The following is a 53,527-nucleotide window of genomic DNA, read 5'->3' as shown; positions in this document are numbered from 1 at the left end:
AAAAGTAGAGTTCATAAGCGAGCCTCCTTTTGTATAAAAAAAGATTGCAATGTATAATTCTTTTTTACCATACATTGCAATCTTTTGGAATACTATGTTCTAACTAAATGGCATTGAAAGCGGGCTTCGCAACTCTGAGTGCTTTCTCCCTCGCAGATTTCCTCCGCTTTGAAAAGCGGATAAATTTACACTAATACCCCCAAAAATAACCTCAACATTAAAAAAATAGATTTACATATAAAAGGAGGAGCCTCAACATGAAAACAACTATATTAAAAAACGAATTCAGGTACGGTGGTGCAGTCTATGAAGGCTACCGCCAGCCCGTAGGTGCAGACGACATTGTGGACTGGGATTTCCGCGAAAACCCAACCCACAATCAGATCATGCCTTTATTCCTTTCCTCGAAAGGTCGCTACATCTGGAGCGATGCAGGTTTTCACATTTCTTTCAGAAATGGTGAGATCCTGGCGGAAGGTCCGGAACCTATCATTCTGAAAGATGGCTTCAATGATCTGCGAGGTGCATACCTGGCAGCCATGAAAGCGCATTTTCCATTTCATGAGATCAAACTTTCAGACAGGTTTTTCAAAGTACCGGTATACAATTCCTGGATCGAACTTACCTATTATCAGACCCAGAAGAATATCCTGAAATATGCAAAAGGTATTCTGGAAAATGGTTTTCCATCCGGTGTTCTGATGATCGATGATGGCTGGTCTCCTTATTATGGAAGGTGGCAGTTCAGGGGGGATAATTTCAAGGATGCGAAGGCGATGCTCAAAGAATTGCATGAGATGGGATTTTCTGTGATGCTGTGGATCTGTCCGTTTATTACTCCGGATACGTTGGAGTTCCGGGAGGCTAGGGATAAGCATTTTCTGATTGAAACTCCGGAGGGAAAACCTCGTATCCTGGAGTGGTGGAATGGGTATTCTGCAGCTTTGGATCTGACGAATCCGGATGCGATGAAGTGGCTGAAGGATCAGCTGGATGTTCTGACGGATATGGGTGTGGATGGCTTTAAACTGGACGCGGGTGATCCTTGTTATTATCATGCGGGTGATAAGCTGTTCCGTGATGTTTCTACGGATGAGTTGTCCAGGCTTTGGGCTGAGTTTGGAGAGCAGTTTGCGTTTAATGAGCTGAGAGTGTGTTTCCGGGCCGGGGGTTATTCTCTGATGCAGAGACTTTGTGATAAGCAGACGAAGTGGGATGAGAGTGGTATTGCGGGATTGATCCCGGATACGTTGCTCCAGGGGCTTACTGGGCATCCTTTTGGCAGTCCGGATATGATTGGCGGGGGTGAGTATACCTGCTTTTTGAATGGGAATGAGAATGCGTGTACGCCGGAGATGTTTGTGCGGTATGCACAGATCGCGGCTTTGATGCCGGTGATGCAGTTTTCGGCTTCTCCGTGGAGGGTGCTGCCTGAGGCGGATTTTCAGAAGGTTAAGGCTGCGCTGGCGCTCAGAGAGAAATGTCTGCCGGAGATTTTCAAGGCTGTAGAGTGTGCGAAAGTTACTGGTGAGCCGATTGCCCGTTCTATGGAGTTTGTTTTCCCTGGACAGGGTATGGAGAGGGTGATGGATCAGTTTATGGTTGGTGATGCGCTTTTGGTGGCGCCTGTTTGGAAGCAGGGGGAGGTTGTCAGAAGTGTGACTTTGCCTGAGGGGCAGTGGAGGTGTGTTAGCCTTGGAGAGACTGAGGGTGATGTACTGAATGGTGGCCGGAATGTGGTTCTTGGTGAGAATGATGGGCTGGTTGTTTTGAGGAGAGTGTAGGACAACGCACAACAATTGCGTGCCCGGAAAGGGGGAGCGCGAGGGGGAAAAACGGGCTTCGCAACTCTGAGTGCTTTCCCCCTCGCAGATTTCCTCCGCTTTGAAAAGCGAAAATACTATATCTAAAAATACTATATCTAAATAAATAACAATTTTCCCAAGCTTTTCATCACAAAAGCGAAATATCCTCCTCCGGAGGAAGCAGCTTCTTAAAAAATCGATACAACAGCATCGAATTTATAAAAGCTACAAGTCCAAATCCAAAGAAAAACCAGCAGCATGCGTAAAGTGGCTGTAGCTTTGCATCGAGATATGTCATATACAATGGAAAGATCGTGATCACCGCAATGGCGATCGTTGTGGGGAAATGCATAAATGCCAGCAGAAATGCATTTCTGCAAAGTGCCCCCAGTGTATTAGCAAAGGTTGCGATTACCGGGAATATGTATAAAGTAAAAATTATCAGCAAAGTCAGAACCCCCACAGAAAGATAAAACAGCATATGTGCAGCGCTTCCTTCTGCATGGAGCAGAAAGCGGATATTCAGGATGAGCATGGTTCCGGCAGCAAGGATCAGCAGCCATATGATCAGTGACTGTTTGAAGTTTTCCTTAAAAGCTCTGAAAAATGTTTTCGTTGTGCCGTTGTTATTCCCTTTTACTGTACGCATCATGCAGTGATAAAGGGCAGTTAGTGATGGCCCAATGGTGATCACGGGGATGCAGCAGAGAATAAAAAGAAGATTGGCGATCACGATGTCACCCAGCTTGTTGAGAAATACATGGACGACATTATCTTCATTTAAAAGATTCATAACGAAATACCGTTACTGAAAACTTATAAAAAGTTATAAACTTCTATGTTTCATTCCTACTTCAACGAGTATGCTTTTGATGATATAAATATCTATCTACTCACAAGTTCTTGTACTCTCCATAGGCGTAAATTCCGGATTAACGTACCCGTACATATTTGCACTAACGTTTTAGTGTTAGCTTGCAACTCTTTCTCCATAAGCCTTGAGATTTATAGATGCCTGAAAATCTCTATCAATGACATTTCCACAATCACATTTATAAATTCTGTCAGATAATTTCAAGTCTTTTTTAATGTTTCCACAGCAACTGCAAAGCTTTGATGATGGATAAAACCGATCAGCCACAATAAGCTGGATCCCTTTATCGCTGCACTTGTGTTCAAGCTGCTTTTTAAACTCAAAAAACCCCTGATTCTGAACTGCTTTTGATAAATGTCTATTTTTCATCATTCCACTAACATTCAAATCTTCAATACAAATAAATCTTGGTTTTCGACTTACAATTTCAGATGTAGTCTGATTCAAATAGTTCTTACGGATATTTGTTAATCTGTGATTTCGTTTTAATAAAAGTTTTTCCTTTTTGATTACATTATTTGTTTTGCAGTAACTTTCTCCTTTCTTATTTTTCTCGTAAGAGCGAGAGATACTACGCTGTAATCTGCGTTTCTGTTTTTCCAGTTTCTTTACTTTCTGACTTTTATTGATGTTCTTATACTTAGCTCCATCAGAGCAGATAGCCAGATCTTTGATCCCTAGATCTATACCAATCCCATCATCATTAAGTTTTTCTATGCAATCAGGAAATTCCACACATACGCTGATCCACCAGTTCAATCCGTCAAAGGATATTCGCGGATTCATATATTTAGCATCTGTAGGAATACGACCATGCTCTGCAAGTCTTACCCAATTTAGTTTTTGTTTATTTCTTTTCCTGCTCGAAGAAAATCCTTCAAACTTAACATGAGTATTGCTGAATTGTATCTTAATATTATCCTGATAGAACTTCGGCATTGCTCTCTTTTTTGACTTGAACCTTGGGAATTTCTGCAAACCTTTGAAAAAGTTCTTATAAGCAGTGCAGGCATCTTTGATCCCCTGTTTGGTTACATTATTTGAAATACTCAATAACCATGCGTATCCATCAGAATGTCTAAGCTTTGTAAATTCTTTTCTGAGTTCTGCATCTGAAATGAATTTTCCGCCTTTTTCATAGTTTTCTATTTCCCTTGCCAAAGCCCAGTTATAAGCAAATCTTGAAGCACCTGCGTACTGAAACATCTTAGTTTTCTGTACATTGTTTGGTATCAACATTACTTTTATGGCTTTTACCATCTACTTCCTCCTGTATCAGTTCCCGGATAAGTTTCTTAGCTTTATTCGCTCGTTTTCCTTGTAATTTGCAACTGAATACTGCGATCATCTGAACCAGATCTTCAACAAGTTCCTGCTGTTCGGATTTTTCAGTATTATCAATCTGTCGTTCCAGATCATCTTTCTGTTTATGGCTGGAAACGCGACAATATCCAATTGTAATGCGATTTTTAGGCTTTACATTTATTACCTGGTTGAGTTGCTCGTCAGAATAATATCTATAGCCGCTTACTGTAGTATGATGCGGATGAAGTTTTCCATTGGCATCCCAATTTCGTAATGTCTGGGCGGATACGCCTATAATTTTTGAAAATTCATGTATAGAATAATATTTACTCAAAGCATCAACTCCTTTCAATAATATTCTACTCTAATATCTTATAAAACCAAACATGTACTTATATGATTTTATAATTTATATTTAACTGTTAATAACCTCCTTATATAGAAATATAGAAATGAAAAACAGACTATAGGTGTAAAGTCCGATCCAGCTAATCTTAGCACAGTTTTTGACTGTGTGTAAAGAGAGGGAACGCAGATAAGTATCTTGTGCATCACGAAGCGTATTGCCGGTCACAGAATGAACAGCAATATGCTTCGCAGCGAATACGGATCGTCAATACACATCTGACGGTGAGAAAAACAGTACAGCCGGGAAATTTTTCGGCAGGAAAAACGCAGGATACAGAACGGTTTATAGGACTGTATAAAAAAATATGGAATTTTGCGTGCACATGTGGAAATGATAGCGTGCATGGAATTGTGTTAGGAACGGAAAAACAGATTATTCGGCAAATGACATTTATACATGTTTTGAGTTAGTAAAAACATACAAAAATACATATGTAAAAATGTTGGTTTTGCTACAAGGGGATAAATGAGCGCCAAAACATACTCAAAAATAGTAAAAATTGTGAGGGTATATAAAAAAAACGTAAAAGAAACTGGAAAAATGACGGATAATTAACAAAGTGTGAACAAAAAATGGATAAAATGAATAAAAAAGTAACATTTTTCCATATTGAAATGACAATAATCCATTTATCATTTTTCCATGTGCAATTATAATAATATCAACGGTCAGGGACGTGAAAAAATATAAAAACTGACCAAAGAAAGAGGGAAAATAAGAAAGATTTAAAAGGAGGAAGAAGTTATGAATTTCAAAAGAGTAGCAGCATTATTGTTAGCAGGTGCCATGGTAATGACAGCAGTTCCGGTATATGCCAAGGGCGACGATGTTACACTTTCCGTATCCATCTGGGACACCAACCAGGAGCCGGGAATCAAAGAAATTCTCGCAGACTTCACAGAGAAGACAGGAATCAAGACAGAGATCTCCGTTGTTAAATGGGATGAGTACTGGACAATGCTCGAGGCCGGTGCACAGGGTGGTTCCCTTCCGGACGTATTCTGGATGCACTCCAACGAGAGTCAGAGATACATGTCCAACGATATGCTTCTTGATCTGACCGATAAGATCAAAGACAGCGATCTGATCGATCCGGAGAACTATCCGGAGGATATCTGGGGACTGTATACATACGATGATAAATATTATGCAGTACCGAAGGATATAGATACAATCGCTCTCTGGTACAACAAGACATTATTTGACGAGGCAGGACTTGATTATCCGACAGCTGACTGGACATGGGATGATGTTACAGAGGCAGCTAAGAAGCTTACTAAGGATGATGGTTCCCAGTACGGTCTCGGAATGAGAAATGATAACAACCAGGCCGGATACTACAACCTGATCTATGATAACGGCGGATACATCATCAGCGATGACAAGACAAAATCCGGCTGGGATGATGAGAAGACGATCGCAGCTATGCAGACACTGGAAGGATGGATCAAGGATGGCGTGATCCCGTCTCTTGAGACAATGTCCGAGAACAACGAGGACGTACTTTTCGAGGCTGGCAAGATCGCTATGACATGCCAGGGCTCCTGGATGCTTGCAGCATTTAAAGAGAACGAGTACACAGCAGCTAACTGTGATTGTGTAGAGCTTCCTAAAAACGCTGAGACAGGCAGAAGAGCTTCCTCATATAACGGACTTGGATGGGCAGCATCTGCTTCCGGTGAGCACACAGACGAAGCTTGGCAGCTGATCGAGTACCTCGGATCCAAAGAGGCTCAGGAGAAACAGGCTGAGCTTGGTGTTACAATGAGTGCATACAAAGATACATCTGATGCATGGGCTAAATCCGCAGACTTCAACCTTCAGGCTTATCTGAACATGATGGATGACATGGAGATCCGTCCATACTCCAAATCTACTGTAACATGGGAGAACGAGGACAACGAGATCCTTAAGGGCGTATACACAGGCGACATCACAATGGAAGAGGCTTGCAAGCAGATGGCTGATCAGATGAACGAGAAGCTGGCTGAGGAGTAAGCATTAAGAAACACCGATAATTAAGTGCAGTAATGAGAGGGGCCGCCGCACTCAGGTGCAGCGGCCTCATACATAGAAGGAATAGAAGGAGTGATTCTTATGGCTAAAACTACCAAGTCACAGGCACGGACAAAGAGAGAGCGCAGTGAGTTCCTCTGGGGCTGGCTGTTTATTCTCCCAACAACCATCGGATTGATCGTATTGAACATCATTCCGATCTTCCAGACTATTTACCAGAGCTTTTTCAAAACAGGAGATTTTGGTAAAGGAAATATCTTTATCGGTTTACAGAACTATCAGAAGGTTTTTGCAGATAAAGAGATCTGGCAGGCACTGATCAACACATTCAAATATGCGATCGTGGAGGTTCCTTTTTCCATTGTCATCGCACTTGTTCTTGCAGTACTTCTTAACAGAAAGATGAAGGGCCGTTCTGTTTACAGAACCATCATCTTCCTTCCGATGGTAGCAGCTCCGGCAGCGGTAGCCATGGTATGGAGATGGCTGTTCAACTCTGATTATGGTCTTATCAATAACGTTTTCCATGTTCATGTAAACTGGGTTTCTGATCCGAAAATTGCAGTATTTTCCGTTGCGATCATCGGTGTATGGTCTATCATCGGTTACAATATGGTTCTTTTTCTGGCAGGACTTCAGGAAATTCCGAGAGATTATTATGAAGCGGCAGAGATTGACGGAGCTACAGGTGTGAATGCATTCTTCAGCATTACGATTCCGCTTCTGTCGCCAACTATTTTCTTTGTACTTGTTACCCGTGTAATTGGATCCCTGCAGGTATTCGACCTGATCTATATGGTTATTGACAAGTCAAACCCGGCACTTACCAAGACTCAGTCACTGGTTTATCTGTTCTATAAATATGCATTTATCAATAAGAACATGGGATACGGCGCTACGATCGTAGTAGTACTTCTTATTATCACCATGATCCTGACAGTATTCCAGATGATCGGTCAGAAGAAATGGGTATTCTACAACTAAAAAGGGGGATTAACCATGGATAGTATGGAAACAAAAAAGAAATTAACCACTATTTTAATACATGTCATACTGATCATTGTGTCCATAACGATGCTTGTGCCATTTATCTGGATGATCCTGACAGCTTTTAAAACTGTAACGGAAGCAACATCTGTAGATCCTTTCACCATTTTCCCGAAAATATGGAGAAAAGACGCATTTATTTCTGTTATCAATAACATGAACTTCCTGCTTCTGTACAAGAATACACTGCTTCTGATCTTCTTCCGAGTAGTGTGTGCGGTTCTTACAGCAACTATGGCAGGCTATGCATTTGGACGACTGAACTTCAAGGGCCGTGATCTCTGCTTCAGTCTTGTACTGTTCCAGATGATGGTTCCGGTACAGATCTTCATCATCCCGCAGTACCTGATGGTCAGCAAGATGGGTATGCTGAATACGATCTTTGCCCTTGTATTCCCGGGTATTGTCACTGCGTTCGGTACCTTCCTTCTGAGACAGGGATACATGGGACTGCCGAAGGATCTGGAGGAGGCTGCCAGACTTGATGGATGTAACATCGGTCAGACCTTCCTTTACATCATGGCACCACTTACAAGATCCAGTATGGTTGCACTTGGAATTTTCACAGCTGTATTCGCATTCAAAGATCTGATGTGGCCGATGATCGTTAATACAGATAAGGATATGCTGGTACTTTCTTCCGCACTTGCAAAGATGCAGGGCCAGTACGTATCCAAATTCCCGGAACTGATGGCTGCATCTCTGATCGCCTGCATTCCGATGATCGTGATCTACATGATCTTCCAGAAACAGTTTATCGAAGGTATTGCTACCAGCGGTGGAAAACTGTAATCAGAAATATTACATAAGGTAATACAAGACCGCTGACAATGTATATAACTGAGGATTTGGTTATTGAGGTTGTCAGCGGTATTTTTATCGAAGCAAATGCCAAAATGCACAGTTATTTGATGATTCTTAAGGAAAGAGGCGGATATTTTTATCCGCAGTAAACGAAAAAAGGAGAAAATTATGCCGATCAAATTTCACGAGGGATCAAAGACATTCCACATTTATAACAAACATTTAAGCTACATCACCTGTATCATGGAAAATGGCCAGATGGAGAATCTGTACTATGGAAAAGCTATCCGCGATAAAGAGGATTTCAGTTATCTTCACGAGGAGATCATGCGTTCCCTGATGGCTGTATGCGTTCCGGAACCGGGACTTCTTTCCATGCAGTATACCAAACAGGAGTATCCTGTTTACGGAACCGGTGATTACAGAAATCCTGCCCTTACTGTTCGTCAGGAGAACGGAAGCGAGATCGTAGATTTCAAATATGTTTCTCATGAGATTTACGGCGGCAAGAAGAAGCTTGCCGGTCTTCCGGCAACCTATACAGAGAACGAGGAAGAGGCAACATCTCTGGACATTACACTTCATGATTCTGTGATGGACACAGACCTTGTTCTTACATATTCCGTATATGAGGATTACCCGGTGGTCACCAGAAGTGCACGCCTTGTTCAGAAAGGGGATCAGAAGATCCGTCTTGAGAACGTGATGAGTGCAGCAGTGGAGTTCCCGGATATGGATTATGAGATGATCCATCTTTCCGGTGCGTGGGCACGTGAGCGCTATGTAAAAACACGCAAACTTGAGATGGGTACACAGGCTGTACAGAGTCTTGCAGGAACCGGCTCCAGCTCTGAGCAGAATCCGTTTATCGCGCTGAAGCGTCCTCATACAACAGAAGATACAGGCGAGGTTTTCGGCTTCAGCTTTGTGTACAGCGGCAACTTCCTTGCACAGGTCGAGGTTTCCACCTACGAGATGACACGAGTTATGATGGGAATCAATCCACAGGGATTTTCCTGGGAGCTTTCCAGAGATGAGGAATTCCAGACTCCGGAGGTTGTTATGGTATACAGCGATAAGGGCTTAAACGGAATGAGCCAGGCTTACCACAGACTGTACCGTGACCGCCTGATGCGCGGAAAATGGAGAAATCATGCACGCCCGATCCTTCTTAATAACTGGGAGGCAACCTATTTTGATTTTGATGAGGAAAAAATCCTCAATATTGCAAAAAAAGCCAAAGAGGTTGGGGTAGAGCTTTTCGTTCTGGATGACGGATGGTTCGGAACCAGAAACGATGATTACCAGGGCCTTGGCGACTGGTTCGTAAATAAGAATAAGCTTCCAAACGGAATTTCCGGACTTTCCCGTAAGATCGAGGAGATGGGCCTGAAATTTGGTCTCTGGGTAGAGCTTGAGATGGTAAACAAGAACAGCGACTGCTACAGAGCACATCCGGACTGGCTCATCGGAGCACCGGACCGTTTTGAGTCCCACTCAAGACATCAGCACGTTCTTGATTTTTCCAGACCTGAGGTTGTGGATTTTATTTATGATTCCATCTCCAAGGTTATTGAGGAATCTTCCATTTCCTACATTAAATGGGATATGAACCGCTACATGTCCGAGCCTTTCAGCCGCGGCGCATCTGCAGCAGATCAGGGCAAGACTATGCATAAATATATCCTTGGTGTATATGAGCTGTATACAAGACTGACAGAGAGATTCCCTGACATTCTCTTTGAATCCTGCGCAAGCGGCGGAGCAAGATTTGATCCGGGAATGCTGTATTTTGCACCGCAGACATGGACCAGTGATGATACCGATGCAGCTGAGAGAGAAAAGATCCAGTACGGTACCTCCTTTGTTTATCCGATCGTCAGCATGGGATCTCATGTATCAGCAGTACCGAATCATCAGCTGCACCGTACCACACCGCTTTCCACGAGAGCAAATGTGGCATATTTCGGAACCTTTGGCTATGAGCTGGATCTGAACCTTTTAAGTGCCAAAGAGATCGAAGAGGTAAAGGCACAGGTGGAATTCATGAAGGAACATCGTGACCTGATCCAGGTGGAGGGTGATTTCTACCGTATCTTAAGCCCGTTCGAAGGAAATGATACTGCATGGATGGTTGTTTCCAGAGACAAAAAGCAGGCAGTTGCCGGATACTATGAAAGACTGAACAAGGTCAATGCTTCCTGGATGCGTCTGCGCTTCAAGGGTCTTGACGAGGATCAGCTTTACAAAGTAAAATGGGAAGATAAGTGCCTGAAAGCTTACGGAAATGAGCTGATGTATGCAGGAATCCCGGTTGATCGTGACTACTGCAATAAGACAAACGGTGATTTCCATTCTGTATTGTATACAATTGAAGCAGAGGACTGATTTCTGTAAATGATGGAATAAAAATTATCTGCAGAAAAAACATTCGCCTGACCAGAAAAATAACAGGCCGCCGGATATGGCGGCCTGTTATTGGGTGGCGAAGCAGCTCACAGGCAGAAACATAATATATGACATCAGGGAGGTGACAAGTTGCTTCATACAGTTGGTTTTACAAGCTCGGACAGCTTTAAATGTCTGGAGAATTTAAAGAAAGGTGCGGTGGATCTCTGTCTTACTTATTGTGGATGGGAAAAATGCGATCCGGGACATCGATTTGGACCAAATAACAGGATCTCTCATGTACTTCATATCGTGGAATCCGGAAGCGGAGTTTTTGAGATGGATGGCCATCAGTATCATCTGACAGGTGGAGAAGCATTTCTGATCCCATCCAGTGTGGAGGCCTGGTATGAGGCAGACATGGACAATCCCTGGACATATCGCTGGGTAGGATTTGAGGGAATGACTGCGGAGGAAGTGATCCATGTAAGCGGCTTCAGCCGGGAAAATCCGGTCCGAAGGATCCACTGTATGGAAAATGCTGCAAAATATATTGATGCAATGGTCCAGACCAACAAGCTCGTTTTTGAAAATGAGCTGAAACGGAACGGACTTCTGCTGCTTCTTTTTTCTGACCTGATCACAGATAACCGGGATGCATGTCTGAGAGAAGGCAAGCTTCTTCCATCCCACAGATATCCCAATTCCGTTTATGTGGAGCAGGCAGTGGATTACATTGCAGCCAACTTTGACAAGCGTCTGAAGATCAATGAGCTGGCAGACCGCATTGGCGTCAACCGGAGCTATCTTACCAGCTCGTTTAAAAAAAGCCTCGGATGCTCGCCGCAGGAATATCTTATGAATCTTCGCATCGAGAAGGCAAAGACTCTTCTGAAAAACGGAGATATTCAGGTCAGTGAAGTAGCTGCAAAAGTAGGGTATGGAGATCCGCTGGCTTTTTCCAAGGTATTCAAGGCAAGAACAGGAAGAAGTCCGAGAGAATACAAGGAAGAAAAGAGAAAACTTGTAGTGAAGGGGAAAAAAGGGGATTATACGGAATCTGAGGACTGATTCTGTGATATATTTCACGAAGAAAAAAACTCTCTGTCTGTGCCAGAATATATAAAATTCTGGTATCGGGCAGAGAGTTTTTTATGTCATAAGAAATGTTATAGAAAATTACTTCCAGGTATCTCATGCAACAAAACAACAATTATTAACATCAAAGTACATATTTTAAACAAGTTTCTGGTAGTATGATAAGATCACAAAGAAAACGAAGCGGGACTGCACCGCAGAAATAGCAGAAAATCAGGAATTTTAAAGAAAAATATAACAATTCCGGATAAGAGATCCAACAAAGAAAGCAGGAGGAAACGAACATGATCAAAATTACATTCATGGGAGCTGGAAGCACGGTTTTCGCAAGAAATGTACTTGGCGACTGTATGTGCACACCGGCACTTCGCGAGAGCGAGATCGCACTTTATGATATCGACGAGAAGAGACTGGAGGATTCCAGGATTATCTTAAGTGCCATCAACCACAACGTAAATGAGGATCGCGCAGTGATCAAAACATATCTCGGTGCTGAGAACCGTAAAGATGCACTTCGTGATGCAGACTTCGTAGTCAATGCCATTCAGGTAGGCGGCTATGAGCCATGTACAGTAACAGACTTTGAAATCCCGAAGAAATACGGCATCAAACAGACTATCGCAGATACCCTGGGAATTGGTGGTATCATGCGTGCACTTCGTACCATTCCGGTTCTGGAAGAGTTCGCACGGGATATGGAAGAGGTCTGCCCGAACACTCTGTTCCTGAACTACTCCAACCCTATGGCAATGCTCACCGGCTATATGCAGCGTTTCACAAAGATCCGCACCGTAGGTCTCTGCCACAGCGTTCAGGTTTGCTCCCAGAAACTTCTTGAGGGAATGGGAATGGAAGACAAGCTTGAGGGACGTACCGAGCTGATCGCAGGTATCAACCACATGGCATGGCTTCTTGAGATCCATGACAAAGACGGAAACGACCTGTACCCGGAGATCCGCAGAATCGCCGAGGAGAAGAATACCTCCGGCGAGAAGCATGAGGATATGGTACGTTACGAGTACATCCGTCATCTTGGATACTACTGCACAGAGTCCAGTGAGCACAATGCAGAGTATAATCCGTTCTTCATTAAATCCAAATATCCGGAGATGATCGAGGAGTTCAATATTCCGCTTGACGAATATCCGAGAAGATGTATCAAACAGATCGAGGGCTGGGAAAAAGAGCGCGAGGATATCCTCAAGGATGGCAAGATCGGCCATGAGAGAAGTAAAGAGTATGCTTCTTATATCATGGAGGCTGTTGTTACAAACACACCGTACAAGATCGGTGGAAATGTTCTTAACAACGGTTATATCGATAACCTTCCGTCGGATGCTTGCGTAGAGGTTCCATGCTATATCGACGGAACCGGTGTACATCCGGTAAAAGTGGGCAAGCTTCCTACACAGCTGGCAGCTATGAATTCATCCAATGTCAGCCCGCAGCTCCTTGCTATTGAGGCAGCAGTGACCAAAGACCGCCAGAAAATCTATCAGGCAGCCATGATGGACCCGCACACAGGTGCAGAGCTGAACATCAAAGACATCCAGGCAATGTGTGATGAGCTGATCGAGGCACATGGGGATTATATGAAGATGTACCGCTAAGGCAGGAAATGATCGGAAGGCAGCAAAAACTTTGAAATAAATATGCAAGGCGGCATATAAAGGCCGGAACACCAGAATGGGGAGGGTGTTCCGGCCTTTCTTTATATGGAACTTTTGATAAATAATAAAAACAACAGATCGCTGTCCAGGTCATGGAAGAACTGGAACGTCAGGGCAAAAAGATCCCGGAAGATGTTGCGGTAACCGGCTATGATAATTCACTATATGCAAGACAGGGACAGGGCATTACCACTATCACCCATCCCCAGGAAAAACTGGGAGATCGATGCTTATCCGGTTAATGAGATCGCAGAATATGTTCAGGATGTAAGCCAGGGAGATATTGATGTTCTGGTAGAAGAATATTATAATAAATACGATATGATTCTGGATGGACGTGACCCTGAGGAATTTAAGAAGCATGTAGCAGTCCAGGCAGGGATCGAGATCGGTTTTGAGCGCTTCCTCGAGGAGAAAAATTATCAGGCTATCGTAACACACTTTGGTGATCTGGGCTCCCTGAAACAGCTTCCGGGACTTGCGATCCAGCGACTGATGGAAAAAGGCTATGGCTTCGGTGGCGAGGGTGACTGGAAAACAGCAGCTATGGGTATTGAAGCGGTTTATATTGATGGCGATACAACGATCCGGAATCTGCAGAATGAGCTGAGATGGAACAGCATGTATTTCAGCAAATAATACGGGAGGTTTTTTACAATGGGAGTAAATGAGGCAAAAACAGCAATTCTTGAGAATCGTACGGCTCTTGGTATTGAGTTTGGTTCCACAAGGATCAAGGCAGTTCTGGTGGACGATAAGAACCAGCCCATCGCATCCGGAGCCTATGAATGGGAGAACCAGTATGTAGATGGTATCTGGACATACAGCCTGGAGGAGATCTGGAAGGGTCTCCAGGGCAGTTACCAGGATATGGCAGAAGATGTTCAGAAAAAATATGGAGTGGAGCTTACAAGCGTAGGTGCGTTTGGTGTCAGTGCCATGATGCATGGCTATATGCCGTTTAATAAAGAGGGAGAGCTGATGGTCCCGTTCCGTACCTGGAGAAACAACATCACAGGAGAAGCCTCTGAGAAGCTGGCAGAGCTTTTCCATTACAATATCCCTCAGAGATGGAGCATCGCACACCTGTATCAGGCGATCCTTAACGGTGAGGAGCATGTAAAAGATATCGATTATATCACCACTCTGGAAGCCTATGTGCACTGGAAACTCACCGGAAAAAGAGTTCTTGGTATCGGTGATGCGGCAGGTATGTTCCCAATCGACAGTGAAACGAAGGACTATAACGAGGAGATGGTTCAGAAGTTCGATGAACTGGTTGCGCCTTATGGTTTCCCATGGAAGCTTCGCGATATTATGCCGAAAGCTCTGGTGGCAGGTCAGGATGCAGGAGTTCTTACTGAGGAAGGCGCAAAGCTTCTGGATGTAAGTGGAAAGCTGAAAGCTGGAATCCCGATGTGTCCGCCTGAGGGAGACGCAGGAACCGGTATGGTTGCCACAAACAGTGTCCGTCGGCGTACCGGAAATGTTTCTGCGGGAACATCTGTATTTGCCATGATCGTCTTGGAGAAGGCACTTTCCAAACCGTATAAAGAAATCGACATGGTTACCACTCCGGCAGGAGATCCGGTTGCCATGGCACATTCCAACAACTGTACTTCGGATCTGAACGCATGGGTAAATGTGTTTAAGGAATTTGCAGAAGCTATGGGCATGGAAGTAGATATGAACAAACTGTTCGGAACTCTTTATAACAAAGCCATGGAAGGCGACCCGGACTGTGGCGGACTTCTTTCCTACTGCTATTTCTCCGGCGAGCATATGACCGGCTTTGAAGAGGGACGTCCACTGTTTGTACGTTCTCCTGAGAGCAAATTTACACTGGCAAACTTTATGCGAAATAATCTTTACACCTGCCTCGGCGCCATGCGTGTAGGTCTGGATATCCTTCTGAATCAGGAGCATGTAAAGATCGATAAGCTTCTGGGTCACGGCGGTCTCTTTAAGACAAAGGGTGTCGGCCAGCAGATCCTTGCAGATGCGGTAGATGCACCGGTATCCGTAATGTCTACAGCAGGAGAAGGCGGAGCCTGGGGAATCGCACTTCTGGCTTCCTATCTTGTTAATAAAAAAGATGGCGAGGATCTTGCAGATTTCCTGGATGAAAACGTGTTCAAGGGAAATGAAGGCAGCACACTCGCACCGGAAGAAGAGGGCGTGAAGGGCTTCAATGCTTTTATGGACCGGTATATGAAAGGCATTGGCATTGAGCGTGCAGCTGTAGAGTCGGAGGTCTGGTAGGCTTACAGGCTGGCTGCCAGCTTCCTGATATCTTCAAGCTTTGGACAGGCTTTCATGCTGCCTTTATCCAGCATATTCGGGACGGTGATGATTCCTTTATCCTCCCACTTGAGATAAGCGGTCATTCCCTTGTACTGTGCAATGGCCGCGTCAAAAACATGATCAGCGCCTGCGTCAAGAAGAAGTGCAGTTTTGTTAAAATGGAATCCTGTGCTTCCGCAGGCGTACAGACGGTCAATAACGGTCTTAAGCTGTGCGGTCATATCGAACCAGTAGACCGGTGATGCAAAAACAACCATATCGGTGTCGGAAAGCTCTGCGAGAACGTTTTCCATATCGTCATCCTGGACGCACTTTCCGCCGTGGGAGTAGCAGTATTTGCATCCGAGACATCCGCGGATGTTCATATTTGCGATATTAAGGATATTTACGGTGTGACCGTTTTCTCTGGCAGTTTCTGAAAAAGTATCTGCCATGATCTGTGTGTTACCGTTGTGGCGTGGACTGCCGTTTAAGATTGTGATCTTCATTTTGAATTCCTCCGTTTATTATGTATAGCCGAAGCAAATGCAGAAAAAAATCTGCATTTGCTTCGGCTATATTGTAACACAAAAATATAAAAGGAATAAAAAAATTCGGGTATAAGCTGGTTATTATATAATAAATAACCGTATATTGACACTTGCATCAGCGTGGTAATATAATCATTTTATAGATGACTAAAAATGTCAGAAATGGTCAAAAAAAGGAGGAAGCAGATATGAAAAAGTATTTGACAAAGATCAGTGCGGCATTACTGATCATGGCTATGTGCATTATAGGATTTGGTGTAGTTTCGGTACAGGCCTCTATGAACAGTGAATCTATAGACTACAGACTGGGAGAAACCAGTAAGGGAAAACATCATTCAAATGCATATTACAAATTTGTACTTAAACAGAAATCGCATGTCTCATTAAAAGCGACGACATTAGATGGGGAAGTATTGTTTTCAATATATAATTCTTCAGGTAAAGCAGTTATGGTGCCTGGTAATGTAACATTCAAGCAGAATAATGCGACTGGAAAAGGTAGTGCGAGGGTATCCAAAACTTTAAATGCAGGTACGTATTATCTGGAGGTATATGCCTGGGATAATGTTTATAGTGACCGGGAATACTATTTCAAAATCCAGGCAGAACCGTTGATCACTCTTTCACGTGGAAGTATTACATCGCTTAAAAGTAAAAAAGCCGGACAGGCAACGGTTGTCTGCAAAGCAGCATCCAATGCGATTGGATATAGAATTCAGTATTCTACGGATTACCGCTTCCGCAAAGGCGTAAAAACAATATATTCTCCCACAAGAACCAAAACCCTTACCAAACTGGCAAAAGGAAAAAGATATTATGTAAAAGTTTGCCCGTTTACCGTATATGATGATGGTGAATATGTTTTTGGGATGAATTCTTATGTGAAAGCAATATACGTGAGAAAAAAATAAATTTTATTGAAAATAATTCTCCGTAATGATATCGTGAGACACGAAAAACACAGAAAAAATAAGAGAAACCGTACATATACAGGAGGAGAAAAAACAATGAAATTAACCATGCTTGGAACCGGAAATGCTCTGGTAACTGAGTGTTACAATACCTGCTTTGTGCTCAGCGATGAGTATGGACATTTTCTGGTTGACGGAGGCGGCGGAAATACCGTGCTTTCCCAGCTGAAAAAAGCAGGCATTGATCTGATGGATGTTCATGAGATCTTTGTTACACATAAGCATGTGGATCATATCATGGGAATCGTGTGGGTGATCCGTATCATCTGTCAGAACATGAAGAAAGGTACTTACCAGGGTGAGGCGAATATTTACGCTCATGACGAAGTGATCGGACTTCTGAAGGACATGGCATTCAAGCTTCTTAATAAAAAAGAGACTCAGTACATCGGTGACAGACTCCACCTCATTGAGGTAAAAGACGGCGAGGAGAGAACCATCCTTAATAAAAAAGTGACCTTCTTTGATATCGGTTCCACCAAGGCGAAACAGTTCGGTTTCCATATGATCTATGACGGTGGTAAGGTACTTACCTGCTGCGGAGACGAGCCATACAATGAATGTGAAGAGAAATACGCAAAAGGCAGCGACTGGATGTTCCACGAAGCATTCTGTCTGTATGGACAGCGTGATATCTTCAATCCATATGAGAAGCATCACTCCACAGTTAAGGATGCCAGTGAGCTGGCTGAGAACCTTGGAGTTAAGAATCTTGTCCTGTATCACACAGAGGATAAGAATATTAAGAAACGTAAAGAGCTTTACGGAGCAGAAGGCAGAGAGTATTATCACGGAAATCTGTTTGTTCCGGATGATCTTGATGTGATCGAAATGTAATAACTGTAAAAAGAAAGACTGGAAGTATGGCATATGCTGTATTTCCGGTCTTATTATGTTTGGAAACAGAGAGGATACTAATAAATTTCATAGTACCTCTGTCAGGTAGAAAAATACTTGTATGGCAAAAAGGTATCGTTTACAATAAAGAATACACACATAGCATTGCAAGAGCATGTCAATAAGAACAGATCTGAAAATTACAGATTCGTATCCGGCAAAAATAAGATTTTACAAATTACGAGGTGACAGAACATATGCCAGCAACAGATAACATCACACTTGAAAAAAAATACAGAAAACTCCAGGAAATCCTCCGTTCCCTGGGAAGTGTAGCCGTAGCTTTTTCCGGTGGAGTGGACTCCACATTTTTACTGAAAGCTGCACAGGAAACACTTGGTGACAAAGCTATGGCCATTACCGCATGTCCATGCTCCTTCACCGACAGAGAACTGAAAGAAACGCAAGATTTCTGCCAGGAAAATCACATTTGCCAGGAGATATGCAAGATCAACGAATTCGATATCCCGGGGTTCCGTCAGAATCCGCCGGACCGCTGCTATATCTGCAAAAAAGCCATCTTTACCAGACTTTGGGAAGCTGCAAAGGCGTGCCATATGAACATGATCGTGGAAGGTTCCAACATGGATGATCTGGGCGACTACCGTCCGGGAAAAAGGGCTATCCAGGAGCTTGGGGTCCGCAGTCCGCTCCAGGAAGCAGGCCTCTATAAAGAAGAGATCCGGGAGCTGTCAAAAGACATGAATCTTCCAACCTGGAACAAGCCATCCTTTGCCTGTCTTGCTTCCAGATTTGTATACGGTGAGACCATTACCGAGGAGAAGCTTCACATGGTAGATCAGGCCGAGCAGTTTCTGATGGATCTGGGATTCCATCAGTTCCGTGTTCGCATCCACGGTACCATGGCAAGGATCGAGGTTCCGGAAGAAGAGATCCTGAAAATTGCAGATAATGAAACAAGAACAAAGATCACAGAGAAATTCCGCACATTGGGATTTTCTTACGTGACTCTGGATCTTCAGGGCTTCCGTTCCGGAAGTATGAATGAAACACTGGGAAAATAAGTATCAGAAAATAAAATAATCCCCCGGAAATACCGCGCGAGAAGTATTTCCGGGGGATTGCTGCACGAATAGAACCGGAGGCCCGTTACTGTGTTCAAATCTTAATTTTCGGATTGAGAATATCTGCCTGGCAGGCTGTATATCTTACATATAATCTTTCAGCACATCATGATCCCGCAGTACTTTCTCAATCACAGTACCCTTCACAACATTCAGAAGTGGTTTCTTCAGTGCATTCAGCGGCCCTGGCAGCTGGATCTCCAGCGGGGATTTTCCGTCCATCAGCTTCACACTGCTGTCCAGAAGCTCACGGATATCGTAAACGCTTCCCCATACTTCCGGAACCCCACGGTCTACACCGAAAAGTCCGTATACAGCCTCCATTGCAGTACGTACGGAATATTCTGTTGTGAATACGGTATCACGAGGAGTTTCCGCGAACTGGCCCAGGAATGCAAAGTTTACACAGCCATCCGGGATAACATCCGGGCGGTCACCTTTGGTACGCGGCATGAAGAAGGCGGTGATGTACGGCATCATGGTCGGAACGCAGACAGCGCTGTTTTCTGCCATATCGTCGATCTGATCTACCGGAACACCCAGGTGGTACAGCCACTCGGCGGTAATTTCCTTACCGGTACAATCCTTCATCGGCTTCTTGATATAATCACCGGGAACATCTGTGAACAATCCGTAAACCCATACACAGACCTTTTTCGGGTCCTGATCCTTGAACTGTCCCTGACGGTTGATGGTCCAGCTTAAGAGCCATTTGGAATCCTGGCAGCTTACGATACCACCGGTAACAACCTTGCCGGTACGTGGGTCACGCTGGCTGATATTGGTGATATAAGGGATAATACGGTCATCCAAAGTGGTGACAGTAGCGGATTCCCAGTTTGTTCTGGAAATGTCTGAGCAGAACTTTTCCGGATGTCCGAAGGAAGGATCCTGAGCTGCGATATTTTTCCACAGAGACCATACACCACTGGTACGGACCTCTGCATCGCCGTTTGGTGCATGGTTCTGGTCGCCGTAGATCGTGCCCTCTGTACAGCTTCCGTTAGTGACGAAAACATAATCATTTTCTGTAAGAAGGATGCCCTGCTCCACATCTTTTACCTTGCACTCGATAGCAGTGGCGATCTTTTTGCCATCCTTGAAATTAAAGATCACGTTTGTGACCTCAGTATTAAACTGGAAGTCAACACCTGCATCCTCCAGATATTTTTTCATGGGAAGGATCAGGGATTCGTACTGGTTGTACTTGGTGAATTTCAGGGCGCTGAAATCCGGAAGACCTGCAATGTGGTGGATAAAACGCTGAAAGTAAAGCTTCATCTCCAGAGCACTGTGCCAGTTTTCAAATGCGAACATGGTCCTCCAGTACAGCCAGAAGGTGGAATCAAACACTTCATCATCAAATACATCTTCGATGGTTTTATCGTAAAGATCCTCATCCTTTGTCATAAACAGCTTCATGATCTCCATGCAGCCCTTCTGGCTCAGGTTAAATTTTCCGTCGGTATGGGCATCCTGTCCACGGTTGACGGTTGCACGGCAGAGAGAATAGTTCGGGTCGTGCTTGTTCAGCCAGTAGAATTCGTCCAGAACAGAAGCACCCGGTTTTTCAAGAGAAGGAATACTGCGGAAAAGATCCCACAGGCACTCGAAATGGTTTTCCATCTCACGACCGCCACGCATGATATAGCCTCTGGACGGATCAAAGATTCCATCGCAGGCACCGCCGGCAATATCCATGGCTTCCAGGATGTGGATATGATCACCTGGCATCTGTGCGTCTCTTACCAGGAAGCATGCAGCAGCCAGGGAAGCAAGACCGCTTCCTACAATGTAGGCATGCTTGTCGTCCACACCTTCCGGTTTTTCCGGACGGGCAAAGGCTTCGTAGTTACCGTTGGAATAATAAATCCCTTTGCTGTTTTTGTCATGCTTTCCACGCTCGGTGTTGCGGTAGTTTGCAGTAGTTTCTTTCACATGGAGGGTTTCCTCTTCGTTGATCTCTCTTGTTTTTTTCATCAGCATGGCTGCGCCTGCTCCGGCTGCCGCAAGTGCTGCAAGTCCCATGAATCCTTTTTTATCTGACATATGACATCCACCTTTCGTAAATGAGATACCTGTTTGTATCGGATTAACTGTTCTTTGTTGCTGTTGAGGCTATGATAGCCCATCCGGAAAAAAGAATCTATTTACAAAATACCGAAAGTGTTCAGTTTTTTATCATTATGTCTGTTTTGATAAGTTTTTATTCTGTATGCATTTCTGCTGTTTTGTTTCTGGCGGCAAAATTGCGGATGGCGTTGTCGATGCTTCCGTACAGTGCGGTTGCGGTATCATCTGCGATTTCGCGATAATCTTCGCGCATGCCGTTTTTGATCCAGTCCAGCATGATCCCTACAAAGCTGTATTTATACAGATCTGCGATAAAAATTTTCTGTTCATTCGTGATGGGGATATCTTTTGATTTTTCTGTTACCACGCCCATAAGAAGATCGCAGGTAAGCTGGAACAGATAATTCTCGATCTGTTCCCGCCCCACGCAGCGGTATACATTTAAGATAAACGGCTTGTTTTCCATCACGGCATCAAAGATCTGCAGAAGCCCTTCATGCCATGTGGAAGAGGTTTTTTTGCCCTGAAGGGCAATTCTGGCATCTTCCAGACAGCACCACTCCACAAGATCATAGATATCTTTGAAATGATAGTAAAAAGTCATGCGGCTGATCCCGCAGTCCGTAGTCAGGTCGTTGATGGTGATCTTATCTAAAGGCTTCTTAAGAAGCAGATGTTTCAGGGATTCTTCCAGGGCAAGCTTGGTTGCGTTTGTCATGTCTTGCGGCCTCCTTTGGCAAGGTTATAGTTATTAATATAACATGAAAGTGCACAGAAAATCCATGTTAAACAGTGACTTTTCTGTGAAATTATGATAAACTGGATCTGGAATATTTTGCGGAACAGAACGGAGTGTACTATGAAGAAAAAATCAGTTTGTATCCTGCTGATCTTTGCTGCCGTGATAGTACTTACTTATGTGACAGGAGAATCCTATTACAGAGGAATCAGTGAAAAAGCAGGGTTGGATAAACAGGAAGAGAAAATATATAAATACCAGTACGACATGATCGTGGACAGCCCCGATTCCCAGTTCTGGCAGGCAGTATATGACAGTGCGAAGAAAAAAGCAGCTCAGAATAATGTACTGCTTGAGATCATGGGGCCGGACAGAGGAACATCCTATGATAAACTTGATTATATGAATATGAGCATTGCGGCCAAGGCGGATGGTATTATCCTGCAGTATAATGGAGAAGCCGGTCTGGAAGAAGCAATCAATACTGCAGTAAGAAACGGAATACCGGTGGTTACAGTCATGAGTGATGCGGTGCACAGCCGCCGCCAGAGCTTTGTGGGAGTCAGCGATTATCAGCTTGGCATGGCTTACGGGGAAATTGTTGCCAAATACGTGGATGAGAACACGAAGAAGATCCTGATCCTGCAGAAACGGGATATTGATGATATGAACGAAAGTCAGATATACACTCAGATCAGCAATGCGGTGAAGATGGCAGCTGGGTCTGAGGATATTGAGATCAAGGGAAGGAATCTTCTGTCAACAGGAACCTTTGAAACAGAGGAGGCAGTTACTGATATTTTTCAGCAGAAGCGGAATGTTCCGGATATCCTTGTGTGTATGGATGAGGAGACAACGGAGTGTGCAAGACAGGCAATTCTGGATTTCAACCTTGCAGGAAAAGTGAAGATCATTGGTTATTATACATCTGAGGATATTCTGGCGGCAGTTGAAAAAGGTGTTATTTCAGTTACCTGTGATGTGGACACGACCCAGCTGGGACAGTACAGTGTGGAGGCAGTTACCAGCTATATAGAAGATGGAAGAACCAATTCTTTCTACAACGTAGACATTAATTTTCTTGACAGAACAGCAGTGAAGAAGATGAGGAGGGAGGCAGTCACAGATGAAAAAGATCCGTTGGAGTGACTTTTCTCTTGTAAGCAAGATCATGATCGAGGTTGGCGTGCTGGCAGTTTTACTGTTCAGCATCAACATGTTGTTTTATGCGCGGATCAACAACTCCATGCAGGAGATGGATGATGTGTATGCCAGCAATGCCCAGATCACAGAGCTTGGGCAGGTTTTTGACGATGTGCAGGACAGTATGTACCAGTATCTGAAGGTAAAAAACTCTCAGGCACTGATGGATTATTATCAGAATGAGGCGAAATACAGGCAGGAGCTGGAGAAGTTAAATGAACGGAATATTGATGATTCCGTAAAACTTCTGGAGAAGAAGATACGTAAGATGTCGGAATCATATCTTTCCTGTACCGCAGGAACTGTAGCTGCCAAGAGAGGCAGGAATGTGGAGAAATATAAGCAGGAATATGATGAAAGTCTGGAGCTTTACAGTTATATCCAGAGTTCTATGGATGAGCTGAACAAGCAGCTTTTTAAAGAAAATTCCCAGACTTATGCAGCTCTCCGGGCGGTTATGAGATATCTGGAGATCAGTAATATGATGATCATGCTTCTGGTGGTGATCTGTGGAATGTTCCTTCTGATCATGGCAACAAGGGAGATGTTCCTGCCGCTGACTAATATGGCAGAAACTGCACAGCTGGTAGGTCAGGGGAATTTTAATGTAAAGATGCCCCCAGCAGATTCCAGGGATGAGCTTGGAACGGTAACAAGAGCCTTTAATACCATGGTGGATAATCTTGGTCTTTACATTGCCAGGACAAAGGCCAGCATGGAAAAAGAACAGCAGATGATAGAGAGGGAGCTTTTGATGGAAACACATCTCAAGGAGGCACAGCTTAAGTATCTCCAGTCTCAGATTAATCCGCATTTCCTTTTTAATTCCCTGAATGCAGGAGTACAGCTTGCAATGATGGAGGATGCAGAAAAAACCAGTATCTTTGTGGAAAAGATGGCAGATTTTTTTCGCTACAATGTAAAGAAGGGTGAGGAAGATGCCACACTGGAGGAAGAACTGGAGGCTGTGGACAATTACATTTATATTCTGAATGTACGGTTTGCCGGGGACATCCATTTTTCAAAAAAAGTGGAATGTGATGTGGAAAATGTACGTGTTCCCAGTATGATCCTGCAGCCGGTTGTGGAAAACGCAGTCAATCATGGAATCCGGAATATAGATTGGGAAGGACATATTGATCTCAGTGTGGAGAGATGGAACGACCATATTGAGATCAGTGTTCGGGATAACGGACTGGGCATGACCGGAGAACAGATACAAAGAGTACTGTCAAAAAAAGTCCACAGCAGTTCAGGCGAGGGTGATTCCACGGGAATCGGAATGAATAATGTGATCAGCCGTCTGGAACTGTATTATGAGCGGGACGGATTAATGGAAATATACAGTGAAGGTGAAGGAATGGGAACAGAGGTAGTGATCAATATTCCTCTGGAGAGGAGCGAAAAAAATGTACAGAATCCTGATTGCTGATGATGAGGGGATCATGCTGGAATCCCTGAAAAATATTATAAGTTCCAACTATGGAAATGAATGTGAGATCCATACAGCCAAGACAGGCCGTGTGGTTGTGGAGGAGGCGGAGAAATATCCGCCGGATATCTGCTTTATGGACATTCAGATGCCGGGCTTAAGTGGAATCCAGGCAATCCGGGAAATTCAGAAATTTAACAGATCTGTGGTCTTTGTGATCATTACAGCCTATGATAAATTTAATTATGCCAAGGAAGCGGTAAATCTTGGAGTTATGGAATTTCTTACCAAGCCGGTAAACAAAAAGGTGATTCTGGAAATATGCTCCAAAGCTATGGAAAAGGTAGATTCTACAAGACAGAAGCGAAGCGATGATCTCCGTATCCGTGAAAAGCTGGAGACAGTTGTGCCCATGATTGAGAGCGGATATATCAATAATATTCTTCTGCAGGATGATTTTCAGACATATCAGGATAATTACAGGGAGCTTCTGGATATCCGGGAAGAATATGGATATATGATCGTGGCTGAATTCGGGGATTCCACGGAAAATGGCGTTCTTACCAATGCGGTGGGGGCCAGTGTGAAGGCAAACAAATTTTATTCCACATTCCGGGAAATCGCTCAGGGATTTTTTGAATGTCTGGTAGGACCCATTATGGGAAACCGTATTGTACTGCTTGTTCCATACCGTAATTCCAGGGAGTCCTATGAGGAACGTGTGGAGGTTGTAACAAGAACCAGAAACATGGTACATAAGCTGGAAAGCAGGATCGACAGTAAATTTCGCTGTGGTATCGGCCGGGTGAAGGAGATGGGAAGCACCATGAAAGAATCCTTCAAGGAGGCCATGATCGCACTTCGGGAAAGCACCAGCCATGTTATACATATTGAGGATGTTCCGGCTGCACAGAAATATGACGGCGAATATCCAAGAGATTTGGAACGTCGCTATGAAAAGCGGGTGATGGATAAGGATGTGGCAGGAGCTTTAAGCTGTGCCGAGGAATTTATCCGGTGGATGGAGAAGCAGCCGGGAGTAGATCTGGAGGACATGCGCATCAAGATCCTGGAGCTTGTGATGGGAGTGGAAAAAAAGGCCTTTTTTGCAGGTACCGTGAAATATGCGATCAGCTGCCGCAGAAATTATATTCATGAGATCCAGGAATATACAGATATAGAAGGAATGAAAAAATGGTTCCTGGGCAAAACATCAGAAATCTGCAGTAACATGGAAAGTGCAAGGGAAAAAGAAGCGGTTTCTATTATCGAAAAAGCAAAGTCCTATATTCGGGACAATTACAAAAAAGATATTTCACTGGATGAGGTGTCACGGGAGGTGGATATCAGCCCTTATTATTTCAGCAAGCTTTTTAAGCAGGAGACCGGAGGAAATTTTATCGAGTATCTTACAGAAGTGCGGCTTCGGAATGCAAGAGAACTTCTCAAGGATTCAGGGCTTTCCATCAAGGAGATCTGTGCGGAATCCGGATACAACGACCCCAATTATTTCAGCAGGATATTCAAGAAATACGAAGGCGTGACACCAAGTGAATTCAGAGAGAAGTTGAGGTAGACAATATGAGCGGGGGGAAAATGATTAGGAAGCTGTTGATCTTGCTGTGTCTGTTGACATTGATGCTGAATGGCTGCGCTTCCGAAAAAACAAAGCAGACAGCTGCACAGGAAAACGATACAGAGGAAGACAGTGGTGAAAAGAAAATTCAGATCGGTCTTACAGTGGATTCTTTTGTTATTGAGAGGTGGATTCGTGACAGGGATGTATTCGTGGCAACAGCAAGGGAGCTGGGAGCGGAAGTGAATGTTCAGGATGCGGGAGCAGATACAAAAGAGCAGATCAGCCAGATTGACTATTTTATCAAGAAGCATATGGACGTGATCGTGATCATTGCCAGAGACTGCAAAGCATTATCTGAGGCTGTGGAGCGTGCCCACAATGCAGGAATCAGGGTGATCTCCTATGACCGCATGGTAAATGATGCGGATACAGACATGTATATTTCCTTTGATAACCGGAAAGTCGGAGAGATCATGGCACAGTCCATGATGGAAGCGATCCCTGATGGCGGAAAGATTTTTATGATCCAGGGCTCTGCTTCAGATAACAATGTGGACATGGTAAAAGAGGGATTTGAAGACACTCTGAAAAACAGTGATCTGAAGGTAGTTTACGAAGCCAACTGTGAGGGCTGGATCGCAGAGCTGGCAGCAGATTATGTGGAGGAAGCACTGGAAGAGTATCCTGATGTAAAGGGAATCATGTGCGGAAATGATGATATTGCCAGCCAGGTGATACAGATTCTTGCGGAAAACCAGCTTGCCGGACAGGTGATCGTGGTAGGCCAGGATGGTGATCTGGCTGCATGTCAGCGTATTGTGGAAGGAACCCAGTACATGACAGCATTTAAATCTATCGAAGATCTGGCACGCCAGGCAGCTGAATATGCGGTGAAGATGGCAGAAGAGGGAAAGATTCCGTCAGATGTGACAGATACCATGAGCGATGGAAGCTATGATATCCCGGCGAAGGTGCTGGAACCGGTTGCCGTTACAAGGGATAATATTGATGAGGTGATCATTGACGGCGGTTTCCACAGACGAGATGAAGTATATCTCAATATAGATTACGATACAGAGTAATGCAGAACAGATTGCATACCGGCATATATGTGGCAGTGAAATTCTGCAAGTAATGTGGCAGTGTATCCATATGCGCAATAATACACAATTATGACAAAAATCAATAGCAGATTTTTGGTGCAAAAATGTCTTGCCTGATGCAGGGCATTTTTCTTTTGCAAAAAAATGTCTCTGTCCTTGCCAACTATGTCCAGACAGTCCTGTGTTATAGTAACATCATCAAAGGAAACGTGATTCCAAAAACAAATAATGAAACGGAGGATTTTACAATGAAAAGAAAAATGGTATCTGCACTTCTTTGCGCAACAATGGTAGCTGGTATGGTGGTAGTTCCGGCAGCAACAGCACAGGCAGCAGACAAGAAACTGATCGGTGTTACCATGCCGACCAAGGATCTCCAGAGATGGAACCAGGATGGCGATAACATGAAGAAAGAGCTGGAGGCAGCAGGATATGAGGTAGACCTTCAGTATGCATCCAATGATGTAAGCACACAGGTTTCCCAGCTTGAGAACCAGGTAGCAAACGGATGTGACCTTCTGGTTGTGGCATCCATCGATGGAAGCAGCCTTGGCGAGCCTCTGAAACAGGCCAAAGAAAAAGGAATTCCGGTTATCTCTTATGACCGTCTTCTTATGAATTCCGATGCAGTAACCTATTATGCAACATTTGATAACTACAAAGTAGGTCAGAAACAGGGCGAGTACCTGGTAGATGCACTGGATCTTGACAATCAGGACGGACCATTCAATATTGAGCTGTTCACAGGAGATCCTGGCGATAACAACTGTAACTTCTTCTTCGGTGGTGCAATGGATGTTCTCCAGAAATACATCGATGACGGTAAGCTGGTAGTAAAATCCGGTCAGACAGAGTTCGAGCAGGTTGCTACAGCTAACTGGGACAGTGCAAAAGCACAGGATAGAATGGATACTATCATCGCAGGTAACTACTCTGACGGAACAAACCTTGACGCAGTTCTCTGCTCCAACGATTCCACAGCCCTTGGTGTTGAGAATGCACTGGCAGCTTCCTACACAGGAGAATATCCGATCATTACTGGTCAGGACTGTGACACACCAAACGTTAAGAACCTTGTAGCCGGAAAACAGGCAATGTCTGTATTCAAAGATACAAGAGCTCTTGCATCTGCAGTAGTAAAAATGGTTGACTCCATCATGAAAGGTGAGGAGCCGGAAGTGAACGATACAAAATCCTATGATAACGGAACCGGTGTCATCCCGACATACCTTTGCGATCCGGTTGTTGTTACAACAGATAACTACAAAGAGATCCTGATCGACTCCGGATACTACACAGAGGATCAGATCAAATAATCAGAATTTTTAAGAAAGAAATTTATCACATGCAGGCGGGGAATATAACCGCCTGCATGAACAGTGGAAAGGGAGGGAAATTGAGTTGGCTAAGATACTTCTGGAAATGAAAAATATCACCAAAACTTTCCCAGGTGTAAAGGCACTGGATAATGTTAATCTCCAGGTCGAGGAAGGCGAGATCCACGCACTGGTAGGTGAAAACGGTGCCGGTAAATCTACATTGATGAATGTATTAAGTGGTATTTATCCGTACGGTTCGTATGAAGGAAATATTATTTATGATGGTGAGATCTGTAAGTTTAACACTATCAAAGACAGTGAACATAAAGGAATTGTAATCATCCACCAGGAACTTGCTCTGATCCCGTACATGACCATCGGGGAGAACATGTATCTGGGTAATGAAAGAGGCAAAAGCTTTTCCATTAACTGGAATGAAACTTATGGAGAAGCAGATAAATATTTGAAAATAGTAGGACTGGAGGAATCCTCCAGAACTTTGATCAAGGATATTGGTGTAGGTAAGCAGCAGTTGGTTGAGATCGCAAAGGCACTTGCAAAGAATGCAAAGCTGCTCATTCTGGATGAGCCTACCGCATCACTGAATGAAGATGACTCCAAAGCTCTTCTGGATCTTCTTCTGAAATTCAAGAAGCAGGGAATGACCTCTATCATCATTTCCCATAAATTAAATGAAATCTCCTATGTAGCAGATAAGATCACAGTTATCCGAGATGGATCTACCATTGAAACACTGGATAAAAAGAAAGACGATTTTTCTGAGCAGAGGATCATTCAGGGAATGGTTGGACGTGAGATGACAGATCGGTTCCCGAAACGTCCAAATGTAAAGATCGGCGATGTTTCCATGGAGATTAAAAACTGGAATGTTTATCATCCGCTGTATACAGAACGTAAGGTGGTAAATAACGTATCCTTTAAAGTACATAAAGGAGAGGTTGTCGGTATTTCAGGACTGATGGGAGCAGGACGTACAGAACTGGCTATGAGTATTTTTGGCAAGAGCTATGGAACTAAAATTTCTGGACAGGTGTTCATGAACGGAAAAGAAGTGAAGCTGAATACAGTTCAGGAAGCCATCGACAACAAGCTTGCTTATGTTACAGAGGATCGAAAAGGAAACGGGCTGATCCTTTCCAAGTCCATAAAGATGAACACTACGCTTGCAAACATGTCTGGTATCAGTAATGGAAAAGTGATCGATACGGATAAAGAATACGCAGTTGCTGAGGAATACAGGAAGAAACTGAAAACCAAGTGTCCGACAGTTGAGCAGAATGTCGGAAACCTGAGCGGTGGTAATCAGCAGAAGGTCCTTCTTGCAAAATGGATGTTTGCAGAGCCGGATATTCTGATCTTGGATGAACCTACAAGAGGTATTGACGTAGGAGCCAAATATGAAATCTACTGTATCATCAATGACCTGGTCGCAGCAGGAAAATCTGTGATCATGATCTCTTCTGAGCTTCCGGAAGTGCTTGGAATGTCAGACAGAATCTATATCATGAACGAGGGCAGATTCGTAGGAGAGGTAAGTGGTGAGGAAGCTACATCTGAGCTGATCATGTCCAGGATCGTGAAGTCAGGTAAAGGAGAGTAAGAAGATGGAGAAAAAGATTAGTTTTTCAGAAATATTAAAAAAATATACCATGGTCATTGTTCTGGTATTTGTTGTGATCATGTTTTCTGTGAACACAAAGGGCGTTATGCTTCTTCCGCAGAATGTAAATAACCTGGTAGCCCAGAATGCATATGTATTTATTCTTGCAACCGGTATGCTGTTCTGTATTTTAACAGGTGGTAACATCGATCTGTCAGTTGGTTCTGTTGTATGCTTTGTTGCTGCTGTCGGTGGTAAGATGATGGTTCTCAACAGTATGAACCCGTATCTCACTATGATCGTGATGCTTCTTGTGGGTATTGCCATTGGTGCATGGCAGGGATTCTGGATCGCTTATGTACGAATTCCTCCATTTATTGTTACTCTGGCAGGTATGCTTGCTTTTCGTGGCCTTTCCAACGTAGTTCTGGAAGGACAGACCCTGGCCCCGATGCCGGATGCTTATCTGGCTCTGTTCAATAACTATATTCCGGACTTCCTTGGTGGAGGTGAAGGATTTAACAGAACATGTTTCGTAGTTGGCATTATTGTCTGCATCGTCTATGTTGCACTTGTTATGAAAAACCGTGCAGACCGTGCAAAAAAAGGCTACAGTGTTGAGTCTTTCGGTGGTGTTGCAGTGAAGATGGTTCTGATCTGTGTAGTTGTTCTTGCATTCATGTTCAGACTTGCTCAGTACAAAGGTATCCCGAATTCTCTTCTCTGGGTTGCAGTGATCATCGCAATCTATACATACATTGCTTCCAAGACTACAACAGGCCGTTATTTCTACGCAGTTGGTGGTAATGAGAAGGCAACAAAGCTTTCCGGTATTGATACGAACAAAGTTTATTTCCTTGCTTACTTGAACATGGGTCTTCTGGCTGCTATCGCAGGTATGGTGACAATGGCCAGATTGAATTCTTCCAACCCGCAGGCTGGTACAAACTTTGAGATGGATGCGATCGGTGCTTGTTTTATTGGTGGTGCTTCTGCTTATGGTGGTACCGGTACAGTTCCTGGTGTTATCATTGGTGCACTTCTGATGGGTGTTCTGAATCTTGGTATGAGTATCATGGGTATTGACCAGAATATCCAGAAGGTTGTTAAAGGTATGGTTCTTCTGGCAGCGGTTATCTTCGATGTTGTCAGCAAGAGAAAATCTTTTATCGTAAAATAATAATAGTCAGCGAATCAGGACAGCAGGTTTTCGGAGTGATCCGGAACCTGCTGTTTTTGGGTGTATATACTGTTGTTTTATGTAAGGTTATTTTGTTACTGTTCACTGGTCAATGTCATTTAGTTAATTTTCAAGGTTAGATCTTATACATGAGGTCTAACCTCTTTTTTAGTTTTTCCCTAAATAGGGGTTGACACTTCAACTCAAATGTGCGGCCGCTCTCACTACTGATTGGTTTTTAGAAGTAGTGAGAGCGGCCCTTGTAGTTAAAGAAGCATCTGCACGATGCAAATACAACTACAAGGAGATTTTTTTATGCTACAAAACCAAATCAAAACCATATTTAAAAGGGCACTGAAAAAGTCTGATTCTAAAAAAGAATTGGGCTTTTTTGTGAAAATTTCGGTCGCCCGGCAAAGGAACCAGAAATGATGTTTAAACTGCTTTTCCTGAAAAAACTGTACGATCTTTCTGACGAAGCCCTGATTAGCAGCGCCCAGACGGACATGGCATATAAATTTTTCCTTGACCTGGAACCAGAAGCAAAAATGATAGATCCCAGTCTTCTCACAAAATTCAGAAAAACTCGTATTACAGAAGATATTCTGGAAGAAATGTTAAAAGAAACCATTCAACAGGCTTTGGATAAAAATCTGATCAAATCGGGAACCATTATCGTTGATTCCACCCATACAATTGCTTCTGTCTGGGCAAAATCTCCAACGCAGATTCTGCGGGATATGAGCAAACAACTTCGGAAAGAGGTTTATAAAACAGCTTTTGAATTATCAGAGCGATTTCCTGAGAAACCCTCTTTGGAAGCAGGACTGGATGAAGAAATTGCCTATACTAGGGAACTACTCCAGGTTCTGGAGGAAGGAATAAAATCCTGTGGAAATAAAAAGATACAGAAACTTTCTCATGAAATGAAAGAACTACTAGAAGATGAGCGGCTCAAAGAGATCCGATCCAAAGATGATAAAGATGCACGGTTTGGACATAAAACGGCAACCAGTACGTTCTATGGATATAAGAATCATCTTGCGATGACTGAAGAACGTCTCATTGCGGGGATCACTGTAACAGATGGAGGAGCACCAGATGGGCAGGAATTACCAAAACTGATAGAAAACGCGAAGGAAAATGGAATAAAAGTTACAGAAGTTATAGGCGATATGGCATATGTCAGTGATGACAATCTGGAAGTCTGCGGAAAAGAGATTACATTGATTGCCAGAACCAATACAGCAGTAGCTGCTGCAGCAAACGGGAACCTTGAGGAAGGTTTCTGCTTTAATAAAGATGCTGGGATGCTGCAGTGTCCTGCCGGAGAGCTTTCCACGCGTGTAGAAAAAAGAACGGCAAAAAATGGGAATACTTATTTAAGATATATATTTAGCAAAGTAACGTGTCGGAAATGTCCCCAAAGAGAAAAATGCCGTGTAGGAAGATCAAACGCTAAAACAAGAAGCTACAGTATCACGCAAGCAAGCGAGAAAAATCTTGAAAGGCTTAAATTTGAAGAAAGCGAATATTTTCAGGAGCGAATGAAGATTCGGCACAGGATAGAAGAAAAGAATGGAGAACTAAAGGAAGCTCACGGTTTGCGTAAAGCAGATTCGAGAGGTTTATTTGCTATGCATCTGCAAATGTATTTTACGGCATTTACAGCAAATGTAAAACGAATAGTAAGATTAGATGAGCTGGCTATGGAGTAAACCATAGCTTTTTATGATTTTCCTAAGTAAAGATTTGAAAATAATATAAAAGAAAAACTTCCACTTAAGAAGAAATGGAAGTTTTTCAGTGCCCTTCAAATACAAGGGGTGTGGCACTTTTATCTGCATACACGAAACATAGTAATGTTTTATCTCCGCTTACTTTTTTTCTGAATTCCTTTCATTTTCCGTTTTGTTATGAATTGATAGTCTGTTCTGAATCCACAGGTTTCGTGGAGATCGTCAGTGATTTTCTGACGTTCATATACCGGCATGAAACCCTGTTCTTCTACATCTGCAAATTTTATGTCTTTTAAAATATGGAGCAATTGTTCTGTAGTATAAGTTCCTTTCAAAGCGCGGTTTAATAACCGGATTTGTATAGGACTGAGTGATATAAAAGGACTCGGAATTTTTTGATTTTGATGTTGTTATACGCACAATAATTACCGCTTCCACTGTTATAGTACATATCACTAAATATTACTATATAATAAAAATAAAAATTTGACAAAAAAATAAGCCTGTTTCAAGGCTTTGCGGTACTTTTTTGAATTTCAATGTGTCAAACTCCCGTGTAACAAGAAAATAAAAAAATATAAAGTTTTAGTTGTTGCCCGTTATCTTTTCTGATATAATAAGTCCAAATCTTAATACTCTGCCGTGATAAAATGTGAAACTGTCACGAAGGAGGCTAAAAGGAGAAACTACAAATGAAAGAAAAGAAAGAACGGGCCAAACGTCTGCCCACTTTTGCGGAATCGATCACACCGATCGTCGCAATGCTCCTGATCCTTACCATCGGAAAAGGCGTATTCGGCTACAGCACAGAGCCGCTTCTGATCATGGTAGCTGCAATCGCAGCATTTATCGCGTTCCGTGTAGGCATTACCTGGGATGAGATGATGGATGAGATCTGCACCAAGATCGCAAAGGGCATGCCTGCCATCCTGATTCTTGTATGTGTTGGCGCTATGGTTGGTACCTGGATGGCATCCGGTACCATTCCGATGATGATTTATTACGGCGTCCAGATCGTAAACCCGAAATTCATGCTGGTTACCGCGTTCCTGATCGAGGCAGTGGTTTCGGTTGTTACCGGTACCTCCTGGGGTTCCGTTGCAACCATGGGTGTTGCCCTGATGGGAATCGCAAGCGCCCTTGGCGTATCCCTTCCGGCTACTGCAGGCGCCTGCATCGCAGGTTCCTACTTTGGTGACAAGATGTCTCCGCTGTCCGATACCACAAACCTGGCTCCGATCGCGGCAGGCAGCACACTGTATGAGCATATCGGACATATGTTCTACACCACTGTCCCAGCAACCATCGTTTCCCTGGTGGTATATGCCATTGTTGGTATGAACGCAGATGTAAGCGCAGATATTACTTCTGACACCGTTACTACTTTATTAAGCCAGCTTTCTTCCATGTACAGCTGGAACCTGCTGATCATCATTCCGGTAGTGATCGTGCTGGGCGGCTCCCTGCTTCAGAAGCCAACCATTCCGGTTATGCTTCTTTCTACTTTTGTAGCAGGCTTGGAGAGTGTCTTCATTCAGCACGTAGCGTTAGGAGATGTGTTAAAGGCAACCGTAAACGGTTTTGATGTATCCATGATCCACCGTGCAGGATTTGACACCGAGACCTGTTCCGAGGCCGTAACCAAGCTGTTAAACCGCGGCGGTATGAACGGCATTATGAGCACCACACTTCTGGTATTCTGCGCATTCTGCTTCGCAGGTATCATGAGCCGGGCTGGCTGTCTGGATGTGGTACTCCAGAAGATCTTAAGCGTGGCAAAGAGTACCGGTGCGCTGATCACCGCAACCGTTGCAGCCTGCATTACCATGGCACTGACCACCGGTAACTCTTACCTTGCCATTCTGATTCCGGGCGAGATGTTCCGTGACGCTTACAAAGAGCGCGGGCTTGCGGCAAAGAACCTGTCCAGAACCCTTGAGGATGCCGGTACCGTAGTTGTACCGCTGATCCCGTGGTCCGCAGCAGGTGCTTACATGGCTTCCACCCTTGGCGTAGAGACTTTGGATTACCTTCCATGGGCAATCCTGTGCTACACCGGCTGGATTTTTGCAATCATCTGGGGCTTTACCGGATTTGGTATTGCCAAGCTCGATGATGAGAAGAAAAAGGAGAACTAAATACGATGTCCAGAGTGCTTTTGATTAAAAACGCGAATCTGTATGATCCGGATCCAAAAGGAATCCGTGATATCCTGATCGTAGATGAAAAAGTATTTTCTGTGGCAGAACACATCGATCCACCGGAACTTTCTGCTCCGGTGGAAGTTGTTTCTGCAGATGGAAAAATGGTAATTCCTGGTTATGTGGACCAGCATGTTCATGTGATTGGCGGGGGCGGCGCAAAGCTTCTGGTTACACGGCTTTCTTCCCTGCATGAGGAAGTGCGTGATGCTGTAAAGGCAGGGGTTCCGGTGGAAAAAGCCATCCGCATCTGCGGGGAGAACCCGGCCAGAGCCAACGGATTATTCCCGAAAAAGGGCTGCATCCGTCCGGGCAGCGACGCGGATCTTGTGATCCTGGATGAGGAATTTCTGGTAGATACGGTATTTGTCCGTGGACAGAAAATGGTGGAGTATGGAAAAGCACTGGTAAAAGGCACCTTTGAGACAGACTGACAGAAGCTTTGAAATAGAAAAGCGGAAAAGAAAGAGACAGGAGAATTGACATTATGATCAAGTTACTGAAAAACGCGAATGTGTACGCACCGGAGAAACTGGGAAAGAAAGATATCCTTATTGAGGGGGAAAAAATCCTTCTGATGCAGGATACTATTGAGGGATATGAGGGACTTCCGGGAGTGGAAACCTATGATCTGGAGGGAAAGACCGTTGTTCCGGCTTACATTGACATGCACGTGCATATCACAGGCGGCGGCGGAGAGCAGGGGCCGGCATCCCGTGTACCGGAATCCCAGCTCAGTGAATTCTTCAAAAATGGTATTACCACGGTAGTCGGACTTCTGGGAACCGATGGCGTAACCCGCAGTGTGGAAAATCTGGTCGCAAAAGCTCGCGCCCTGACCGAAGAGGGCATGACCGTGTACACTCTGACCAGTTCCTATGGTTACCCGCCGACCACCCTGACCGGAAGTGTAGAGCGCGATATCATCCTGGTTCCACCGATGATCGGTGTGAAGGTAGCGGTATCGGACCACAGAAGCTCCAACCCAGGCGGAGAAGAGCTGATCGCGCTGGCTACTGCAGCGCGCAGAGCCGGCTTACTCAGCAATACCCCTGGCCTGGTAACCATGCACATGGGTGACGGAGAGGGAAGACTGGATCCGATTTTCTATGTGCTGGATCATTCCGACGTTCCAGCCAAGAACCTGCTGCCGACCCACATCTTACGCAATCCTGGACTGATTGATGCCGGCGCGGATCTGGTGCGCCGTGGCGGCTACATTGACTGCACCGCCGGCGCCGATGATGTGGAGGTCGAATCCGATGCTCTGAAGCTCTATGAGCTGTTGCACCGCGAAGATGTGAGCCTGGATCATGTAACCATGTCCAGTGACGCGTTCGGAAGCCAGCCGCGCTTCAACGAAGAGGGCGAGTGCATTGGCCTGACCTACGCGTCCCCGAAGTATCTGCACCGTACCATCCAGATCCTGGTAAGAGAGGGCATGCCGCTGGAGGATGCCTTACAGCTTCTGACCAGCACTCCGGCCGTACTCCTTGGCAAAGAAGGAATCAAGGGCTGTGTAGCGGAAGGCGCAGACGCAGACCTTCTGGTACTGGATGAGAATCTCAACATCAACAGCCTGTTTGCCCGCGGCAAGGTCGCTGTGTGGGAGCAGGAAGTGAAGATGAAGGGCAGATTCGAGCAGTAAGGAAAAACATACAGGAGAAGGACTGTGATTGACTTATTGGTGGTGCTTCTGCTTATGGTGGTACCGGTACAGTTCCTGGTGTTATCATTGGTGCACTTCTGATGGGTGTTCTGAATCTTGGCATGAGTATCATGGGTATTGACCAGAATATCCAGAAGGTTGTTAAAGGTATGGTTCTTCTGGCAGCGGTTATCTTCGATGTTGTCAGCAAGAGAAAATCTTTTATCGTAAAATAATAATAGTCAGCGAATCAGGACAGCAGGTTTTCGGAGTGATCCGGAACCTGCTGTTTTTGGGTGTATATACTGTTGTTTTATGTGAGGTTATTTTGTCGGTTTTCGTGGTTTTATGGGGGATGTGCTTGTTTTTAGGAGAACGTTATATTATAATAAGGGCAAGTGACAGAAAATACGAAATTATGTTGTCGGGAGGCTGTAATGGGAAATACAGTAACGATCTGTTTTGCAAATAATAAGGGCGGCAGCGGAAAGTCCACCAGCTGTTCCAATGTGGGAGCGGCACTGGCCGGCATGGGTAAGAAGGTACTGATGGTAGACGGTGATATGCAGCTGAATCTTTCCCTTTCTTTTTTTTCGGAGGAAGAAGTGCTTGAGATGGCAGCAGGGGAAAAGAATCTCTACTATGCTATCGGTCATCAGTCGGATCTCAGCGATTTTATCGTGCATACGAAGTATGAGAATCTGGATCTGGTTCCGTCGTCTACGCTGATGAGCTCCGTGGAATATGAGCTTTTTACAAAATGGCAGAGAGAGTTTATCCTGCGGAAATGTCTGCAGAAGGTTAAAGATTCCGGAGTGTACGATTACATTCTCATTGATGCACCGCCTACTCTTGGCGGCTGGGTGATGAATATTTTATGTGCATCCGATTATGTTCTTGTTCCGGTAGAGGCAAGTCCGTGGGGTATGTTTGGTCTTGCAAATATGTTTGATTTCCTCAATGAAGTCAGGGAGATCGCTCCGGATTTAAAGGTTTTGGGAATCGTAGTAACCAAGGCAGATGCCAGAAAGAATTATTTCAAACAGACTATGGAAACACTGAAAGAAATGGAAGGAATCTATCTTTTCGAATCTTTTATCCGTGTAGACAGCTCCATCGAATGGTCCCAGGACAGCAGTGAACCAGTTGTGGAGTTCAAAAAAAGCAGCCGCAGCGCAAAAGAGTACATAGCATTGGCAGAGGAGGTAATGAATCGTGTCAGTAGGTAAAGCAAGCATCGCAAGAGCAGTAAATGCAGAAAAAGCATCCAAAACAGAAACAAAAACAGAGGTAAAAGAGGCTGAGGTTAAAGCAGCAGAGAAGCCGTCAGAGGTAAAAGCTGAAACAGCTGAAAAAGCGGCAGAAAAAACTACAGCAAAGAAAACAGCAGCCAAAGCTCCTGCAAAGAAGACCACAGCAAAGAAAGCAGCCGCAACAAAAACAACAGCAAAGAAAACCACTACCAGAAAAACAACAGCACGTAAAACCGCAGCAAAGAAAACAGCTGCAGCAGAAACAACAGGAACTGTAGCCCAGAACGTGATCAGCGGAGGAAACGCCGACGAACTCCAGGCCAAATTCCTCACCCCAAAGAAAGATGAGCCGGACAACAACCAGCCAGTAGGAATTAAAGACGAGCTTCCGGTTTATCTGCTGTAATCTTTGATTGAATTTTTTGAAAAGATAGTAATTGACAAATAAAAAGACTGCTATATATCTATATCACTATTGATAAGGTATACAGCAGCCTTTTATTTTGCCCTATAAAAATCTCAGTGGGACAGCGAAGCGCCTCCCTCGTATCTTTCTACATATTGTAATATGCAGCATACAATCCATTCTTCTCAAGCAGTTCAGCATGAGTGCCTCTTTCGGCGATACCCTCCTCCGTGATCACAATGATCTCATCCGCATCACGGATCGTAGAAAGCCGGTGCGCGATCGTAATGGTAGTACGATTTTTTGAAAGTTCCACCAGACTCTTCTGAATCCAACGTTCGCTTTCGTTATCCAGAGCGCTGGTGGCCTCATCCAGGATCAGGATCGGAGGATTCTTAAGGAATACACGTGCAATGGAAATCCGCTGCTTCTGTCCGCCGGAAAGGCGTGTGCCACGTTCTCCGACATAAGTGTCGTATTTATCCGGAAGCTCCATGATAAAGTCATGGATACTCGCACATTTGGCGGCTTTGATGATCTCTTCATCGGAAGCTCCGGGCTTTCCGTAGGCAATATTATCCTTGATGGTTCCATCAAAAAGATAGACATCCTGCTGTACCATACCGATCTGGCTTCGAAGGCTCTTAAGAGTCAGCCCGCGGATATCCTTTCCGTCTACAGTAATGGAACCGCCGGTCACATCATAAAATCTGGGCAGGAGAGAGCAGATCGTGGTTTTTCCGCTTCCGGAAGGTCCCACCAGGGCAATGGATTTTCCTGCCGGGATATCAATAGAGATATCGGAAAGCACAGGAGTTTCATCATCGTTGTAATGAAAAGAAACATGGTCGTAACGCACATGTCCTTTCACGTCCGTAAGCTCCGCAGCGTTGTCTGCATCCCTGATCTCGGATTCTGTTTCCATCACATCCAGGAAACGGCGGAAACCGGAAAGACCCTTCTGCATCATTTCCACAAGTTCCACCAGGATCTGGATGGGGCTGATAAAGATTCCGATATACAGGGCATACATGGCAAGATCTGCAGTCTGCATTTCACCCTGAGCAATCAGATAGCCGCCGTAAACAAGAGTTACCAGGTACATCATGCCCTGGAAGAAAAGATTGGAACTCATGAAGCTTCCCATGCAGTGATAATTATCTCTTTTGGAAACAAGGAACGCTTCATTGCTTTTCTTAAATTTGACACGTTCGATGTCCTCGTTTGCGAAGGACTGCACCACGCGGATTCCGGAAAGCGTATCCTGAAGGCTGGCATTTACATCTCCGATCTTACGACGGTTTTCCATGAAGGTTTCCTGCATTTTTGCATTCTGGCGGAAGGAAAACACAAACATTACGATCACCAGGAGGATCAGCGGCAGTGCAAGCTTCTTGTTGATGAAGACCAGGAAGATAAAAGCACCGACGATCTTTACCAGAGAGATAAAAAGATTCTCAGGACCATGATGTGCAAACTCGGAAATGTCAAAAAGGTCACTGACCAGCTTGCTCATCATCTGACCGGAATTATTCCTGCTGTAATAGGAAAAAGACAGCTCCTGGTAATGGTCAAAAAGCTCCCGGCGCATATCACGTTCCATCTTTGCACCCATCATATGTCCCTGACAGGTTACATAATATTTGCAGAGACTCTGCACAATGTACATAACAAAAAGAGAAGCTGCAATCACAGGGAGGGCATGAAGAATAATATCCTTATCCTGTGTAAAGAGAGTTTTTGTCATAGTACGAAGAATCTGGGGATAAGCAAGATCTACCAGACTGATAACGGCTGCACAGATCAGGTCAATAAAAAAGACCGCTTTGTACGGGCCGTAGTAGTGGATGAATTTCTTGATGGTATTCATCGGAAAAGTACCTCCGTTTTTATGAAATGTATAGTGTTGTCTGAGCAAAAAATATTGCTGCCGGACATTCTATGTTCATCTTATCATAAGTGAGAATAAAGTCAAGATAAGTGAATTTCTGGCCTGTTTCGTTTCTGTATACTTTCTGAGAACAGGAACTATATGGCTGCTGTTCACAGGAAATATTCCGCAAGAGATTGTTGGCAACGGAGCGGATAGTGATATGAGGAGATATTTTTTGGAAAAAATCAAATTACTCCTTGACACAGAAGAACAAAACCCGTATAGTGTATTTCAGATTTGGTGTGTAACTGATAAGCAGGCATTAACCAGTCATAAATGTTATTATTTTTATTTGACGTTTATGGGGGTTGGTGTCTTTTTTTGTTGCCCACTTAAAAGATTCCCGCTCCAAAACGTCGAAAGAAAAGGAGAGAGAACATGAAAGACAAAATTTTCGGAGTTTTGCAGCGTGTGGGACGTTCCTTTATGCTCCCCATCGCAATCCTTCCTGTGGCAGGCCTGCTTCTTGGATTCGGCAGTTCCTTCACAAATGAAACGACCATTGCAACCTATGGACTTCAGAAGATTCTGGGAGACGGAACCATCTTAAATGCACTCCTAGTCATCATGAACAAAGTCGGAAGTGCGGTATTTGATAACCTGCCTTTGATCTTTGCAGTAGGTGTGGCCATCGGTATGGCAAAAAAAGAGAAAGAGGTAGCAGCTCTTTCCGCACTGATCGCTTACTTCGTTATGAACGTAGCCATCAACGGTATGCTGGTAGTAAATGACAAGATCACAGCAGACGGACAGATCGCAAAAAGCGTTCTGGAAGGTACTGTAACTTCTGTCTGCGGCATTCAGTCTTTGCAGATGGGTGTGTTTGGCGGTATTATCGTCGGCCTTGGTGTTGCGGCTCTGCACAACCGTTTTCATAAGATCGTGCTTCCAAACGCACTTTCCTTCTTCGGTGGTTCCAGATTTGTGCCCATCATTTCCACCATTGTATATATGTTTGTGGGAATCCTGATGTATTTCGTATGGCCGGCAGTCCAGAACGGTATTTATGCTCTGGGCGGTCTTGTAACAGGCAGCGGCTATGTCGGAACCCTGATCTTCGGTATTATCAAACGCGCGCTGATCCCATTCGGACTTCATCACGTATTTTATATGCCATTCTGGCAGACAGCCGTTGGCGGGACTATGGAGGTTGCAGGCCAGATGGTACAGGGCGGACAGAACATCTTTTTCGCCCAGCTTGCAGATTCCGCAAATGTAGCGCATTTCAGTGCTGATGCAACAAGATATTTTTCCGGAGAGTTCATTTTCATGATCTTCGGTCTTCCGGGAGCTGCTCTTGCCATGTACCGCTGTGCAAAGCCTGAGAAGAAAAAAGCAGCAGGCGGACTTCTTCTTTCAGCAGCCCTTGCATGTATGCTTACAGGAATCACAGAGCCACTGGAGTTCTCCTTCCTGTTTGTAGCTCCTGCATTGTTTGCAGTACAGGTTGTTCTTGCAGGCGCGGCTTATATGATCGCACATATGCTGAACATTGCAGTAGGACTTACCTTCTCCGGCGGTTTCCTGGATCTGTTCCTGTTCGGAATCCTTCAGGGAAATGCAAAGACAAGCTGGTTCAGGATTATCCCGGTAGGTATCATTTACTTTATTCTCTATTATGTGATTTTCACCTTCCTGATCAAAAAGTTCAACTTTAAGACTCCGGGACGTGAGGATGACGACACAGAAACAAAGCTTTATACAAAAGCAGATGTAAACGCAAGAAAAGAAGCCGGAAAAGCCGGTGAAGCAGCAGGAAGTACATCTGCAGACCCGGTAAGCGAAGCCATCACAGCCGGCCTTGGAGGAAAGAAAAACATCAGTGATGTGGACTGCTGTGCAACAAGACTCCGTATCACCGTCCATGACGCAGCAAGAGTCAACGACGATATTTTGAAAACAACAGGTTCCAGAGGAATCGTGAAAAAAGGCCAGGGTGTCCAGATCATCTACGGTCCGCAGGTAACTGTGATCAAATCCAAGCTGGAGGATTATCTGGAGACAGCGCCGAATGAATATTTTGAAGGTGCAAATGAGAAAGAAACAGACAATGCGGAAAATCAGGCTCAGTCTGATACAGAGCGTACAGCAGAAAGTACAGGTGAGGCTACTCAGAACACAGCTCCGACATCCGAAGCCAGCACGCAGCCAGAGAAAAAGGTTCTCAGAACAGCGATTGTCTACAGCCCGGTAACCGGTATCGCCGCAGACCTTTCCACAGCGCCGGATGAAGGCTTTGCGGAAGGAATGATGGGAGAGGGTGCTGTAGTCACACCGAAGGACCCGGTGATCTGTGCTCCGGAAGACGGCGAGGTAGAGTTTATTTTTGACACAAAGCATGCCATCGGATTCCAGACAGATACAGATCTTCCTATGCTCCTCCATATCGGCATTGATACTGTAAAGCTGGAAGGAAAAGGCTTCGAGATCCTGGTAGAGCAGGGACAGCATGTAAAAAAAGGCGAGCCGTTGATGAAGATTGACATCCCGTATCTTATAGAAAACGCTCCGTCCTTATGTTCTCCGATCCTTTGCACAGAGATCGAGGATAATCAGAGAGTACGCCTTCTTGCCAATGGAGAGATCAAGGCAGGAGAGCCGCTGTTCGCAGTAGAGACTGTGGAAGAATAGGGAATTTTTCAGCAATAATATAGAAGATTGGTTTTGTGAAAAGCGCGCCTAATGCCCGGGCGCGCTTTTCCTGTGGCGAAGAAAATAACTGTCTGTCAGAAGGGCTTTACACAAAAGAAAGATTCTGTTACGATAAAGAAAATCAACAGCTGCAGATAAAAATGTCGACTGAAAATCCGGGGCAGACAGTGGTGGAATGTGGAAAAGCAGCAGGATATATAAAAATGGTGGGGAAAAAGATGTACAGAGTGAGCAAGGTATTGAACAATAACGGCATCATTGCCATAAATATGGAAGAAAACCAGGAATATGTACTTCTGGGAAAAGGTGTGGGATTTGGAAAGAAGGTCAGCCAGCGTTTTGAGGCTCCGGCAGACTGTACCATTTACAGGCTGGCTCAGGAGACAGAACGTGGCTCAGCAAAAGAACTGGCAAAGAGCGTAGCACCGGAATTTCTGGAGATTGCAGATGAGATATTGAGAGAAGCTGAGAAGACCTTTGGGGATACCATAGACAGAAGGATCCTGTTTCCCCTTGCTGATCATATTTCCTTTGCAGTGGGACGTATCCGGAATCATGAGCAGATCAGCAATCCCCTGACGGATGATATCAAGGTGCTTTTTTACAGTGAATTCAAGGTGGCGGAGGTATTGAAGAAGATCCTGAAGGAGAGGATGGATATTGAGATCGACGAGCATGAGGTGGGATATGTGGCACTTCATATTCACTCAGCGCTTGGAGATGAAAAGGTGTCTGTTGCCATGCAGACAGCAAGAACGGTACGGGAATGCATCGCCATGATCGAGATGGCCACAGGAAGAAAGATCGATGTGATCTCCCTGTCCTACAACCGTATGATGAACCATATCAAATATATGGTAGCCCGTGTCTCCACAGGGGAGACACTGAAGCTGGATATGAATGAATATATAGAAGAAAAATATCCGGAATCCTACAGGATCGCAGAGGATGTCTGCGAGAGTCTGGGCAAAAGCCTTGGGAAAAAGCTGGACCCTATCGAGATTGGTTATCTTGCCATGCATATTGAGCGGACAGTGGAACAATAAATGTAAATGGCTGATCCGCCTCAGGGATTTACACAATAAATTCAATAGCTTTTTTGACAGCAGTACTCATGGCAGTACTGCTGTTTGTGACTAAGCAGACCTCTCTCTGAGGGAGCGGTTCTTTAAGCTGAAGGGCAAAAATCTTCCCGTCATTGATCACTTCCCGGGCAAGGGGCTCGGGGTAAAAGCCGATTCCCAGATTGTGGACGATCATGGGAAGGACCTGGTCTGTAGTTGCTGCCTCGATGTCAGGATGAAAAGAAACACGGTTTTCCATAAAGTAATTCATATACATTTCTCTGGTGCTGGTCCCTTCCGCAAGACCTACAAAGGGCAGATCCTGAAGCTCATGGATGCTGATAGGGGCAGTAGCCAGATCCTTATATTTGCTTCCGCATGCAAGGATCTCCCGGTAACGCAGGAGACTTTTTTTCTGTAAAGGCTTGCGGATGGAGATCGGAGTGGTGACAATAGCGAAATCCACCGCATAATTTTTCAGTGCCTGTACAGCCTGTGGAGTAGAATGGTTAAAGAGGCGCAGGCGAACATGGGGATATTGCTCGCGGAACAGCTCCAGCTTTTCCAGAAGGATCAGACGCAGGGCATTTTCGCTGGCGCCGATGGAAACCAGGCCATGCTCCAGCTCTCCGTTCTGGCGGATCTCCTCTTCGCCGATGGACAGCTGCTCAAAAGCCAGGGCAACGTGTTCATAAAGCTGGCGGCCTTCCGGTGTAAGTGCGATTCCCTTGTTGGAGCGGAGAAAGAGCGTACATTTCAGCTCCTGCTCCAGGTTGTTCATACAGCGGGTGATATTTGGCTGATTGTTGTGAAGAGCTCTTGCTGCCTTGGTAAAGCTCTTATACTGGGCTACATAATAAAAGATCCGGTAGTAGTCGTAAGTGATCATGTATTGTCTCCATCCTGTGATATGATTTTAATATGTTTACGATATTAATAATACTTTTTACATTTGCTTCTGAGCAAACTATAATACACCCGAGGAAAAAAATCAATGACAGGAGTGATTTAGAGTGGTTTCAGGAGGCGGAAAGCTGCAAAATGCGGACCGGCAGATGTCAGAAGCTTTTATCACAAGTGTATTTCTGGCAATGTCCGGCGGATTTCAGGATGCCTACACATACTTTACAAGAGATGAGGTGTTTTCCAACGCCCAGACAGGCAACGTGGTTCTGATGAGCCATAATTTTATGACAGGACAGTGGGGAGACGGTTTAAGGTATCTGTTTCCTGTTTTAGCCTTTGCCATTGGTGTTGTAGCGGCGGAGCGGATCCAGAGTACCTTTAAATATGCAAAAAAACTTCACTGGAGGCAGATGATCCTGCTGATCGAGATCCTGATCCTTTTTGTGGTGGGATTTATGCCGGGAGAATTGGATATGCTGGCAACCGTACTGGTATCCTTTTCCTGCGCCATGCAGGTACAGACCTTCCGGAAGGTGGGCGGTTATTCCTATGCAAGCACTATGTGCATCGGAAATTTACGAAGCGGCACGGCGGCGTTGTCCGTGTATTGTCGTGAAAAACGTCCGGAACAGCTGAAGCAGGCTCTTTATTATTTCGGAATAATTTTCTTTTTTGCCATTGGAGCCGGTGGCGGAGGAAATCTGTCCATGAGGCTGGGGATCCCGGCAATCTGGGTATCGGATGTTTTGCTTCTGATCAGCTTTATTCTGATGTTTTCCAGTAAACATAGAGATTAGAAAGGGTGAGGAATTGTGGAAAACAGCACATTATTCCCAAGAGAGGAAAAGGCGGAGCTTTTATTTGAAAAGATCCTGAAGGATCCGGAGGCGTGCAGACGGCTGACGGAGACCTTCTATGAATCCATGGATGCGGATACAGACATAGAATGCGGATATCTTCCTCCGGAAAAATTCGCCTATGCATTGCTGGACGCATATAAAAACCGTGATCTGACAGCTCTCCTTATGGCAATCTGCCAGAACAGTATGTTTGATCTTCTGCGAAATTCTTTTCTGGCACCGTTCAGGTTCAATGCAGATGGACAGGAGAATCCGGTGTTTCTCACAGATGAAAAAGGAAATTTTCTGCGGGAAAAGGGAATTCATGTAAGTGACAGGGATTACGACCGGTTCCGCAGGATATACAGGGAGAAGCAGGGTGTAAAGATGTATTTGGCGTATGGCTACCGGAAGCGACATGCCTATGATGAAGCTACCATGGAAGTAGAAGAGTACAAAATGGGCGAACATATCGGTGTGCTGCTGGTGTATGAGCTTCCGGACAGCGTAAGGGAAAAGGAAACGGAGGCACAGGCCTATGCGGCTGTATGGGATATCATGATGGCAATTCAGAAGAAGCTTCCAAGAGCTTTTGTGTATTATGGGCAGGATTCTGTGGAGGATGGTGGAAAACGTTATGACGGACTGGGCGTTTTTCTCCCCATCCATAAATTTGCGGACCGCCTGGAAAAAATGATCGGGATCGCTGATGAGATCGTAATGAAATAGAATGTACAAAAAAGGACTGCTTTTGTATTGCTCCGGTTATCAGAAGGATAGCTGATGACCGGAAGCTACAGAAAGCAGTCCTTTTTGTATGCCCGTCAGGTGCAGTAGCGGAACATTTTGTCCGTAAGGATCCTGGCGAAAATAAGGCCCAGAGGAAGAGCAACGATGATCAGGATCGCAGCTGCAAACCAGGAGGCGGAAACATTCAGGGACATGATCCCCAGATTGTAGATCGCCCGGTAGAGATAAAGTCCGGGAACCATGATCACAATGGATGGTACGGTAATGGAAATCCTGGGATATCCCACTTTTGTTTTGAGGAGGGAGGCCAGAAGTCCGGCTGTCAGTGCTCCGAAAAAAGCCGCGGCAGCAGGTGGGAAACCGGCAAGATCAACAAGCTCCAGACGTAAAGTGTTGGACAGTGCGCCGATGAAGGCGGCAGCTGCGGCTAGACGGACAGGGCTGTTGAACATGACCGAAAAGCCGAATACCCCGCAGAAGCTTGCCAGAAGCCGGAACAGGATCCTCTGAGCTGCCGAAAGCTCCAAAGGCAGGAAATCCACAGGTTTCAGATGAAGAAGCAGTGCCATTAGCCAGGCAGAGACAGCAGCCACCATTACAACAATAATGGCGTAGGCCAGTCGTTCCAGTCCGGAACGCATATCCAGCTTGGCAAGGTCGATCCCGCTTGTGATAAACGGAAAGCCCGGAATGATAAACAGCATGGAACAGATGTATCCGGCCTCATGCTGGACGGAAATGTGGAACAGAAGCTCTGCCAGTTTCAGGAAGCCTGCATATACAAGACAGGCAGAGGAAACAGAAACTGCAATGCACATAAACAGAGTAAAATGATGCTTGCCAAGCTTGCAGCGGATGGCGTTTCCGATGCCTGCGCCTGCAAAAGCCAGGATCATTTCCAGCGGGCCACCGCCCAGAAGAAAAGTAAATGCACCACAGGCCAGTGCAGAAGCCAGTCCCAGGGCGGTAGGGGAATAAAGCCCGTGGATCCGCTCGATCTCATCTAACTGACTGTGCAGTGCTTCACCGCTCATATGGATACCCTCTGCAGGAAAATCACTGACAAAATGTTCCAGCCTGTTCAGCCTGGAAGTATTTACGCCGGTGGTAGTCAGACTAAGTGCATGGGAAAAACTGCTCTCACCGTCAAAGCAGGTGTAGCTTATGGACATCAGTCCGATATCTGCGGAGCAGGTGATACCAAGTGCTTCTGACAATGTATTCATGGAACTCCGTACCCGCCAAGCACCGGTCCCACAGGAGAGAAGCATCATGCCTGTACGGCCGATCAGGGAAGCTTTTTCGGAAAGAGAAGCCTCGGTGATGGGCTGGCTGTTCCTAGCGCTTACGTAGTTGTGCCAGGGGATTTTCATATGATTACGTTTAACCGGAATATCTGACACAGAAATCACTTCTTTCTATATATTAAAATCATATAGTTACTATTATAAATATATATAATAACTATAATCAGATATATTGTAGCAATTATTCTGAAAAAGTCAAGTATAGATGGAGTAAAATCTGACAGTACCAAAACGTCACTGTTAAAGATTTATCATTTTTTTGCGGAAAATGAATTTTTTTGGTTGCTTTTACGTACAATTTATGTATAATTGTGGATAGGGATGTTGGAATGACCAATTCCTATGGCAGGATGACAAAAACCTGCAAGAGTAGGTGGCTATCATAATTACTATTAAAGAAGAGAGGTAAATGTTAAGATGGCAAAAATCGATTTAACAAAGTATGGTATTACCGGAACAACTGAGATCGTGTACAATCCTTCTTACGAGACATTATTCGAGGAAGAGACCAAACCAGAGCTTGAGGGATTTGAGAAAGGTCAGGTCAGCGAGCTTGGTGCTGTCAACGTAATGACAGGTATCTACACAGGACGTTCCCCTAAAGACAAATATATCGTTATGGATGAGAACTCCAAAGACACAGTTTGGTGGACATCCGATGAGTACAAAAACGATAACCATCCGGCAACTCAGGAAGCATGGGCTGCAGTTAAAGATCTTGCTAAGAAAGAGCTTTCCAACAAGAGACTTTTCGTAGTAGATGCATTCTGCGGAGCTAACAAAGATACACGTATGGCTATCCGTTTCATCGTTGAGGTTGCTTGGCAGGCACACTTCGTAACAAACATGTTCATTCAGCCGACAGCTGAGGAGCTTGAGAACTTTGAGCCAGATTTCGTTGTTTACAACGCATCCAAGGCTAAAGTTGAGAACTACAAAGAGCTGGGTCTTAACTCTGAGACAGCTGTAATGTTCAACATTACAAGCCGTGAGCAGGTTATCGTTAATACATGGTACGGCGGAGAGATGAAGAAAGGTATGTTCTCCATGATGAACTACTATCTGCCGCTTAAGGGCATCGCTTCCATGCACTGCTCTGCAAACACAGACCTTAACGGAGAGAACACAGCAATCTTCTTCGGTCTTTCCGGAACAGGTAAAACAACACTTTCCACAGATCCTAAGCGTCTCCTGATCGGTGATGACGAGCACGGCTGGGATGACAACGGAGTATTCAACTTCGAGGGTGGATGCTACGCTAAGGTTATCAACCTTGACAAAGAGTCTGAGCCGGACATCTACAATGCGATCAAGAGAAACGCTCTTCTTGAGAACGTAACACTTGATAAAGATGGAAAGATCGACTTCGCTGACAAGAGCGTAACAGAGAACACACGTGTTTCCTACCCGATCAACCACATCGAGAACATCGTTCGCCCGGTATCTTCTGCACCGGCAGCGAAAGAAGTTATCTTCCTGTCCGCAGATGCATTCGGCGTACTTCCTCCAGTATCTATCCTGACACCGGAGCAGACACAGTACTACTTCCTTTCCGGATTCACAGCTAAACTTGCTGGTACAGAGCGTGGAATCACAGAGCCTACTCCTACATTCTCCGCTTGCTTCGGACAGGCATTTCTTGAGCTTCACCCGACAAAATATGCTGAGGAGCTCGTTAAGAAAATGGAGAAGAGCGGTGCGAAAGCATACCTCGTTAACACAGGATGGAACGGAACTGGAAAACGTATCTCCATCAAAGATACTCGTGGTATCATCGATGCTATCCTTGACGGATCTATTCTTAAAGCTCCGACAAAGAAGATCCCATTCTTCAACTTCGAGGTTCCGACAGAGCTTCCAGGCGTAGATCCTGCAATCCTTGACCCACGTGACACATATGCAGACGCTGCAGAGTGGGAGACAAAGGCTAAAGATCTTGCTGCAAGATTCGTTAAGAACTTTGTTAAATATGAAGGAAATGCTGCTGGTAAAGCACTCGTTGCTGCTGGCCCGCAGGCATAATCGATCATTCCAACTGAATACAGATCGTAGATTTGACCGGGAGTGGATTTATCCGCTCCCGGTTTTTTGACAAACAACTGAGGATCTATTATTTGATATAGAACTGTGCAGTGCGAAGCATGTTTCCAGACATGGAATAAACAGAAAGTTGAAGATATCTACCTGTAAAATAAAAAACTTTGGCTTGACTAACAGAGGGCATATGGTGTATCCTTTCTGAGAAGTTGAGCGGGAGACCCGTAAGACTGCAAAAATTCTCTTTGCACTGCATTACATTCGAACAGGATGCGAGATCAACAGTACAAACTGAGCAGGCGATGCTTTTCGGAATCGAAAATATTTATCGAAGGCATGGGGCCGGGCCGCAGGAAGCGGCAGCGGATATGGATTTAAACGTAATTGCAAAGAACCTGCATTCACGGAATATGAGGTGAAGCAGAATGTGACTTTGCTTTCAGACATATCTGCGGGACAGTGTATGTTTCGCAGGTATGTCTTTTTTACTGCAAAAATATGGATGGAACAGAAGGTAGAAGCTGGGATATCCCTATACAGAAAAGAAAGAACACCGGCGGAAAATCGCACTGCAGCGAGTAGTGAAGGAACCGCCGGTTTTTTCACGGAAAATGTTGTGCCATAAGAAGAACCTGATCATATATTTAAAAGGAGATTCTGTTTATGGAACACACAGAAAACAAAACAATTATACATGATACAGAAAAAACAGCTTCATGGGAACAGCAGACAGCAATGAAGGTATCCGGGATCAGTATTCTGGTAAACCTTTTATTATCTGTATTTAAACTGATCGCAGGTATTGTGGCACATTCAGGAGCAATGATCTCGGATGCCATTCATTCTGCATCAGATGTGGGAAGCACCTTCATCGTAATCATCGGTGTCCGTCTTTCTACAAAGAAATCAGACAAAGAGCACCAGTACGGACATGAAAGAATGGAGTGTGTTTCTTCCATTGTCCTTGCAGGAATGCTGCTTGTCACTGGTCTCGGGATCGGAATTACCGGTGCCCGTGATATCGTAAAAAGCACATCCGGCGGAACCATTGCCATTCCGGGAACACTTGCACTGATTGCAGCAGTGGTATCCATTGTGGTAAAAGAGTGGATGTTCTGGTATACAAGAGGTGCTGCAAAGAAGATCAATTCAGGAGCCCTGATGGCAGATGCATGGCACCATCGTTCAGATGCACTTTCCTCTATCGGAGCTTTTGTCGGTATTTTAGGAGCAAGACTGGGATACCCGATCCTGGATCCGATCGCCAGTATCGTGATCTGCGTTATGATCGCCAAGGCATCGATCGACATTTTCAGGGATGCCATTGACAAGATGGTAGATCATTCCTGTGATGCAAAAACTGAGGAATCCATGAAGAGAGAGATCCTCAAGGTACCGGGCGTCAGAAGAGTAGACCTTCTTAAAACCCGTCTTTTCGGATCCAAGATGTATGTGGATATCGAGATCGCAGCAGATGGAAGTATTTCCCTTTTTGATGCACATGATATTGCGGAAAATGTACATCATACGATCGAGAATAAATTCAAAGATGTAAAGCACTGTATGGTGCATGTAAATCCGATCAACGGATAAAAAACAAGCTGCCGGAGCGACTGTGATCGTCATCCGGCGGCTTGTTTTTGTATAGAGAAACACCCGGTAGGGGAGCTACCGGGTGTTTCGAGGGGAGTATAAATAATTAAATAAGGGGTTATGTAAAAAAAATTTTTGAATGGTAAATTCTTTTTACAAGAATGATTATAATATAAACTGGAAAAAAAAGCAATATGATTTTGGCGAATAATCTCCAAACTTTTTGGGATACTATTTCCTGTAATAAAAAGCGGCAGAAAGCTTCGGAAAGCCGTAAAATCAACTTCATCAGGAGGTAATTCAAATGGCGAAAAATTACGAAACAGACAGAAATGAGTCTAATTATGCAGGAAAAAATCACGGGGAAAGTGCTTCCAGAAACTGCGGAAAAAACAGCTCTAAGAACAGTTCGGGAAATTCTTCCAGAAACAGTTCCAAAAGCAGCTACGGAAACAAAATTTCCGATGAATATGATTCTGAGAAGGACAGAGGCTCTGACAGATATTAAAGGATAAGAAAAGCGGGAAAAGTCAGAGATGGCTTTTCCCGCTTAAATACATATAAGGGAACATTCACCCGGAAGCTTCCATATAATATACCAAAAAGAGGAGATTTTTTCCATGTTTCAGATCGAAACTATCTCTGCAAAAATGCTGGATTATTATGTGGAGCGCAGCGACGCTGTTATCATAGATCTCCGGGATTCTGCCGCCTACAGAAGGGGACATGTCCGGAACGCGGTAAATATTCCATACAGAGAGCTGGAGGAATATCTTGAGAAAAAACAGGATCAGAAATATCGTTTTCCCAAAGATAAGCTGCTGATATTTTACTGCGACCGCGGCGGCGCCAGCATGCAGGCTGCCCGGAGCCTGGCAAGACAGGGCTGTCGTACCAGGTCCGTGATTGGTGGATTTGCAGCCTACAGAGGGAGAAATCTTGTGCGCGGATAAAAAAAGCGGACAATATCAAATCAGATTGCGAATGCATATCTGTAACAAATCTTGTATTTTAAAGGAAATCATGATAATGTAAAGAACAGAGATAAAAACCAACACAAATTACAAGGAGAAAAGATTATGAAATATATGTTTGCGTCCGATGTACATGGTTCGGCATATTACTGCCGGAAAATGCTGGAAGCATATGACAAGGAGAAGGCGGAGAGACTGGTGCTTCTGGGAGATCTGCTTTATCACGGACCAAGAAATGACCTTCCGAAGGAATACGCACCAAAGGAAGTCATCCGCCTTTTAAATGAGAGAAAAAACCAGATCTATGCAGTACGCGGAAACTGTGAGGCAGAGGTGGATCAGATGGTCCTGGACTTCCCGGTTATGGCAGATTACTGTATCCTTGCCATCGAAGGAAAAACGATGTACGCCACACACGGTCATATCTATAATAAGGATAATCTTCCGCCGATGATGGACGGAGACATTCTGATCCACGGCCATACACATGTGCTGAAGGCAGAAAATATGGGGAATTATATCCTTCTGAACCCAGGTTCCGTATCCATTCCAAAGGAAGGTAACCCGCCGACCTATGCAATCCTTGAGAACGGAATTTTTACCATTAAAGATTTTGAAGGAAATACAGTACGGGAGATCACTTTATGAATCTGTGGGAATTAACGGCGCCCTGTCATTTTGGAACAGAGGCGGTGCTGAAGCGTGAAATACTGGATCTTGGCTATGAAGTGACCAGGGTGGAAGACGGAAGAGTAACCTTTGAGGCTGATGCC

43 protein-coding genes, 4 pseudogenes and 1 riboswitch (1 of these 48 running past the window's edge) are annotated in these 53,527 nt (G+C 44.6%); of the genes and pseudogenes, 37 read left to right on the top strand and 10 right to left on the bottom strand.

The window, feature by feature from the left end; all coding sequences use genetic code 11:
• Positions 1–257 precede the first annotated feature (257 nt).
• Positions 258–1,784 (top strand): glycoside hydrolase family 31 protein, encoded by a 1,527-nt coding sequence (locus NE671_RS05225; RefSeq protein ID WP_256163740.1) that lies wholly within the window; start codon positions 258–260, stop codon positions 1,782–1,784.
• 169 nt (positions 1,785–1,953) lie between these two features.
• Here NE671_RS05225 and NE671_RS05220 read toward each other — a convergent pair whose 3' ends face one another.
• The 3 genes from NE671_RS05220 to NE671_RS05210 all read right to left on the bottom strand — a co-directional run bounded on the left by NE671_RS05220 (position 1,954) and on the right by NE671_RS05210 (position 4,318).
• Positions 1,954–2,598 carry a YesL family protein gene (locus NE671_RS05220; RefSeq protein ID WP_015526055.1) on the bottom strand — a complete coding sequence of 215 codons (645 nt, stop codon included), beginning with the start codon at positions 2,596–2,598 and terminating at the stop codon, positions 1,954–1,956.
• A 177-nt stretch (positions 2,599–2,775) separates the two neighbouring features.
• Positions 2,776–3,939 carry an RNA-guided endonuclease InsQ/TnpB family protein gene (locus tag NE671_RS05215; protein ID WP_173768967.1) on the bottom strand — a complete coding sequence of 388 codons (1,164 nt, stop codon included), beginning with the start codon at positions 3,937–3,939 and terminating at the stop codon, positions 2,776–2,778.
• The gene (locus tag NE671_RS05210) at positions 3,887–4,318 is read right to left on the bottom strand and encodes a MerR family transcriptional regulator (protein WP_110103295.1); all 432 of its coding nucleotides are present in this window, start codon (positions 4,316–4,318) and stop codon (positions 3,887–3,889) included. The genes NE671_RS05215 and NE671_RS05210 overlap by 53 nt, the downstream gene beginning before the upstream one ends.
• Before the next feature lie 819 nt (positions 4,319–5,137).
• On the opposite strand from NE671_RS05210, the gene NE671_RS05205 reads away from it, so the two are divergent.
• From NE671_RS05205 to NE671_RS05165, 9 genes and pseudogenes are all read left to right on the top strand, one after another.
• Complete coding sequence (locus tag NE671_RS05205) at positions 5,138–6,391, top strand: ABC transporter substrate-binding protein (protein WP_021650446.1); 1,254 nt, start codon at positions 5,138–5,140, stop codon at positions 6,389–6,391.
• 99 nt (positions 6,392–6,490) lie between these two features.
• Positions 6,491–7,393 carry a carbohydrate ABC transporter permease gene (locus NE671_RS05200; RefSeq protein ID WP_015526053.1) on the top strand — a complete coding sequence of 301 codons (903 nt, stop codon included), beginning with the start codon at positions 6,491–6,493 and terminating at the stop codon, positions 7,391–7,393.
• 15 nt (positions 7,394–7,408) lie between these two features.
• A complete protein-coding gene (locus NE671_RS05195) occupies positions 7,409–8,248 on the top strand; it encodes a carbohydrate ABC transporter permease (RefSeq protein WP_021650444.1) in 840 nt (279 codons plus the stop codon).
• 180 nt (positions 8,249–8,428) lie between these two features.
• The gene (locus NE671_RS05190; RefSeq protein ID WP_015526050.1) at positions 8,429–10,648 is read left to right on the top strand and encodes an alpha-galactosidase; all 2,220 of its coding nucleotides are present in this window, start codon (positions 8,429–8,431) and stop codon (positions 10,646–10,648) included.
• Positions 10,649–10,798: 150 nt separating this feature from the next.
• Positions 10,799–11,719, top strand: coding sequence for an AraC family transcriptional regulator (locus tag NE671_RS05185; RefSeq protein ID WP_021976649.1), 921 nt, complete (start codon positions 10,799–10,801; stop codon positions 11,717–11,719).
• 311 nt (positions 11,720–12,030) lie between these two features.
• Complete coding sequence (locus NE671_RS05180; protein WP_015526048.1) at positions 12,031–13,356, top strand: alpha-glucosidase/alpha-galactosidase; 1,326 nt, start codon at positions 12,031–12,033, stop codon at positions 13,354–13,356.
• Between the two features lie 152 nt (positions 13,357–13,508).
• Complete coding sequence (locus NE671_RS16010) at positions 13,509–13,658, top strand: substrate-binding domain-containing protein (protein WP_110103297.1); 150 nt, start codon at positions 13,509–13,511, stop codon at positions 13,656–13,658.
• A pseudogene (locus tag NE671_RS05170) lies at positions 13,633–13,965 on the top strand (L-arabinose isomerase family protein); the annotation flags it as partial. The gene NE671_RS16010 and the pseudogene NE671_RS05170, both read left to right, overlap by 26 nt.
• Positions 13,966–14,073: 108 nt before the next feature.
• Positions 14,074–15,678, top strand: coding sequence for a xylulokinase (locus NE671_RS05165; protein WP_173741278.1), 1,605 nt, complete (start codon positions 14,074–14,076; stop codon positions 15,676–15,678).
• A gap of 2 nt (positions 15,679–15,680) precedes the next feature.
• Here the strand turns inward: NE671_RS05165 and NE671_RS05160 are convergent, their stop codons facing one another.
• A complete protein-coding gene (locus NE671_RS05160; protein ID WP_110103299.1) occupies positions 15,681–16,208 on the bottom strand; it encodes a flavodoxin family protein in 528 nt (175 codons plus the stop codon).
• 230 nt (positions 16,209–16,438) lie between these two features.
• On the opposite strand from NE671_RS05160, the gene NE671_RS05155 reads away from it, so the two are divergent.
• The 3 genes from NE671_RS05155 to larE all read left to right on the top strand — a co-directional run bounded on the left by NE671_RS05155 (position 16,439) and on the right by larE (position 19,143).
• Positions 16,439–17,161 (top strand): fibronectin type III domain-containing protein, encoded by a 723-nt coding sequence (locus NE671_RS05155; protein ID WP_195656122.1) that lies wholly within the window; start codon positions 16,439–16,441, stop codon positions 17,159–17,161.
• A 96-nt stretch (positions 17,162–17,257) separates the two neighbouring features.
• Complete coding sequence (locus NE671_RS05150; protein WP_195656121.1) at positions 17,258–18,058, top strand: MBL fold metallo-hydrolase; 801 nt, start codon at positions 17,258–17,260, stop codon at positions 18,056–18,058.
• Between the two features lie 257 nt (positions 18,059–18,315).
• Complete coding sequence (gene larE, locus NE671_RS05145) at positions 18,316–19,143, top strand: ATP-dependent sacrificial sulfur transferase LarE (protein WP_256163739.1); 828 nt, start codon at positions 18,316–18,318, stop codon at positions 19,141–19,143.
• Positions 19,144–19,287: 144 nt separating this feature from the next.
• On the opposite strand, the gene NE671_RS05140 is transcribed toward larE, so the two are convergent.
• Positions 19,288–21,252 carry an oleate hydratase gene (locus NE671_RS05140; protein WP_256163738.1) on the bottom strand — a complete coding sequence of 655 codons (1,965 nt, stop codon included), beginning with the start codon at positions 21,250–21,252 and terminating at the stop codon, positions 19,288–19,290.
• Between the two features lie 157 nt (positions 21,253–21,409).
• Positions 21,410–21,994, bottom strand: a complete 585-nt coding sequence (locus tag NE671_RS05135; RefSeq protein ID WP_173758656.1) for a TetR/AcrR family transcriptional regulator — start codon at positions 21,992–21,994, stop codon at positions 21,410–21,412.
• A gap of 141 nt (positions 21,995–22,135) precedes the next feature.
• On the opposite strand from NE671_RS05135, the gene NE671_RS05130 reads away from it, so the two are divergent.
• The 8 genes and pseudogenes from NE671_RS05130 to NE671_RS05095 form a co-directional block, all read left to right on the top strand.
• A complete protein-coding gene (locus tag NE671_RS05130) occupies positions 22,136–23,164 on the top strand; it encodes a sugar ABC transporter substrate-binding protein (protein WP_015526039.1) in 1,029 nt (342 codons plus the stop codon).
• Complete coding sequence (locus NE671_RS05125; protein ID WP_021650429.1) at positions 23,142–24,650, top strand: sensor histidine kinase; 1,509 nt, start codon at positions 23,142–23,144, stop codon at positions 24,648–24,650. Before NE671_RS05130 ends, NE671_RS05125 begins: the two co-directional genes overlap by 23 nt.
• A complete protein-coding gene (locus NE671_RS05120) occupies positions 24,628–26,226 on the top strand; it encodes a response regulator transcription factor (RefSeq protein WP_256163737.1) in 1,599 nt (532 codons plus the stop codon). The genes NE671_RS05125 and NE671_RS05120 overlap by 23 nt, the downstream gene beginning before the upstream one ends.
• A gap of 5 nt (positions 26,227–26,231) precedes the next feature.
• Positions 26,232–27,311 carry a sugar ABC transporter substrate-binding protein gene (locus NE671_RS05115; protein ID WP_021650428.1) on the top strand — a complete coding sequence of 360 codons (1,080 nt, stop codon included), beginning with the start codon at positions 26,232–26,234 and terminating at the stop codon, positions 27,309–27,311.
• Between the two features lie 308 nt (positions 27,312–27,619).
• Entirely contained in the window at positions 27,620–28,648 is a 1,029-nt protein-coding gene (gene chvE / locus NE671_RS05110; protein WP_227588556.1) for a multiple monosaccharide ABC transporter substrate-binding protein, read from the top strand.
• A gap of 85 nt (positions 28,649–28,733) precedes the next feature.
• The gene (mmsA, locus tag NE671_RS05105) at positions 28,734–30,272 is read left to right on the top strand and encodes a multiple monosaccharide ABC transporter ATP-binding protein (protein WP_044960730.1); all 1,539 of its coding nucleotides are present in this window, start codon (positions 28,734–28,736) and stop codon (positions 30,270–30,272) included.
• Positions 30,273–30,276: 4 nt separating this feature from the next.
• The gene (gene mmsB / locus NE671_RS05100; protein WP_092070224.1) at positions 30,277–31,452 is read left to right on the top strand and encodes a multiple monosaccharide ABC transporter permease; all 1,176 of its coding nucleotides are present in this window, start codon (positions 30,277–30,279) and stop codon (positions 31,450–31,452) included.
• Between the two features lie 389 nt (positions 31,453–31,841).
• A pseudogene (locus NE671_RS05095) lies at positions 31,842–33,170 on the top strand (IS1182 family transposase); the annotation flags it as partial.
• Between the two features lie 149 nt (positions 33,171–33,319).
• Here the strand turns inward: NE671_RS05095 and NE671_RS16165 are convergent.
• A pseudogene (locus NE671_RS16165) lies at positions 33,320–33,547 on the bottom strand (IS1634 family transposase); the annotation flags it as partial.
• A gap of 336 nt (positions 33,548–33,883) precedes the next feature.
• Here NE671_RS16165 and nhaC point away from each other — a divergent pair.
• From nhaC to NE671_RS05065, 6 genes and pseudogenes are all read left to right on the top strand, one after another.
• Positions 33,884–35,329, top strand: coding sequence for a Na+/H+ antiporter NhaC (gene nhaC / locus NE671_RS05090; protein ID WP_015526033.1), 1,446 nt, complete (start codon positions 33,884–33,886; stop codon positions 35,327–35,329).
• Between the two features lie 5 nt (positions 35,330–35,334).
• A complete protein-coding gene (locus tag NE671_RS05085) occupies positions 35,335–35,826 on the top strand; it encodes an amidohydrolase family protein (protein WP_015526032.1) in 492 nt (163 codons plus the stop codon).
• Positions 35,827–35,879: 53 nt separating this feature from the next.
• A complete protein-coding gene (gene iadA / locus NE671_RS05080; protein ID WP_015526031.1) occupies positions 35,880–37,040 on the top strand; it encodes a beta-aspartyl-peptidase in 1,161 nt (386 codons plus the stop codon).
• Positions 37,041–37,075: 35 nt separating this feature from the next.
• A pseudogene (locus NE671_RS05075) lies at positions 37,076–37,276 on the top strand (sugar ABC transporter permease); the annotation flags it as partial.
• Positions 37,277–37,477: 201 nt separating this feature from the next.
• Entirely contained in the window at positions 37,478–38,269 is a 792-nt protein-coding gene (locus tag NE671_RS05070; protein ID WP_015526030.1) for a ParA family protein, read from the top strand.
• On the top strand, positions 38,256–38,699 hold the full coding sequence (locus tag NE671_RS05065; protein ID WP_021650455.1) for a hypothetical protein: 444 nt from the start codon (positions 38,256–38,258) through the stop codon (positions 38,697–38,699). The genes NE671_RS05070 and NE671_RS05065 overlap by 14 nt, the downstream gene beginning before the upstream one ends.
• 148 nt (positions 38,700–38,847) lie before the next feature.
• On the opposite strand, the gene NE671_RS05060 is transcribed toward NE671_RS05065, so the two are convergent.
• Positions 38,848–40,569, bottom strand: coding sequence for an ABC transporter ATP-binding protein (locus NE671_RS05060; RefSeq protein ID WP_256163736.1), 1,722 nt, complete (start codon positions 40,567–40,569; stop codon positions 38,848–38,850).
• Positions 40,570–41,010: 441 nt separating this feature from the next.
• Between NE671_RS05060 and NE671_RS05055 the strand changes: the two genes are divergently transcribed.
• Both NE671_RS05055 and NE671_RS05050 read left to right on the top strand, forming a co-directional pair.
• Positions 41,011–43,263, top strand: a complete 2,253-nt coding sequence (locus NE671_RS05055) for a PTS transporter subunit IIABC (protein ID WP_015526027.1) — start codon at positions 41,011–41,013, stop codon at positions 43,261–43,263.
• Between the two features lie 239 nt (positions 43,264–43,502).
• Positions 43,503–44,330 carry a PRD domain-containing protein gene (locus NE671_RS05050; protein WP_092070295.1) on the top strand — a complete coding sequence of 276 codons (828 nt, stop codon included), beginning with the start codon at positions 43,503–43,505 and terminating at the stop codon, positions 44,328–44,330.
• A 28-nt stretch (positions 44,331–44,358) separates the two neighbouring features.
• On the opposite strand, the gene NE671_RS05045 is transcribed toward NE671_RS05050, so the two are convergent.
• Complete coding sequence (locus NE671_RS05045) at positions 44,359–45,237, bottom strand: LysR family transcriptional regulator (RefSeq protein ID WP_129974591.1); 879 nt, start codon at positions 45,235–45,237, stop codon at positions 44,359–44,361.
• Between the two features lie 166 nt (positions 45,238–45,403).
• Between NE671_RS05045 and NE671_RS05040 the strand changes: the two genes are divergently transcribed.
• On the top strand, positions 45,404–46,051 hold the full coding sequence (locus NE671_RS05040; RefSeq protein WP_147603314.1) for a YoaK family protein: 648 nt from the start codon (positions 45,404–45,406) through the stop codon (positions 46,049–46,051).
• A 15-nt stretch (positions 46,052–46,066) separates the two neighbouring features.
• The gene (locus tag NE671_RS05035; protein ID WP_173722818.1) at positions 46,067–46,822 is read left to right on the top strand and encodes a DUF4866 domain-containing protein; all 756 of its coding nucleotides are present in this window, start codon (positions 46,067–46,069) and stop codon (positions 46,820–46,822) included.
• 95 nt (positions 46,823–46,917) lie between these two features.
• On the opposite strand, the gene NE671_RS05030 is transcribed toward NE671_RS05035, so the two are convergent.
• Positions 46,918–48,216, bottom strand: a complete 1,299-nt coding sequence (locus tag NE671_RS05030; RefSeq protein ID WP_195656148.1) for a threonine/serine ThrE exporter family protein — start codon at positions 48,214–48,216, stop codon at positions 46,918–46,920.
• 351 nt (positions 48,217–48,567) lie between these two features.
• On the opposite strand from NE671_RS05030, the gene pckA reads away from it, so the two are divergent.
• From pckA to NE671_RS05000, 6 genes are all read left to right on the top strand, one after another.
• On the top strand, positions 48,568–50,172 hold the full coding sequence (pckA, locus tag NE671_RS05025) for a phosphoenolpyruvate carboxykinase (ATP) (RefSeq protein ID WP_148448674.1): 1,605 nt from the start codon (positions 48,568–48,570) through the stop codon (positions 50,170–50,172).
• Positions 50,173–50,468: 296 nt separating this feature from the next.
• Positions 50,469–50,649, top strand: a riboswitch (NiCo riboswitch).
• A 201-nt stretch (positions 50,650–50,850) separates the two neighbouring features.
• A complete protein-coding gene (locus NE671_RS05020) occupies positions 50,851–51,780 on the top strand; it encodes a cation diffusion facilitator family transporter (protein ID WP_110103310.1) in 930 nt (309 codons plus the stop codon).
• Positions 51,781–52,084: 304 nt separating this feature from the next.
• Positions 52,085–52,288 carry a hypothetical protein gene (locus tag NE671_RS05015; protein WP_022426534.1) on the top strand — a complete coding sequence of 68 codons (204 nt, stop codon included), beginning with the start codon at positions 52,085–52,087 and terminating at the stop codon, positions 52,286–52,288.
• A gap of 112 nt (positions 52,289–52,400) precedes the next feature.
• A complete protein-coding gene (locus tag NE671_RS05010) occupies positions 52,401–52,733 on the top strand; it encodes a rhodanese-like domain-containing protein (RefSeq protein WP_015526020.1) in 333 nt (110 codons plus the stop codon).
• 126 nt (positions 52,734–52,859) lie between these two features.
• Entirely contained in the window at positions 52,860–53,402 is a 543-nt protein-coding gene (gene yfcE, locus NE671_RS05005; protein ID WP_022426532.1) for a phosphodiesterase, read from the top strand.
• Positions 53,399–53,527 carry the beginning of a THUMP domain-containing class I SAM-dependent RNA methyltransferase gene (locus tag NE671_RS05000; protein ID WP_015526018.1) on the top strand. Its footprint extends 1,029 nt past the window's final position, so the window shows 129 of its 1,158 coding nt (coding positions 1–129); its start codon is at positions 53,399–53,401; its stop codon lies off the right edge, out of view. Before yfcE ends, NE671_RS05000 begins: the two co-directional genes overlap by 4 nt.

Source organism: Blautia sp. DFI.9.10 (assembly GCF_024461705.1).
GTDB lineage: Bacteria > Bacillota > Clostridia > Lachnospirales > Lachnospiraceae > Blautia_A > Blautia_A fusiformis.
The sequence above is the reverse complement of the archived record's forward strand: the minus strand, read 5'-3'. Positions and strand labels throughout refer to the sequence as shown.

Excerpts from the sequence above, each read along its gene's own strand:
- NE671_RS05225 (WP_256163740.1), top strand. The coding sequence starts at position 258 with ATGAAAACAACTATATTAAAAAACGAATTCAGGTACGGTGGTGCAGTC.
- NE671_RS05220 (WP_015526055.1), bottom strand. The coding sequence starts at position 2,598 with ATGAATCTTTTAAATGAAGATAATGTCGTCCATGTATTTCTCAACAAG.
- NE671_RS05215 (WP_173768967.1), bottom strand. The coding sequence starts at position 3,939 with ATGGTAAAAGCCATAAAAGTAATGTTGATACCAAACAATGTACAGAAA.
- NE671_RS05205 (WP_021650446.1), top strand. The coding sequence starts at position 5,138 with ATGAATTTCAAAAGAGTAGCAGCATTATTGTTAGCAGGTGCCATGGTA.
- NE671_RS05200 (WP_015526053.1), top strand. The coding sequence starts at position 6,491 with ATGGCTAAAACTACCAAGTCACAGGCACGGACAAAGAGAGAGCGCAGT.
- NE671_RS05195 (WP_021650444.1), top strand. The coding sequence starts at position 7,409 with ATGGATAGTATGGAAACAAAAAAGAAATTAACCACTATTTTAATACAT.
- NE671_RS05190 (WP_015526050.1), top strand. The coding sequence starts at position 8,429 with ATGCCGATCAAATTTCACGAGGGATCAAAGACATTCCACATTTATAAC.
- NE671_RS05180 (WP_015526048.1), top strand. The coding sequence starts at position 12,031 with ATGATCAAAATTACATTCATGGGAGCTGGAAGCACGGTTTTCGCAAGA.
- NE671_RS16010 (WP_110103297.1), top strand. The coding sequence starts at position 13,509 with ATGGAAGAACTGGAACGTCAGGGCAAAAAGATCCCGGAAGATGTTGCG.
- NE671_RS05165 (WP_173741278.1), top strand. The coding sequence starts at position 14,074 with ATGGGAGTAAATGAGGCAAAAACAGCAATTCTTGAGAATCGTACGGCT.
- NE671_RS05160 (WP_110103299.1), bottom strand. The coding sequence starts at position 16,208 with ATGAAGATCACAATCTTAAACGGCAGTCCACGCCACAACGGTAACACA.
- NE671_RS05155 (WP_195656122.1), top strand. The coding sequence starts at position 16,439 with ATGAAAAAGTATTTGACAAAGATCAGTGCGGCATTACTGATCATGGCT.
- NE671_RS05150 (WP_195656121.1), top strand. The coding sequence starts at position 17,258 with ATGAAATTAACCATGCTTGGAACCGGAAATGCTCTGGTAACTGAGTGT.
- larE (WP_256163739.1), top strand. The coding sequence starts at position 18,316 with ATGCCAGCAACAGATAACATCACACTTGAAAAAAAATACAGAAAACTC.
- NE671_RS05140 (WP_256163738.1), bottom strand. The coding sequence starts at position 21,252 with ATGTCAGATAAAAAAGGATTCATGGGACTTGCAGCACTTGCGGCAGCC.
- NE671_RS05135 (WP_173758656.1), bottom strand. The coding sequence starts at position 21,994 with ATGACAAACGCAACCAAGCTTGCCCTGGAAGAATCCCTGAAACATCTG.
- NE671_RS05130 (WP_015526039.1), top strand. The coding sequence starts at position 22,136 with ATGAAGAAAAAATCAGTTTGTATCCTGCTGATCTTTGCTGCCGTGATA.
- NE671_RS05125 (WP_021650429.1), top strand. The coding sequence starts at position 23,142 with ATGAAAAAGATCCGTTGGAGTGACTTTTCTCTTGTAAGCAAGATCATG.
- NE671_RS05120 (WP_256163737.1), top strand. The coding sequence starts at position 24,628 with ATGTACAGAATCCTGATTGCTGATGATGAGGGGATCATGCTGGAATCC.
- NE671_RS05115 (WP_021650428.1), top strand. The coding sequence starts at position 26,232 with ATGAGCGGGGGGAAAATGATTAGGAAGCTGTTGATCTTGCTGTGTCTG.
- chvE (WP_227588556.1), top strand. The coding sequence starts at position 27,620 with ATGGTAGCTGGTATGGTGGTAGTTCCGGCAGCAACAGCACAGGCAGCA.
- mmsB (WP_092070224.1), top strand. The coding sequence starts at position 30,277 with ATGGAGAAAAAGATTAGTTTTTCAGAAATATTAAAAAAATATACCATG.
- nhaC (WP_015526033.1), top strand. The coding sequence starts at position 33,884 with ATGAAAGAAAAGAAAGAACGGGCCAAACGTCTGCCCACTTTTGCGGAA.
- NE671_RS05085 (WP_015526032.1), top strand. The coding sequence starts at position 35,335 with ATGTCCAGAGTGCTTTTGATTAAAAACGCGAATCTGTATGATCCGGAT.
- iadA (WP_015526031.1), top strand. The coding sequence starts at position 35,880 with ATGATCAAGTTACTGAAAAACGCGAATGTGTACGCACCGGAGAAACTG.
- NE671_RS05070 (WP_015526030.1), top strand. The coding sequence starts at position 37,478 with ATGGGAAATACAGTAACGATCTGTTTTGCAAATAATAAGGGCGGCAGC.
- NE671_RS05060 (WP_256163736.1), bottom strand. The coding sequence starts at position 40,569 with ATGAATACCATCAAGAAATTCATCCACTACTACGGCCCGTACAAAGCG.
- NE671_RS05055 (WP_015526027.1), top strand. The coding sequence starts at position 41,011 with ATGAAAGACAAAATTTTCGGAGTTTTGCAGCGTGTGGGACGTTCCTTT.
- NE671_RS05050 (WP_092070295.1), top strand. The coding sequence starts at position 43,503 with ATGTACAGAGTGAGCAAGGTATTGAACAATAACGGCATCATTGCCATA.
- NE671_RS05045 (WP_129974591.1), bottom strand. The coding sequence starts at position 45,237 with ATGATCACTTACGACTACTACCGGATCTTTTATTATGTAGCCCAGTAT.
- NE671_RS05040 (WP_147603314.1), top strand. The coding sequence starts at position 45,404 with ATGTCAGAAGCTTTTATCACAAGTGTATTTCTGGCAATGTCCGGCGGA.
- NE671_RS05030 (WP_195656148.1), bottom strand. The coding sequence starts at position 48,216 with ATGAAAATCCCCTGGCACAACTACGTAAGCGCTAGGAACAGCCAGCCC.
- pckA (WP_148448674.1), top strand. The coding sequence starts at position 48,568 with ATGGCAAAAATCGATTTAACAAAGTATGGTATTACCGGAACAACTGAG.
- NE671_RS05020 (WP_110103310.1), top strand. The coding sequence starts at position 50,851 with ATGGAACACACAGAAAACAAAACAATTATACATGATACAGAAAAAACA.
- NE671_RS05015 (WP_022426534.1), top strand. The coding sequence starts at position 52,085 with ATGGCGAAAAATTACGAAACAGACAGAAATGAGTCTAATTATGCAGGA.
- NE671_RS05010 (WP_015526020.1), top strand. The coding sequence starts at position 52,401 with ATGTTTCAGATCGAAACTATCTCTGCAAAAATGCTGGATTATTATGTG.
- yfcE (WP_022426532.1), top strand. The coding sequence starts at position 52,860 with ATGAAATATATGTTTGCGTCCGATGTACATGGTTCGGCATATTACTGC.